Annotated in this window: 53 protein-coding genes and 1 pseudogene (2 of these 54 only partly in view); 23 read left to right on the top strand and 31 right to left on the bottom strand. The window is 70.7% G+C overall.

All coding sequences use genetic code 11. The features are described 5' to 3' along the window. On the bottom strand, positions 1–419 hold the start of the coding sequence (locus HDC37_RS15550) for a D-alanyl-D-alanine carboxypeptidase (protein ID WP_308472249.1). Its footprint begins 937 nt before the window's first position; the window shows 419 of its 1356 coding nt (coding positions 1–419); it begins with the start codon at positions 417–419; its stop codon lies beyond the left edge, outside the window. A gap of 371 nt (positions 420–790) precedes the next feature. On the opposite strand from HDC37_RS15550, the gene HDC37_RS15545 reads away from it, so the two are divergent. Continuing rightward, entirely contained in the window at positions 791–2851 is a 2061-nt protein-coding gene (locus HDC37_RS15545; protein WP_179561278.1) for an ABC transporter ATP-binding protein, read from the top strand. Continuing rightward, positions 2848–3687 carry an energy-coupling factor transporter transmembrane component T gene (locus tag HDC37_RS15540; RefSeq protein WP_179561277.1) on the top strand — a complete coding sequence of 280 codons (840 nt, stop codon included), beginning with the start codon at positions 2848–2850 and terminating at the stop codon, positions 3685–3687. The genes HDC37_RS15545 and HDC37_RS15540 overlap by 4 nt, the downstream gene beginning before the upstream one ends. A 372-nt stretch (positions 3688–4059) precedes the next feature. On the opposite strand, the gene HDC37_RS15535 is transcribed toward HDC37_RS15540, so the two are convergent. Both HDC37_RS15535 and HDC37_RS15530 read right to left on the bottom strand, forming a co-directional pair. Continuing rightward, positions 4060–5223, bottom strand: a complete 1164-nt coding sequence (locus HDC37_RS15535; RefSeq protein ID WP_179561276.1) for an acyl-CoA dehydrogenase family protein — start codon at positions 5221–5223, stop codon at positions 4060–4062. A gap of 122 nt (positions 5224–5345) precedes the next feature. Next, entirely contained in the window at positions 5346–6671 is a 1326-nt protein-coding gene (locus HDC37_RS15530) for a M15 family metallopeptidase (RefSeq protein WP_179561275.1), read from the bottom strand. Between the two features lie 108 nt (positions 6672–6779). Here HDC37_RS15530 and HDC37_RS15525 point away from each other — a divergent pair, with 108 nt between their 5' ends. After that, positions 6780–8954, top strand: a complete 2175-nt coding sequence (locus HDC37_RS15525) for an intein-containing Rv2578c family radical SAM protein (RefSeq protein ID WP_179561274.1) — start codon at positions 6780–6782, stop codon at positions 8952–8954. A gap of 141 nt (positions 8955–9095) precedes the next feature. Here the strand turns inward: HDC37_RS15525 and HDC37_RS15520 are convergent, their stop codons facing one another. After that, the gene (locus HDC37_RS15520) at positions 9096–11180 is read right to left on the bottom strand and encodes a DEAD/DEAH box helicase (protein WP_179561273.1); all 2085 of its coding nucleotides are present in this window, start codon (positions 11178–11180) and stop codon (positions 9096–9098) included. Between the two features lie 387 nt (positions 11181–11567). On the opposite strand from HDC37_RS15520, the pseudogene HDC37_RS17340 reads away from it, so the two are divergent. Further along, a pseudogene (locus HDC37_RS17340) lies at positions 11568–12176 on the top strand (DUF998 domain-containing protein); the annotation flags it as partial. 178 nt (positions 12177–12354) lie between these two features. Here HDC37_RS17340 and HDC37_RS15510 read toward each other — a convergent pair. The 5 genes from HDC37_RS15510 to HDC37_RS15490 all read right to left on the bottom strand — a co-directional run bounded on the left by HDC37_RS15510 (position 12355) and on the right by HDC37_RS15490 (position 18189). Beyond that, positions 12355–15927, bottom strand: coding sequence for an efflux RND transporter permease subunit (locus HDC37_RS15510; protein WP_257021538.1), 3573 nt, complete (start codon positions 15925–15927; stop codon positions 12355–12357). Between the two features lie 131 nt (positions 15928–16058). Further along, positions 16059–16445 carry a CrcB family protein gene (locus HDC37_RS15505; RefSeq protein WP_308472248.1) on the bottom strand — a complete coding sequence of 129 codons (387 nt, stop codon included), beginning with the start codon at positions 16443–16445 and terminating at the stop codon, positions 16059–16061. Continuing rightward, a complete protein-coding gene (locus HDC37_RS15500) occupies positions 16442–16882 on the bottom strand; it encodes a CrcB family protein (RefSeq protein ID WP_308472247.1) in 441 nt (146 codons plus the stop codon). The genes HDC37_RS15505 and HDC37_RS15500 overlap by 4 nt, the downstream gene beginning before the upstream one ends. Before the next feature lie 48 nt (positions 16883–16930). Then, positions 16931–17896: a DNA topoisomerase IB gene (locus tag HDC37_RS15495; protein WP_179561271.1), complete on the bottom strand. Its 966-nt coding sequence runs from the start codon at positions 17894–17896 to the stop codon at positions 16931–16933. Between the two features lie 23 nt (positions 17897–17919). Further along, a complete protein-coding gene (locus HDC37_RS15490; RefSeq protein ID WP_179561270.1) occupies positions 17920–18189 on the bottom strand; it encodes an SAP domain-containing protein in 270 nt (89 codons plus the stop codon). 242 nt (positions 18190–18431) lie between these two features. On the opposite strand from HDC37_RS15490, the gene HDC37_RS15485 reads away from it, so the two are divergent. Beyond that, positions 18432–18596, top strand: a complete 165-nt coding sequence (locus HDC37_RS15485; protein WP_164478137.1) for a hypothetical protein — start codon at positions 18432–18434, stop codon at positions 18594–18596. Between the two features lie 100 nt (positions 18597–18696). Here the strand turns inward: HDC37_RS15485 and HDC37_RS15480 are convergent, their stop codons facing one another. Continuing rightward, on the bottom strand, positions 18697–19455 hold the full coding sequence (locus HDC37_RS15480; RefSeq protein WP_308472246.1) for a MerR family transcriptional regulator: 759 nt from the start codon (positions 19453–19455) through the stop codon (positions 18697–18699). A gap of 160 nt (positions 19456–19615) precedes the next feature. Between HDC37_RS15480 and HDC37_RS15475 the strand changes: the two genes are divergently transcribed. Together HDC37_RS15475 and HDC37_RS15470 are read left to right on the top strand one after the other, a co-directional pair. Beyond that, positions 19616–20512 carry a DUF4097 family beta strand repeat-containing protein gene (locus HDC37_RS15475; RefSeq protein WP_179561268.1) on the top strand — a complete coding sequence of 299 codons (897 nt, stop codon included), beginning with the start codon at positions 19616–19618 and terminating at the stop codon, positions 20510–20512. Next, complete coding sequence (locus tag HDC37_RS15470; protein WP_179561267.1) at positions 20509–21120, top strand: PadR family transcriptional regulator; 612 nt, start codon at positions 20509–20511, stop codon at positions 21118–21120. Before HDC37_RS15475 ends, HDC37_RS15470 begins: the two co-directional genes overlap by 4 nt. Positions 21121–21132: 12 nt before the next feature. Here HDC37_RS15470 and HDC37_RS15465 read toward each other — a convergent pair whose 3' ends face one another. Then, the gene (locus tag HDC37_RS15465; RefSeq protein ID WP_179561266.1) at positions 21133–21666 is read right to left on the bottom strand and encodes a universal stress protein; all 534 of its coding nucleotides are present in this window, start codon (positions 21664–21666) and stop codon (positions 21133–21135) included. A 162-nt stretch (positions 21667–21828) separates the two neighbouring features. On the opposite strand from HDC37_RS15465, the gene HDC37_RS15460 reads away from it, so the two are divergent. Then, positions 21829–21996 carry a DUF3073 family protein gene (locus tag HDC37_RS15460; protein ID WP_179561265.1) on the top strand — a complete coding sequence of 56 codons (168 nt, stop codon included), beginning with the start codon at positions 21829–21831 and terminating at the stop codon, positions 21994–21996. Positions 21997–22052: 56 nt separating this feature from the next. Here HDC37_RS15460 and HDC37_RS15455 read toward each other — a convergent pair whose 3' ends face one another. The 3 genes from HDC37_RS15455 to purM form a co-directional block, all read right to left on the bottom strand. Continuing rightward, on the bottom strand, positions 22053–22442 hold the full coding sequence (locus HDC37_RS15455; RefSeq protein WP_308472245.1) for a TIGR02611 family protein: 390 nt from the start codon (positions 22440–22442) through the stop codon (positions 22053–22055). Between the two features lie 230 nt (positions 22443–22672). Beyond that, positions 22673–24133, bottom strand: coding sequence for an amidophosphoribosyltransferase (gene purF, locus HDC37_RS15450; protein ID WP_179561264.1), 1461 nt, complete (start codon positions 24131–24133; stop codon positions 22673–22675). Positions 24134–24139: 6 nt separating this feature from the next. Then, positions 24140–25291 (bottom strand): phosphoribosylformylglycinamidine cyclo-ligase, encoded by a 1152-nt coding sequence (purM, locus tag HDC37_RS15445; RefSeq protein ID WP_308472244.1) that lies wholly within the window; start codon positions 25289–25291, stop codon positions 24140–24142. A gap of 46 nt (positions 25292–25337) precedes the next feature. Here purM and HDC37_RS15440 point away from each other — a divergent pair, with 46 nt between their 5' ends. Next, positions 25338–25943: a zinc-binding alcohol dehydrogenase gene (locus HDC37_RS15440; RefSeq protein ID WP_179561263.1), complete on the top strand. Its 606-nt coding sequence runs from the start codon at positions 25338–25340 to the stop codon at positions 25941–25943. 3 nt (positions 25944–25946) lie between these two features. Here HDC37_RS15440 and HDC37_RS15435 read toward each other — a convergent pair whose 3' ends face one another. The 3 genes from HDC37_RS15435 to HDC37_RS15425 form a co-directional block, all read right to left on the bottom strand. Beyond that, on the bottom strand, positions 25947–26291 hold the full coding sequence (locus HDC37_RS15435) for a potassium transporter Trk (protein ID WP_179561262.1): 345 nt from the start codon (positions 26289–26291) through the stop codon (positions 25947–25949). Positions 26292–26377: 86 nt separating this feature from the next. Next, the gene (locus HDC37_RS15430) at positions 26378–26809 is read right to left on the bottom strand and encodes a hypothetical protein (protein ID WP_179561261.1); all 432 of its coding nucleotides are present in this window, start codon (positions 26807–26809) and stop codon (positions 26378–26380) included. 90 nt (positions 26810–26899) lie between these two features. Next, on the bottom strand, positions 26900–27253 hold the full coding sequence (locus HDC37_RS15425) for a sterol carrier family protein (RefSeq protein ID WP_179561260.1): 354 nt from the start codon (positions 27251–27253) through the stop codon (positions 26900–26902). Positions 27254–27327: 74 nt separating this feature from the next. On the opposite strand from HDC37_RS15425, the gene purD reads away from it, so the two are divergent. The 3 genes from purD to HDC37_RS15410 all read left to right on the top strand — a co-directional run bounded on the left by purD (position 27328) and on the right by HDC37_RS15410 (position 30450). Further along, a complete protein-coding gene (gene purD, locus HDC37_RS15420; protein WP_179561259.1) occupies positions 27328–28590 on the top strand; it encodes a phosphoribosylamine--glycine ligase in 1263 nt (420 codons plus the stop codon). Between the two features lie 181 nt (positions 28591–28771). After that, complete coding sequence (locus HDC37_RS15415) at positions 28772–29119, top strand: hypothetical protein (RefSeq protein ID WP_179561258.1); 348 nt, start codon at positions 28772–28774, stop codon at positions 29117–29119. A 470-nt stretch (positions 29120–29589) separates the two neighbouring features. Further along, positions 29590–30450, top strand: a complete 861-nt coding sequence (locus HDC37_RS15410) for a phosphoribosylaminoimidazolesuccinocarboxamide synthase (protein ID WP_179561257.1) — start codon at positions 29590–29592, stop codon at positions 30448–30450. A 21-nt stretch (positions 30451–30471) separates the two neighbouring features. Here HDC37_RS15410 and HDC37_RS15405 read toward each other — a convergent pair whose 3' ends face one another. Then, positions 30472–32049 carry a hypothetical protein gene (locus tag HDC37_RS15405; RefSeq protein WP_179561256.1) on the bottom strand — a complete coding sequence of 526 codons (1578 nt, stop codon included), beginning with the start codon at positions 32047–32049 and terminating at the stop codon, positions 30472–30474. After that, a complete protein-coding gene (locus HDC37_RS15400; RefSeq protein ID WP_179561331.1) occupies positions 32031–32774 on the bottom strand; it encodes an ABC transporter ATP-binding protein in 744 nt (247 codons plus the stop codon). The genes HDC37_RS15405 and HDC37_RS15400 overlap by 19 nt, the downstream gene beginning before the upstream one ends. A 174-nt stretch (positions 32775–32948) precedes the next feature. Between HDC37_RS15400 and HDC37_RS15395 the strand changes: the two genes are divergently transcribed. Beyond that, positions 32949–34274, top strand: a complete 1326-nt coding sequence (locus HDC37_RS15395) for a uracil-xanthine permease family protein (protein ID WP_179561255.1) — start codon at positions 32949–32951, stop codon at positions 34272–34274. Between the two features lie 4 nt (positions 34275–34278). Here HDC37_RS15395 and HDC37_RS15390 read toward each other — a convergent pair whose 3' ends face one another. The 5 genes from HDC37_RS15390 to HDC37_RS15370 form a co-directional block, all read right to left on the bottom strand. Beyond that, positions 34279–35289, bottom strand: coding sequence for a LacI family DNA-binding transcriptional regulator (locus tag HDC37_RS15390; RefSeq protein WP_179561254.1), 1011 nt, complete (start codon positions 35287–35289; stop codon positions 34279–34281). A 42-nt stretch (positions 35290–35331) separates the two neighbouring features. Further along, a complete protein-coding gene (locus HDC37_RS15385) occupies positions 35332–36831 on the bottom strand; it encodes a GH1 family beta-glucosidase (RefSeq protein ID WP_179561253.1) in 1500 nt (499 codons plus the stop codon). A 1-nt stretch (position 36832) separates the two neighbouring features. Continuing rightward, complete coding sequence (locus HDC37_RS15380) at positions 36833–37729, bottom strand: carbohydrate ABC transporter permease (RefSeq protein WP_179561330.1); 897 nt, start codon at positions 37727–37729, stop codon at positions 36833–36835. Between the two features lie 29 nt (positions 37730–37758). Next, the gene (locus tag HDC37_RS15375) at positions 37759–38823 is read right to left on the bottom strand and encodes a carbohydrate ABC transporter permease (RefSeq protein WP_179561252.1); all 1065 of its coding nucleotides are present in this window, start codon (positions 38821–38823) and stop codon (positions 37759–37761) included. A 75-nt stretch (positions 38824–38898) separates the two neighbouring features. Beyond that, positions 38899–40197, bottom strand: a complete 1299-nt coding sequence (locus HDC37_RS15370; RefSeq protein ID WP_179561329.1) for an ABC transporter substrate-binding protein — start codon at positions 40195–40197, stop codon at positions 38899–38901. Between the two features lie 216 nt (positions 40198–40413). Here HDC37_RS15370 and HDC37_RS15365 point away from each other — a divergent pair, with 216 nt between their 5' ends. Beyond that, the gene (locus HDC37_RS15365; protein ID WP_179561251.1) at positions 40414–40662 is read left to right on the top strand and encodes a phosphoribosylformylglycinamidine synthase subunit PurS; all 249 of its coding nucleotides are present in this window, start codon (positions 40414–40416) and stop codon (positions 40660–40662) included. Further along, positions 40659–41363 carry a phosphoribosylformylglycinamidine synthase subunit PurQ gene (gene purQ / locus HDC37_RS15360; RefSeq protein WP_179561250.1) on the top strand — a complete coding sequence of 235 codons (705 nt, stop codon included), beginning with the start codon at positions 40659–40661 and terminating at the stop codon, positions 41361–41363. Before HDC37_RS15365 ends, purQ begins: the two co-directional genes overlap by 4 nt. Before the next feature lie 679 nt (positions 41364–42042). Here the strand turns inward: purQ and HDC37_RS15355 are convergent. Further along, on the bottom strand, positions 42043–42474 hold the full coding sequence (locus HDC37_RS15355) for a DUF1761 domain-containing protein (RefSeq protein WP_179561328.1): 432 nt from the start codon (positions 42472–42474) through the stop codon (positions 42043–42045). Between the two features lie 71 nt (positions 42475–42545). Between HDC37_RS15355 and HDC37_RS15350 the strand changes: the two genes are divergently transcribed. Then, positions 42546–43469 carry a 2-hydroxyacid dehydrogenase gene (locus HDC37_RS15350; RefSeq protein WP_308472243.1) on the top strand — a complete coding sequence of 308 codons (924 nt, stop codon included), beginning with the start codon at positions 42546–42548 and terminating at the stop codon, positions 43467–43469. Positions 43470–43482: 13 nt separating this feature from the next. On the opposite strand, the gene xdhC is transcribed toward HDC37_RS15350, so the two are convergent. Genes xdhC through HDC37_RS15335 form a run of 3 tightly spaced genes read right to left on the bottom strand, consistent with a single transcriptional unit; the run spans position 43483 to position 48184 of the window. Next, the gene (xdhC, locus tag HDC37_RS15345; RefSeq protein WP_179561249.1) at positions 43483–44316 is read right to left on the bottom strand and encodes a xanthine dehydrogenase accessory protein XdhC; all 834 of its coding nucleotides are present in this window, start codon (positions 44314–44316) and stop codon (positions 43483–43485) included. A 14-nt stretch (positions 44317–44330) separates the two neighbouring features. Continuing rightward, a complete protein-coding gene (gene xdhB / locus HDC37_RS15340; protein ID WP_179561248.1) occupies positions 44331–46679 on the bottom strand; it encodes a xanthine dehydrogenase molybdopterin binding subunit in 2349 nt (782 codons plus the stop codon). Next, a complete protein-coding gene (locus HDC37_RS15335) occupies positions 46676–48184 on the bottom strand; it encodes an FAD binding domain-containing protein (RefSeq protein WP_308472242.1) in 1509 nt (502 codons plus the stop codon). Before HDC37_RS15335 ends, xdhB begins: the two co-directional genes overlap by 4 nt. A gap of 183 nt (positions 48185–48367) precedes the next feature. On the opposite strand from HDC37_RS15335, the gene HDC37_RS15330 reads away from it, so the two are divergent. Genes HDC37_RS15330 through HDC37_RS15315 form a run of 4 tightly spaced genes read left to right on the top strand, consistent with a single transcriptional unit; the run spans position 48368 to position 51971 of the window. Continuing rightward, a complete protein-coding gene (locus HDC37_RS15330) occupies positions 48368–49489 on the top strand; it encodes an ABC transporter substrate-binding protein (protein ID WP_179561247.1) in 1122 nt (373 codons plus the stop codon). A gap of 18 nt (positions 49490–49507) precedes the next feature. Beyond that, positions 49508–50365 (top strand): ABC transporter ATP-binding protein, encoded by an 858-nt coding sequence (locus HDC37_RS15325; RefSeq protein ID WP_179561246.1) that lies wholly within the window; start codon positions 49508–49510, stop codon positions 50363–50365. Beyond that, on the top strand, positions 50365–51174 hold the full coding sequence (locus HDC37_RS15320; RefSeq protein ID WP_179561245.1) for an ABC transporter permease: 810 nt from the start codon (positions 50365–50367) through the stop codon (positions 51172–51174). Before HDC37_RS15325 ends, HDC37_RS15320 begins: the two co-directional genes overlap by 1 nt. After that, positions 51171–51971 (top strand): ABC transporter permease, encoded by an 801-nt coding sequence (locus HDC37_RS15315; RefSeq protein ID WP_179561244.1) that lies wholly within the window; start codon positions 51171–51173, stop codon positions 51969–51971. Before HDC37_RS15320 ends, HDC37_RS15315 begins: the two co-directional genes overlap by 4 nt. A gap of 174 nt (positions 51972–52145) precedes the next feature. Here HDC37_RS15315 and HDC37_RS15310 read toward each other — a convergent pair whose 3' ends face one another. Together HDC37_RS15310 and HDC37_RS15305 are read right to left on the bottom strand one after the other, a co-directional pair. Then, positions 52146–53207, bottom strand: coding sequence for an RNA polymerase sigma factor (locus HDC37_RS15310; RefSeq protein ID WP_179561243.1), 1062 nt, complete (start codon positions 53205–53207; stop codon positions 52146–52148). After that, complete coding sequence (locus HDC37_RS15305; RefSeq protein WP_179561242.1) at positions 53204–53587, bottom strand: YciI family protein; 384 nt, start codon at positions 53585–53587, stop codon at positions 53204–53206. Before HDC37_RS15305 ends, HDC37_RS15310 begins: the two co-directional genes overlap by 4 nt. Positions 53588–53774: 187 nt before the next feature. Between HDC37_RS15305 and HDC37_RS15300 the strand changes: the two genes are divergently transcribed. Next, positions 53775–54539: an SDR family NAD(P)-dependent oxidoreductase gene (locus tag HDC37_RS15300; protein ID WP_179561241.1), complete on the top strand. Its 765-nt coding sequence runs from the start codon at positions 53775–53777 to the stop codon at positions 54537–54539. A gap of 190 nt (positions 54540–54729) precedes the next feature. Next, positions 54730–55239: an MmcQ/YjbR family DNA-binding protein gene (locus tag HDC37_RS15295; protein ID WP_179561240.1), complete on the top strand. Its 510-nt coding sequence runs from the start codon at positions 54730–54732 to the stop codon at positions 55237–55239. Here the strand turns inward: HDC37_RS15295 and HDC37_RS15290 are convergent. Further along, positions 55146–55790 carry a TetR/AcrR family transcriptional regulator gene (locus HDC37_RS15290; RefSeq protein WP_179561239.1) on the bottom strand — a complete coding sequence of 215 codons (645 nt, stop codon included), beginning with the start codon at positions 55788–55790 and terminating at the stop codon, positions 55146–55148. The two genes, HDC37_RS15295 and HDC37_RS15290, sit on opposite strands and share 94 nt — an antisense overlap. A gap of 17 nt (positions 55791–55807) precedes the next feature. Here HDC37_RS15290 and HDC37_RS15285 point away from each other — a divergent pair, with 17 nt between their 5' ends. Beyond that, positions 55808–56357 carry the 5' portion of an MFS transporter gene (locus HDC37_RS15285; protein WP_179561238.1) on the top strand. The gene runs 635 nt beyond the window's last position, so the window shows 550 of its 1185 coding nt (coding positions 1–550); its start codon is at positions 55808–55810; its stop codon lies beyond the right edge, outside the window.

The following is a 56357-nucleotide window of genomic DNA, read 5'->3' as shown; positions in this document are numbered from 1 at the left end:
ACGACGAGGGCGGTGATGAGCTTGGTAATGCTCGCCATCGGCGCCGGGTCCTGCGGGCCGGACGTCGCCCAGATGCCGGCCGCTTCGGCGCCGAGGTACTCGTCGGCGCCGGCGACGCTGATCGCCGAGGAGCCCTGGGCGGGGAGCGTCAGCGCCGCGGCTGCGGGCACCGTGACGGCCGGCTCGGTGAACGTGGCCTCGGGGGTGGGAAGCGGCGCGGTCAGCGCCCAGGTCACGTACGCGGACGGCGTGCCGACCACGAGGGCGAGGATCACCGCGGCGATCGTCCACCCGATCCACCGCCGCCGTCGCCGGCGCCGAGGATCGACGTCGGCCAGCCCCTCGGGCGCCCGCGCGGCGTCGTGCATGAGCGCGTCGAAGTCGGCGAAGTCGCCCCGCTCGCCCAGCTCCGTCGTCACCGTTCCCCCTTCGGCTCCTCATGCTTACCCGTTCGCGCGGGAAAGCGCGAGTCCCGGTCGGCTCTCCGGCTGTCGGGCGTCTCGAATCGGTTCTCCGGCCGTCGAGCGTCCCCAACTCCTGCAGTTCCGGCGCGCGCGGCGCGAAACCGGCGGTTCTGCGCGGGGTGGCGTCGAAAGTGCAGGAGTTCGGGACGCGGCGCGGCGCCGCCGACCCGGCGCGGCGGGGCGCTGCTGCCGCGGCGGGCCGGGACGGGCCGACGCGCCGGCGCGCCGGGTCGACCAGGCGCGCGCCTTCGCGCGGCGTCGAGACACCGGCGGGTCGGGTGAGGTTAGGGCAGGCTAAGTTGGGGGTACCGAGCCATCGAGGACCCATGCCCGCCCATCCCCGCGACCACGCCGCCCCGCGCACGGCGCGGGACGACGCCCCGCGCCTCCTCCGCGCGCGGGACGTCGCGATCACCCATGAGGGATCGGATGCGGCGACCCCCGCCGCCGCGACGCTCGACGTCGCACCGGGCGAGGTGGTGCTGCTTCTCGGGCCCAGTGGTTCGGGCAAGTCGACGTTGACGCTGGCGCTGAACGGGCTCATCCCGCAGGCGATCCCCGCCGCCGTCGTCGGCAGCCTCGAGGTCGACGGCCTCGACGTCCGATGCACGCCGGTGTCGACCCTCAGCACCCGCGTCGGCATGGTCTTCCAGGACCCCGACGCCCAGCTCGTCACCGGCACACTCCTCGACGAGGTCGCGTTCGGCCCCGAGAATCTGCGCCTCCCGGTCGGCGAGGTGCTGGGGCGCGCCGAAGCGGCGCTTCGCCGCGTGGGGCTCTGGGAACGGCGCCGCGAGAACCCCGACCGGCTGTCGGGCGGCGGCCGACAGCGGCTGGCGATCGCGTGCGCCCTGGCCCTCGGCTCGCCGCTGCTGGTGCTCGACGAACCGACCGCGAACCTCGACCCGCGGGGGATCGACGAGGTCTATGCCGCGCTGGCTGACATCGTCGCGGCCGGCGACCGCGCGATCCTCCTCGTCGAGCACAACCTCGACGCCGCCGTCGGCCTCGTCGATCGGGTCGTCGTCCTCGATGCCGAGGGGCGGCTGTTCGCCGAGGGCTCGACTGATGACGTGCTGCGCACCCGGGCGGGGGAGCTCCACGCGATGGGTGTCTGGCTCCCGGTGTCGACGCTCGCCGCGCTGCGGCTGCGCGCCGCCGGATACCCGCTCGACCCGCTCCCTCTCACGCCCGTCGAACTCACCGCCGCACTCGACGCGGCGCCTCCCCCGGCGATCTCGCCTCGCCCCGGGTCCCTCCCTGCCGCCGCATCCGCTCCCGCCCCCGCCTTCGCTCTCCCCGCGTCGTCCCCACACCCCACATCTGCCCCTGCCCCCGCATCCTCCCCCGCCCCCACATCCTCCCCCCTCCCCGCCTCGCCCCTCCCCGCCTCGCCCCTCCTCGCGTCCTCCCCACACCCCGCATCCGCCCTTGCCCCCGCATCCTCCCTCCACCCCGCCTCCCCCCTCCACAAGCGGACGATCGGCCCAGACGCGGACGATCCCGCGCGAGACGTCCGCGTCTCGACCGAATCTCCGCGCCCCGACCGCGCGCTCGCCGCCGCCGCCGCGCGCCCCGCCGCCACCCCGGCGGTCACCGTGCGCGACCTGACGATCCGCCGCGGCGGCACCGAGATCCTTCACGGCGTCAACCTCGAGATCGCCGCCGGCGAGTTCGTCGCGATCGTCGGCGCCAACGGCGCCGGCAAGACGACGCTGCTGCAGGCGATCGCCGGCGTCATCCGTCCCCCGAAGGGCAGCGTCACCGTGGGCGGCACCGATGTCGCCCGCACCGACATCCGCACCCTCGCACGGCGGGTGGGCTTCGTCTTCCAGAACCCCGAGCATCAGTTCATCACCCACACCGTGTTCGACGAGGTCGCGCACGGGCTGCGCCTCCAGCGCCTCCCCGACGCCGAGGTGCACGCGCGGACGACCGAGATCCTCGCCCGTTTCGGCCTCACCGGCAAAGCCGCCACCCACCCGTTCCTCCTCTCGGGCGGACAGAAGCGCCGCCTCTCGGTCGGGACGGCGCTCGTGACGGGCGCTCCGGTCCTCGCCCTCGACGAGCCGACCTTCGGACAGGATCGCGCCCGCGCCGACGAGCTCCTCGCGCTGCTGGCCGACCTCAACGCCGCCGGCACCACGGTCCTCGTCGTCTCGCACGACATGCAACTCGTCGCCGAGCACGCCGACCGGGTCGTCGTCGTCGACGACGGACGCATCCGCGCCGCAGGCTCGACGGCCGACATCCTCTCCGACCTCGCTCTGCTGGAGTCCACCGGTCTCGCGGCGCCGCCGCTAACCCGTGCGATGACGGCGCTCCAGCGGCATCCGTCCCTCCAGCGGGTCACGCGCCTGGCCGACCTTCCCGGCGGTGCGCCGTGACGGTCACCGGCCCCGTCACCGCGGCGCAGGCGGCCCGCGGAGGGTTCGATCCGTACGCCGAGCGGGTCTCCGCGTCACCGGCGCGCTTCCTGTACGGGATCAACCCGCTCGCCGCGCTTCTCGCGCCGGCGCCGGCCATGCTGGGTCTGGTCTTCGTCCGGGATGCCGCGACCCCGGCCGCCTTCCTCGCGCTGGCGTACGCGGTGCTGCTCGTGGGGGTGCGCTTCACGCCGCGTCTTGTCGGCTTCCTCCTCGCGATCCCGGCCTTCGCCGCCGTGCTGGCGCTGAGTTTCGCCCTCTGGACCGACCCCGAGCGCGTCGATCAGAGCGTCGCGGTGTGGCGGGTCGGCGACTGGACCCTGTACGGCGGCGCCCTGGAGGTGGGGGCCGCCACCGGCCTTCGGATCGCGGCGATCGTGTCGCTCGCGCTCATCGCCGGCCTCTCGGTCACCGGCCCCGACCTCGTCCGCGCGATGGTGCAGCAGCTGCGCGTGCCGTACCGCATCGGATACACCGCGCTCGCGGCGTTCCGCTTCGTGCCGCGGTTCGGCTACGAGCTGGAGGTGATACGCCAGGCGCACCGGGTGCGCGGGGCGCACGGCGGACGGGGGCCGATCGCTGCAACCCGCCGGTGGATCGGATACGTCGTCCCGCTCCTGGCCGGAGCGATCCGGCACGCGGAGCGGGTGGCGCTGGCGATGGACTCCCGCGCCTTCGGCGCCTACCCCGACCGCACCGAGCGGCACCTCGTGCCGTGGCGCGCACGCGACACGGTGTTCACGCTGGCGTTCTGGATGGTCAGCGCGGCGCTCTTCGCCGTGTTCCTCCCGCGCTGACACCCGCGCCGGCCGCGGCGTACCCCGCCCCCGACCCCGCGGGCCCCGCGCCCGACGACCCCGTGCGGCCCCGCCCCTCGGGCTGGCCCCGTGGCCCCCCGGCCCCGCGCCCGACGACCCCGTGCGGCCCCGCCCCTCGGGCTCGCCCCGCGGCCCCGCCGCTGCGGGCCCTCAACGTCGGTCACAGAATCACGCGTACGTCACAGCTTTCCGCTCGGATTCTGTGACATTGACGCGATTCTGTGACGCGCGAGTGGTGCGGGCGGGCGTGCGGGCGAGGCGCCCGCGGGCGGGCAGCCCCGCGGCAAGGTGGGCGGGCGGGCCCGATCCAAGCGCGCCCGCCCGCGTGGTGCCGAGAAGGGATGCCGCGGCTCAGCGCTTTCCGGCGAGCTGACGTCCCACGATCTCGCGCATGATCTCGTTCGTCCCGCCGTAGATGCGGTGCACGCGCGCGTCGAGGAACGCCCGGGCGATGGGGTACTCGGTGATGTAGCCGTATCCGCCGTGCAGCTGCACGCAGGCGTCGAGCACGTCCCACTCGCGCTCGGTCGCCCAGAACTTCACCTTCGCGGCCTCTTCGGCGCTGAGCTTGCCGTCGCGGTACGCGAGCAGGGCGCGGTCGATGTAGGCCCACAGGGCGTCGACGGTGGTGGCGACATCCGCCATCTGGAAGCGGGAGTTCTGGAAGTCGATGATCCGCTGTCCGAACGCCTCACGGCTGCGGGTGTAGTCGAGCGTCCAGTCCAGGGCCGCCTGAGCCGCCGCCGCGCCCGCGACGCCGATCGACAGGCGCTCGAGCGGCAGGTTCATCATGAGCTGAATGAAGCCCTGACCCTCCGTGCCGCTGATGAGGTTCTCCTCGGGGACGAACACGTCGGTGAACGACAGCTCGGCGGTGTCGTGCCCGTGGAAGCCCATCTTCTGCAGCTTCTTACCGTGGTCGAAGCCCTCCGACGAGGTCTCGATCAGCAGCAGACTGAATGCCTCGGGGCGATTTCCCTCCCCCGTCTTGACGAAGGTGACCACGACGTCGGCGCTCGCGCCGCTGGAGATGAACGTCTTCGCACCGTTGACGATGTACCCGCCGTCGAGCTTCTTCGCCGTGGTCGAGATGCCGCGCAGGTCGCTGCCGGCGCCGGGCTCGCTCATGGCGAGGGCGCCGATGATATCGCCGGTGGCCATGCCTGGCAGCCACTTCTGCTTCTGCGCGTCGGTGCCCATGTGCACGAGGTAGGGCACGGCGAGGTCGTCCTGGATGCCCAGCGCTCCGGCGAGCGACCCGGCACCGGCGGCGATGACCTCTTCGTTGACGATCGCGCGGAAACGGTAGTCCTGCAGCATCCCGGCGCCGCCGTACTCCTCGGGAACGGACAGGCCCATGACACCGGCGTCACCCGCGGCGCGCAGCGTCTCGCGATCGATCTGCCCGTCGGCATCCCACTTCTCGCGTGCGGCGTTGGTGACGTAGCGCTTGCAGAACTCCCGGACGACGTCGCGGAACGCCTCGTGGTCCTCGTCGTAGATGTCGCGCTCCATGAGCGGCCTCCCTCTCTCGTCGTCGAGTGCGGGTCACGCCGACCCTCAGTGTCACGAGCAAGGGTACTCAGTTTCACGACCGAATGGATGCCGCGGACCGGCCGGCGACGGACGATGCGGCGTCAGCCCGCGGGCGCGTAGGTCGGAGCGGCCGGGAGGGCGAAGAACTCCTCGAGCGTGGTGTACCCGCCCTCGCGCATCGCGGCGGCGATCTCGGGGCCGACGTACCGGAGGTGCCAGGGCTCGGGGGCGTAGCCCGTGACATCCGTCCGCCCCTCCTGGTACCGGACGATCCAGCCGAACTCCCACGCGTGCTCGGCCACCCACGCGCCCTGCGGCGTTGCGGCGAGGTCGTCGAGCGTGCCGCACGATCCGTCCGCGCAGGGGACGACGTCGGCCGCCAGACCCGACTGATGCTCGCTGTGACCGGGCCGGGCGCTGACGAGGTCGGCGCCCTCGACGCCGCGGTCAGCGACCTGCACGCTGTATGAGGTCTGCTGCGTGGTGTAGGACCGGTAGGCGCTCTGAAGCCCGATCTCGCCGACGCCCGCGGCGGCGGCCGCCGACACCATCGCCGTGAGGGCAGCAGCCGCTTCCGGCGCCAGCGCTCCCTCGCCGAGGTTGCGGACGCCCTCGGGGAACACGACCGAGCCGGGAGCCCAGTCGATCGGAGCGAAGGGGCGGATCTTGTTGACCACCACCCAGCTGAGGTTGGGGTCATCGAGGCGGAGGCACGGCGCGGTGCCGGTGACGACCGTCTGACGGAACGGGTCGATGCCGCCGACGGCGGCGATCACGGCTGCCTCGTCCTGCGCGGCGAGGGCGGAGGTCACCGCGGGGTCGGCGCAGAGATCCTGGCCGGCGACCTGCTGTTCGACGACGGGCAGGTCTGTCGCCGGCACCGGCGCGAGCGGCGGTGGTGCGGGGTCGGCGGTCGCCGGCTCGATGAAGGCGCTGAGGGGAACGGGGGACTCGGATGGCTCGGGCGCGGCGACCGCAGGGGGTGGCGCCTCGGGGGTGAGGCGGGTGACGGCAGCGGTGACGCTCGCGCTGGAGCCGAGGACGAACACCGCCACGAGAGCCGCGGCGACGGGCACCGACGGCCAGCGCCGGCGTCGCCGGCGCGCATGCTGGGCCAGCGGAACGCCCGGGCCGCCGAGGGATGATGCGCGCCGCGTCAGCGCAGCCTGGTCGCGCCGTGTCGGCTGCGTCTTGTCTCTCGGCGCGCGCAGAGCCTCGCGCGCCCGCGCCGGCAGCGCCTCATCTGGCCGCGCTCGCGGAACGTCGCCTACCCGCGCCGGCACCTCGTCTGCCCGCGCGCGCATAGCCTCGTCTGCCCGCGCCGGCACCGCCTCGCCTGCCCGCGCGGGCGCAGCATCGTGCACCCGCGCGCGCTCTCTGGCTTCGCGACGGGTGAGGGGAAGAGTGTGAGGAACGGGGGCCTGCACCCCTTCATTCTTCCCGCACGCGCACCCTCTGACTAGCCCGGGCGGCGTGTCTTCGATGAATATCCACCCGGCCTTGACAGACATTCGAAGACGTGTTCCCCTGGAATCATGCGATGGCAGGGGCAGCAGTTGGGCGTAGCGGATGCCGCGGCGCTGCCGGGCCTGGAATACCTCAACGGGCTGGTGCGATCGGTGACCACGCCCGAGTTCGCGGGAATCACCTTCCACGAGGTCATGGCGAAGTCGGCACTGAACCGCGTGCCGGGGTCATCGGCGATGCCCTTCGACTGGACGATCAACCCCTACCGCGGGTGCTCTCATGCGTGCTCCTATTGCCTTCATCCCGACACCAGAGTTCTCATGGCGGACGGGACGAGTCGCCGCATCGCCGACGTCCGCATCGGGGATGTAGTGGTGGGCACGAAGCGTCACGGGAGCTACCGGAGGTATGTCCGGACCACCGTGTCGCACCACTGGTTCACGCGCAAACGGGCATACCGGATCACTCTGGGCGACGGGACAGAGCTGGTGTCGAGCGGCGACCACCGTTTCCTCACCGAGCGTGGGTGGAAGCACGTGATGCCCGCCGATCGTCCTGACCAGCGCCCGTTCCTGACAACCAACAACAAGCTGATGGGCTTCGGGACAGGCGCGAAGCGGGCGGACGACGCGGACCTCGCACAGTATCGCCGCGGCTACCTCTGCGGGATGATCCGTGGGGACGGGATGATGCTTCGGCGCCGCTACCGCCGAACGGGAAGGACGACGGACTACGAGGCGTTTCGATTCCGTCTTGCTCTCGCAGACATCGAGGCCCTGGATCGCTCGCGCGCTTACCTCGCAGCCGAGGGGGTGGCGACGACCACCCGCGCTTTCGCAGCTGCGACATCCACCCGTCGGGAGATAACCGCGATTCATACCTCGCGACGGGACGACTACCTGGCTATCACTGATCTCATCGAGTGGCCGCGCCTCCCCCACCCGGAGTGGTCGAGGGGATTCCTGGCAGGGATCTTCGACGCCGAGGGAAGCTGCAGCGGCGGGGTGTGGCGCGTCGCTAACGCTGACCGTCGAATGCTCGACACGACCTGCGCTGCGCTCGCGTCTTACGGTTTCCGCTTCATCGAGGAAGCACCGAGATTTAACGGTGTCGCGAACGTCCGACTGCTCGGCGGACTCCCCGAGCGTCAGCGCTTCTTCTCTCTCGTTCAACCAGCAATCTCACGCAAGACGTCGATCGAGGGGGAGGCCGTCAAGTCCGCTGCCGATTTGAGAGTCGTCTCGATCGAGGATCTCGGCGAGATCATCGACATGGTGGACATCACGACCGAGACGGGAGACTTCATCGCCAACGGCGTGGTCAGCCACAATTGCTTCGCCCGGGGAACCCACGAGTACCTCGAACTCGATGCGGGCAAGGACTTCGACTCGCAGATCGTCGTCAAGATCAATGCGGTCGAGGTGCTGCGTCGCGAGCTCGCCAAGCCGACCTGGCTGCGCGACCCGGTGCAGCTCGGCACGAACACCGACCCGTACCAGCGAGCCGAAGGCCGCTACCGGCTCATGCCCGGCATCGTCGACGCCCTGACCGCCTCGGGGACCCCGTTCTCGATCCTCACGAAGGGCACGCTGCTCCGACGTGACCTTCCGCTGCTGGCGGAGGCCGCAGCATCCGTTCCGGTCACGCTGGCGATGTCGATCGCCGTCTTCGACGATGCACTGCAGGCGGCTCTCGAGCCGGGGACTCCGAGCGCCGCCGCACGGCTCGACACCGTGCGGGCGGCCGTGGACGCCGGATTCGCGGTGACGGTCTTCCTCATGCCGATCCTGCCGCACCTGACCGACTCGATCGCGGCGATCGACGAGGCGCTCGGGCGCATTCGCGACGCCGGTGCGACGCGGGTCGTCTACGGCGCACTGCACCTCCGCCCGGGAGCGAAGGAGTGGTTCCTCCAGTGGCTGGCGCGCGAGCGCCCGGAACTGGTGTCGTCGTACCGCGGGCTCTACCCGGGGGTCTCGGCGACCGCCCCGAAGGCCTACCGCACGTGGCTGGCGCGCCGGGTGCGGCCGCTGTTGCGCGCCTACCGGCTGGAGGGCGGGGCGGAGGATGACGCGCACCCGCGGGCTGCTCGATACGCCGGGTTGGCGGGAAGCGCGGGCGCTCCGGGGATACCCCTCTCGCACGAGGCGGCCGACCGCGCACGGCTCGCCGCCACGGTGATGACGACGTCGCGAGGCCGGCGGGCCGCTGCGCCGCCGCCCGCGCAGCTGCCGCTCTTCTGAGCCGCCGCGCCGCGTTCCTTTCGTCTGCGTCCTCGTTCTGTGGACCAGCCGACATGCCGAGCAACCACTTCTGCGCCGACACCCCATCCCTTCAGGGTGGGTCTCGGCGCAACAGTGGTTTCTCGGCGGAAGGGCGAACCCTCAGGAGGTGAGGTCGGCGACGGTCGGGCGACCGGCGAGGGCCTCGACGATCTCGTCGCCGGGACGCGCATCGTCGAAGGGCGCCTCGATCTCGGCGCGGCTGAGCAGTTCCGTCATGCGGCGACGACGCTGGCGGGTGACCAGGGTCACGACAGTGCCCGCACGACCCGCGCGGCCTGTACGGCCCGAGCGGTGCAGGTACGTCTTGTACTCATCGGGCGCGTCGGCCTGGACGACGAGATCGATGTCGTCGACATGGATGCCGCGTGCGGCGACGTCGGTGGCGACGAGCACCCGCACCCGCCCCGAGGTGAGGCGCTCGAGGTTGCGCGTGCGCTTGCCCTGATTCAGGTCGCCGTGCAGCGCCAGCGCGGGAATCCCCGCGTCGTCCAGCTGCTCGGCGAGCATCTCCGCGTAAGCGCGGGTGCGGGCGAAGATGAGGGTCTTGCCGTCGCGGTCGGCGAGGGAAGTGACGATCTCCGCCTTGTCGCGGTGGTCGATCACGAGCACCCGATGCTCGATGGTGCTGGAGTCCTGATCTTCGCCGGCGACCTCGTAGACGGCCGGCTCGACGAGGAACTCGTCGACAAGGGCGGCGACCTCACGGTCGAGGGTGGCGGAGAAGAGGAGCTTCTGCGACCCCTCGGCGGTCAGGCGGAGGATCCGCTGCACCGGCTCGAGGAAGCCCAGCTCGCACATGTGGTCGGCCTCGTCGAGGACGGCGATCTTCACCTGCGAGAGGTCGAGCTTGCCCTGCTCGACCAGGTCTTCGATGCGGCCGGGCGTGCCGACGATGATGTCGACTCCCTTGCGCAGCGCTCCCACCTGGCGAGCCTGGGGCACGCCGCCGTAGATCTGGGTGGTGAACAGACCCACGCTGCGCGCCAGCGCCTGCACGGTGCGGTCGATCTGCAGGGCGAGCTCGCGGGTCGGCGCGAGGATCAGCGCCTGGGGCGCGCGGCCCTGCTGGCGACGCTGTCCGGCCTGCGCGCGCAGGATCGCCTCGACCAGGGGGGCGCCGAAGGCGATGGTCTTGCCCGAACCGGTGCGACCGCGCGCGAGCACGTCGCGTCCCTCGATGATCGGGCGGATGGTCGCCGCCTGGATCGGGAACGGCGACGAGGCGCCGAGCTCTTCCAGGCGGGTCACGAGGTTCTGACCGAGACCGAGGTCGCCGAAGCCGATGTTCTCGTCCTCGTGCGCCTCGACGGCCTCGGCCTGCAGGCGCTCGTGGACGACATCGAGCTCCGCCTCGGCGTGCGCCGAGCGCGTGGGACGGTCGTCGCGACGGGCGGGGCGGTCCTGGTCCCAGCGGGTGGGACGGTCGTCGAACCGGCGCTGCGGGCGGTCGTCGGTGCGGCGCTGCGGGCGGTCGTCCTCGAACCGGCGCTGGGGACGGTCGCCACCCTCGAACCGGCGCGCGGGACGGTCGTCGCCGCCGCGTGCAGGACGGTCATCGAACCGGCGTGCGGGACGCGCGTCGTCCCGCCGGGGAGAGCGATCGTCGAACCGGCGCTGCGGGCGGTCGTCCTCGAACCGGCGCTGGGGACGGTCGCCGCCCTCGAATCGACGCGCGGGGCGGTCGTCGCCGCCGCGCGCGGGACGATCCTGGAACGGACGCTGCGGACGGTCGCCACCCTCGAACCGACGCGGGGAACGGTCGTCACCGCCGCGTGCAGGACGGTCCTCGAACCGACGGGGACGGTCGCCGCCCTCGTGACGACGGGCGGGACGGTCGTCACCCTGGCGGCCGTACGCGCCACGGTCGCCGCGCGCCTGCGACCGGATCGCGCGAGCCTCGTCGCGACCGGCCTTCTCCTGCGCGCTCCAGCGGCGCTTCGGCTCGCTCGCCTCTCGGGCCACCCATTCGCGCGAACCGCCATGGCGACCGTCGACCGCACCGTCGTTCGCGCGGTAGCCGCGGTGTCCGGGGCTGCGGCTTCCGGCCTTCGCGCCGGAGCCTCCGGCGCCCGCACCGTCGGCGGGACGCCGCTTGCGGTCCTGGTAGCTGGAGCCCGCGGCGTAGCGCGGGTCGTAGTTGCGTGCCGGACGTCCGCCGGCAGGCTTCTTGTTCTTCGGGCTCATGATGAGGTCTTTCGTGCTCGCACGAGAACAGCGCTCGAGGACATGCTCGAGCAACCCGGGCAAACGCCGGCCGGGGGCCATTCCTGTGATGTGAAGCGCCGGCTCGCGATGGCAGAGGGCGCGGGAATCGGCCTTGAGAACTCACAGAAGCCGTCACAACCTGGCGGTGTCCTCAGCCCGACACCCCCACCGTACCGTCCCAGCCTGTGAGAGCTCCGATCGTCGGCGTGTCCGCTTGTCACCTGTACGCGCTACCATTCACACCAACGGGCTGGAACCGCTTGGCCCGGGGGATCCTCCTTTCCTTACTCGCGTCGACCTCCCGGAGGAGCGGTTGGGCACAACCGACCTCGGTACGCTGTCGTCGCCCGACCGAACGTGAGCAGAATGACCACCGCGACCCTTCCGGCCACGGCTCCCTCCCCCTCTGCGCTCACCGTCGCGCTTCCGACGTCCCCCGTTTCCCTCCCGCGCGTCCACCGCTTCGGCACCGTCGCGATCTCCTCGCTGCCGATCGGCGTGCTCCTGGCGATCCTCACCACCACCGATCCCGATTGGTGGCACCTGCACTTCTCCCAGCTCGGCACCTTCGGCACAGTATCGAGCAAGCTGTTCAACTCCACCGTGCTCTTCTCGGGCTTCTTCCTCGCCGCCTACGGCGTGCTCCTGTCGGTCGCCCTCCCCCACGGCGTGGGTCGCCGCACCCGCCGGATCTTCCGCGGCTCGGTCGTGTCCGCGGGGCTTCACCTCACCGTGGTCGGGATGATCCCGATCCCCGTCAGCGTCGTCCTCCACGACCTCGCGGCGTCGGGACTCGGGCTGTCGTTCCTCACGATGGTCGCGTCGAGCCTCGGCATCCGCGGACGCCACCGCGCGTTCCGTCGATTCACGATCCTCTGCGTCGTGATCCTCGCGAGCGGCATGGTGATCCTCACCGCCGGGTTCATCACGCTCGCCCTGTTCGAGATCGTGGCGTTCTCGCTGATGCTCGTCTGGCTCGGCGTTCTCCCGAGAGCGCTCGCCTACCGCGCGCCCGTCAGCGCGCACCATGACGTCACCACGACGACGGCTCGGACGGATGCCGCGGCGGCACGTCGCACCGCGATCGCCGCACCCGGCTCGACGCCCGCCGGGACGGCGGTCACCGCCCGCCGCCACGGCCGGCCGGCGCTCGTCAGCGCGGGTCGCCCCCCTCGGCGTCGGCTTCCCCGTCGAGTGACGCGTCGTCAGGCGATGCGCCTTCCGGCGTTCCCGCTTCTGACGACGGCCCCGCTGCGGCGACCTCAGCAGCCGGCTCGCCTTCGTCCGGTGCCGGCGCGTCAGCGGCAGCTGAGCCGTCGTCGTCCGACCCACCCGTAGGCGACGCCTCCTCCAGCGACTCCTCCGGAGGCATCGGAGTCTCGATGTCGGGGTCCTGCTCGATCATCGGCAGGTCGTCGGGCACGGTGGTCTCCTCGAGGACGACCTCGGCCTCGGCGGCATCCTCCTCCCCCGCTGTCGGCGTCTCGACATCGGGAGCCTCCTCGATGAGCGGCACGGCCACTGCGATGGCGCCGGTCGCGACGCCGGCCTGCTGACGCAGCTGACGACGGGTGAGACCCGTCGCCTCGGGGAGCGCGCCCCCGGCGGGAACGAGTGCACCCTCGGCGCGAGCGGGTGCACCCTCGCGCTCGCGGCGCGCCTCGCGACGCTCCTTCGCACCCTCGATCAGGTTGTACAGCGTCGGCAGGACGAGGAGCGTCAGCACCGTCGACGAGATGAGTCCACCGATCACGACCACCGCCAGCGGCTGCGAGATGAACCCGCCGCTGCCGGTGATGCCGAGCGCCATCGGAGTGAGGGCGAAGATGGTCGCGAGCGCGGTCATGAGGATCGGCCGGAGCCTGCGCGAGCCACCCGCGATCGTCGCGTCGTGCGACGACAGCCCCTTCTCCCGGTACTGGTTCACCAGGTCGATGAGCACGATGGCGTTCGTCACGACGATGCCGATGAGCATCAGCACGCCGATGAGCGACGGCACTCCGAGCGGGATGCCGGTGACGACGAGCAGCAGGATGGCACCGGTCGCGGCGAAGGGCACCGAGATCAACAGCTCCAGCGGCTGGCGCAGCGACTTGAAGGTCGCGACCATCACGATGTAGACGATGAGGATCGCAGCGAGGAGCGCCAGGCCCAGCTGGGTGAAGGCGTCCTGCTGCTCGGACACGACGCCGCCGAGTTCCGCGTCGGCGCCGGTGGGCAGATCGACCTCGGCGAGCGCCTCGGTGACGGCCGCCGAGGCGACGTTGAGGTCGTCGGTCGAGGGGGTCACGGTGACCGTGGCGGTGCGCTGCCCGCGCTCGGTGGTGATCGACGCAGGGCCTGCCGACTCCTCGACGGTGGCGATCTGCTCGAGCGGGATCGGTCCGGCGGCGGCGGGGACCTGCAGCTGCCGGAGCTCGTCGATCGTGAGCGGGGTGTCGGCGGCGGTGAGGTAGACCGTCAGCGACGTGCCGTCGATCTCGACCGTGCCCACCGACTGCGGCTGCATGGCGGCCGAGACGATGCCTCCGACCGCGACCTCCGAGAGGCCGATCCCGGCTGCGGCGTCGCGGTCGACGGTGACGGCGATAAACGGCAGCGACGAGGAGAGGTTGTTCGACACCTGTCCGATTCCCTCCCGGCCGTCGAGGCCGGCGACGACGGCATCGGTCGCCTCCTGCAGAGTCGTCGCATCGGGCGCGGTGACGTCGATCTCGATGTCGGTCGAGCCGAAGCCGCCCTGCGCCGCCGAGACGGTGATCTCGCCGGCGCCCTCGAGCTCGGACACCTGCTGCTGAACCTCCTCGCGAAGGGCCACCTGGTCGACGTCGTCGGCGGTGGTGATGGAGTAGGTGATGCCGGTGCCGCCGCCGGCGAAGGCATCCTGCAGCGGCGATCCGCTCGAGCCGATCGAGACCTGCACGGTCTCGATGCCGTCGATGTCGGTGAGGATCGCCTCGACCTCCTCGGCCGCAGCGCTCTCGGCCTCGAGGCTGGGAGCGGGCCCGATGCTCTGGGTCATCGTGAAGGTGTTCTGCCCCGAGTCGCCGAGGAAGTTCGTCTTCATGAAGGGGATCGCCGCGATCGTGCCGCCGAGCACCAGCACGGCGACGAGCAGGGTCGCCCACGAGTGGCGGAGGGTCCAGCGGAGGATCGGCAGATAGGCCTTCTGCAGGCGGCTCGGGGGAGCCGCCGGGTCTTCGGGGTCGATCGCGCGGCCCTCCTCATCGAGGATGGGCTTCCCGGGCCTCAGGAACCAGTACGCCAGCACCGGCACGATGGTGAGGGCCACGAACAGCGACGCCAGCAGGGCGATCGTCGTCGTCAGAGCGAACGGGCGGAACAGCTCGCCGGTGACGTCGCCGACGAAGGCGATGGGGAGGAACACCGCCACGGTCGTGATCGTCGACGCGGTGATCGCGGTCGAGACCTCGCGGACGCCGAGGAGGATCGCAGTCTTCTTGTCGGCGTCCCCGACGTAGTGGCGCTTGATGTTCTCGATGACGACGATCGAGTCGTCGACGACGCGTCCGATCGCGATCGTGAGTGCGCCGAGGGTCAGGATGTTCAGCGAGTACCCGAAACCCTGCAGGCCGATGAACGTCAGGAGGACGCTCGTGGGGATCGAGATCGCGGTGACGATCGTCGCGCGGACCGACAGCAGGAAGACCAGGATGACGAGGACGGCGAAGACGAGACCGAGGGTGCCCTCGACGGCGAGCGTCTCGATCGACTTCTGGATGTAGGGCGCCTGGTCGAAGACGACGGTGAATTCCGCCCCACCGATGGCGTCCTCGAGGTCGGGAAGGGCGGCGAGCACACCCTGCGACACCTCGACGGTGTTGGCCGCGGGGAGCTTCGTGACCGCGATCGTGAGCGCCGGCTCACCGTCCACCCGCGAGATGCTCGTCACCGGGTCCTCGGCCTGCTCCACGGTCGCGACGTCGCCGATCGTGACCGTCCCGGCTCCGAACTGCGCGGCGTCGGTGGGAACGAGGGGGAGGGCGGCGATGTCGTCGACCGAGCCGAGCTTCACACCGGTCTGCACCGTGAGGGTCTCGTCGTTCTCGGTGATCTCGCCACCGGGGAAGAGCACGCCGTTCTGGTCGAGCGCGTCGCGGATCGCCTGCTGGCTGAAACCTGCGGCGGCGAGCGCGGCCTGGTCGGGCGTGATGCTGATGCGCTGCCCCGTGCCGCCGACGATCTGGGCGGTGTTGACACCCTCGACGTCTTCGAGCTCGGGAACCACACTCGCCTCGAGCTGCGACTGGATGGTCTCCTCGTCGTCGAAGCCGGTCACGGCGAGCTGGATGACGGGGAAGTCGTCGATGCTGGCGCTCAGCACGTTGGGGTCGAGACCGTCGGGCAGCTGGCTCTCGATGCGGTTGATCGCCTGAGTGATCTTCTGCTCGGCGGTGGCCAGATCAGTGCCGTAGGTGAAGGATGCCTGCACGACCGACGCGTTCGTCGTGCTCGTCGCCGTGGTGGACTCCAAGCCCGGAACCGCCTGGATGGCGGTCTCGATCGGGGTGGACACATCGGTGTTGACCACCTCGGGAGACGCGCCGGGGTACGTCGAGACGACGATCAGCGTGGGGAACTCGATCGAGGGGATGAGTTCCTGCTTGAGGCTGTTCAAGGCGATGCCGCCGAACAGCGCCGCCACGATCGTGATGAGGGCGATGAGCGCGCGGTTCTTCAGACTCAGGACGGCGAGGTTCGACATGAGCTGCTTTCTGCAGGGACACCGGATGCCGCGACCCGGCGCTCCATGCTGTGCTGCTGCTGTGGCGGAGTCGCCGGCGCGTCGATACGGGAGTGTATCGGCCGCCTCAGTATCTCATCCGAGGGAGGACCTCAGGCTGAGAGCACCGAGCCGACGAGAAGGCCCAGCCCCGCAGCGGCGACACCGACCATCAGCGTTCCGACGACGTTCCCGAGTGCGAGCCGCCATCGACGCCGCTCCATCAGAAGCACCGTCTCGACCGACACGGTGCTGAAGGTCGTGTACGCGCCGAGAAAGCCCACCCCGATCACGGTGACGAAAGTGTCGCCGAGCGCGAGCGCGGAGCCGGTGAGGAGACCGAGGAGGAAGGACCCGGTGACGTTCACCAGGAAGATGCCGAGCGGGAAGGTGCGCATCCAGGCGCGCTGCACGAGGGTGTCGACGACGTAGCGCGCGCCCGCCCCGAGGGCACCGGCGACGGCGAGCAGCAGGAAGGCGAGCGGATCGATGGCGGTCACTCCGCCTCCCGCGGGGCATCGGAGCCCGGGCGCGCGCCGGTGATCCGCCGTCCCACCACGAGCCCCGCCGCGGCGGCGAGGAGGCCGAGGAGAAGCGAGGTCGCGGCGAGGAGGACGGCCGTCCCCGCGGCATCCACCGTCGGAGGCACCGCCAGCTGCGCCGCCTGCACAGCGAGCGTGCTGTACGTCGTGAAGCCGCCCAGAACGCCGGTGCCGGCGAAGGCGCGCAATCGCGGCCCGCGATCGCCCAGGATCGCCACGACGATGCCGAGCAGGAGGGAGCCGACGACATTCTCGATGAGGGTGACGACGACGGCCCCGGTGCGGTCGCCGCCCGCGACGGGGAGGAGCAGCAGCGCCCGCAGGCCTGCGCCCAGCGCCCCACCGGCCATGACGGCGAGGAGCACATCGAAGCGGATGCGCGGTCGTGCGGCCACCCGGCCACAGTACTGGCCCTGCAGCCGCGAGCCGGGGGGCGGCCGGTGTCAGCGACCGCTGAGCAGCTGGCGGATGGCCGACTCGGGCGAGATCGTCAAATCGAGCAGCCGGCCGCGATCGTAGCGGGCGAACACCTTCGGGTCGATGTAGCTGCTGCGCGCGACCGCCGGCGTGTTGCCGAGGGCTTCTGCGGTGGCCCGCACGGCGAGCTTCTCGGCGCGCTTGCGATCGCGCGCCGTGTCGACGGTGCCGATGCGGGCGAGGGCCTCGGCCGCCATGATCGTACCGCGCAGGGTGCGGAAGTCCTTGGCCGTGAAGCGGCCACCCGTCAACGCCCTGACGTGGTTGTTCACATCGGCAGGGGTCAGCGGCACCCGTCGCCGGCCGCGCTGGTATGACAGCAGCGCAGAGCGCGGGCGGCCGGCGCTGAGGTCCTCGATCACCGCCGCGAGCTCTTCGTCCTCGATGCGGATGAGAGCGCGCTGCCCGCTCTTGGCCGGAAACGACAGCGTGATGACCGAATCCTCCACCGATGCGTCTCGGCGCTGGAGCGTCGTCAGACCCCGACTGCCGTGACGCTCGAGATAGCGGGCCGAGCCGATCCGCGGAGCACCCTCGTCGAGCAGACGGAACGACACCGCCAGCACCTTCTCGCGGCTGAGATCGTCGCGTCGGAGCGCCGTGGTCGCCTTCGCCCTGGCGCGAGGGAGCGCCTCGGCGAGGGTGAGCGCCCGCGCGAATTTCCCCCTGTCGCGGCGCTCGCGCCACTGCGGGTGGTACAGGTACTGCCGCCTCCCCGCCTCGTCCACCCCCACCGCCTGGATGTGGCCCATCGGCTCGCTGGAGATCCAGACGTCCTGCCAGGCGGGAGGGATCACCAGCTGGTGGATGCGCTCGCGATCCTCCTCCGGAGCGGATGATCCATGCACGTCGACGTAGCGGAAGCTGGATCCCGAGCGCACGCGGCGGTAGCCGGGATCGTCACCGGGACGCACCCGCACCAGTCGCGCCACGCGTCGCCTTTCCGCCGTCGTACTCAATGATCGCGGAGCATCGCGATGAGCTCCGCCTTCTTCTTACTCGAGTATCCCGACAGCCCGAGCTCCTTCGCGCGACCCCGGAGGTCGGCGACCGTCCAGTCTTCGTAGCTGCCGGACTCGCCGCCACGGCGGCCGACGGTCTTGCGGCCGTCACGGGCGGCGGCGTTGGAGATGCGCGCAGCCTTCTCCTTCGACGCGCCGTCCTTGCGGAGCTCTTCGTAGAGGTCGGGGTCCTTCAGACTCGACGAGCCTCGTCCCTGGGGCATGATGCCTCCTTCCGCTCGGTCGTCACTGCGACCACACCGCCGACGTTAGGACGATGGCGGCGGGTGCACAGCGACTTGACAACCCCGGCCGGCAGGGATACTCCGGCACATCGCCGCTACACCGCGCAGGAAGCAGCGTCAAGCCCCTGCTGACACGAAGCGCAGAGTGCGAACCTGTGAATGTGCCGAGTGGCACCCGGCGTACCCGACACCGGTCGCCGGTTACGGACAAGGAGAGCCCCATGAACCTCGCCCTGATCATCATCATCGTGGTCGCGATCGTGCTTGCCATCGTCGGCGGGCTGAACTCCGCCCTGCAGTGGCTGCTGTGGGTGGCGCTCATCGTCGGCGTCATCGCCCTGATCGCCTTCCTGTTCCGCGTCATCACCGGCAGCCGCCGGACCTGACGTCCCGCACCCGCGCGCGACGGACAGAGCGCGGGAAGAACGAGAAGGATGCCGCAGGCTTCACGCCCGCGGCATCCTTCTTCTCTGTGTTCGGGAGACCTCACTCCGTCGAGTCCACGCGGTGCCGGAGCGCAGCGCGGACGAACTCCGCGCCCGCTGTCCCGCCGTAGTTCGCCGCGAACCGCGGGTCGTCGACATACATGTCGGCCAGACCCCGCACGTACTGTGCGAGCTCGTCGGCAGACCCGTGGCCGGGAGTCCCGGGAATGCTGCGGAGCCATGCGATGTGGCGGTCGGCAAGCGCCTGAGCCTCGTCGCTCCGCGGGTCGAGGTCGCTTTCCGCAGCCTCGGCCCAGTCGCGGGCGAGATCGGCCGTCCGGGCCTTCCAGTCAGCGCGCTCGTCGTCGCTCATCCCGCGCCACCAGCGGTCGCTCCGCTCGTACGCGTCGGCGCCCCAGCGCTGTTCGACCTCTTCCCGGTACTGGGTGTGATCGAACCCGTCGAACATCTTCTCTGCCATCAGTTCTTCACCTCCCCTCAGTGCGTCGATGGTCGCCTGCACCGACGCGACCTGCCGCACCAGTCGGCGCTGCTCCTCCCGCAGCCACGCCAGATGCTTCTCCAGCGCCGCCGCTTCGGTCGTGTCGCGATCGAGCAGCTCACGGATCTGCGAGAGCCCGAGGCCGAGCTCTCGCAGCAGAAGGATGCGCTGCAGGCGCACCAGCGCCGAGCTGTCGTAGTACCGATAGCCGTTGGGACCCACCCGGGTCGGGCGGAGCAGGCCCACATCGTGGTAGTGCCGGAGCGTCCGGCTGGTGGTGCCCGCGATGCGGGCGATGTGCTGAATGGGCCAGTCCACGTGGCATCCTCCCTTCTTCTTCTCCGACGGTACGGGTTGACGTCGCGTCAAGGTCAACTCCTGACCGCGTCGATCTGTGCATCGAACCTGGCGCAACGCGATATATCGTGTTAGCCTGGCCATCAACGAGATATATCGCGTCTCGCAGTTTGGAGGAGTCATGAGTCTGGAGAAGTGGATAATCCACCCGGGCGAAACCCGCGTCATCGACCTCGAGCACGTCGCCGCGCTCAAGATCGGGCTCGTCGGCGGTCAGATCGACGTCGTCGCCCACGACGAGCCCGGTGCGCGCATCGAGGTGCATTCGGTCACCGTCAAAGACCTCCGCATCGAAGTCACCGGCGACGGCGCGGCGGGAAGCACCGTCGAGATCGACCACCCGCAGCTGCGCTGGGACAACTTCCTCGAGGTGTTCCGCAACTTCGGCGCCGGCGGCCCGCGCGCCGAGATCAGCGTCGCCGTTCCCCGTTCCGTGGCGCTCAATCTCGGTGTCGTCAGCGCGAGCGCGCTCATCACGGGGTTGCGCAACGACGCCCGCGTCAACACCGTGTCGGGCGACATCATCGTCGACGGCCACACCGGCAACCTCACGGCCAATGCGGTCTCGGGCGACGTGCAGGTGCGCGAGCTCGTCGGCGGCCTCACGGCCAACAGCGTCTCGGGCGATGTGACCGCCACCGGCGAACTGCGCAAGGCCACGATCGACACGGCGTCCGGCGCCATGCTGGTCGACTCGACCGGCAACCTGCAGAGCGTGAACCTCAACACCGTCAGCGGCGATGCGACCGTCCGCCTCGACGAGGCGCTGCCGGCCAACTACGTCGTGCGCAGCGTCAGCGGCCGGATCCAGATCGACGGCGTCGTGCGCTCGGGACGCGGGCCGACCGGCTACAGCGGGTCGACGGGCGAACTCAGCGGCTCGTTCGTCGACGTGCGCGCGAACTCCGTGTCGGGAGATCTGACCGTGCTCCGCCGGGCGGCGCGCGTGACCCCCGCCGAGGCTCCCGCCGCTCAGGTCGAGGGCGCCGAGACGCGCCGCGAGGCGGACTGGTCATGACGCCGGTGTTCTCGCACGGCGACCTGCGCCTGTACCTGCTGAACCTCCTCGACGAGGGGCCGCGCCACGGCTACGACGTGATGCAGGCCCTCGCCGATCGCACGGGCGGCACCTACACGCCCAGCGCGGGAACCATCTACCCGCGGCTGGCCAAGCTGGAAGAGGAGGGCCTGGTGACCAAGACCGTCGACGGCCGAAAGACCGTCTACGAGATCACCGACGCCGGCCGCGCCGAGGTGCGCGCCCGCGCCGGCGACCTCGAGGGGATCGAAGCGGGGCTCAGCGACTCGGTGCGACTGATCGCCGAGGGGGTGCGCGGCAGCGTCCGCGAGGCGATGAAGAGCCTGCGCGCCGACCTCGCCGCCGCCCGCGTCGACGAACGCGCGAGCACCGAATCGGTGCGCACCATGACGGATGACCCGCGCGGACGCAGTCGCGGCCAGCTGAGTCGCGCCGACGCGGCGCTCACCGAGTTCCGCGCCCGCATCCGGGGAGACCTGAGGACGCACGTCGCGCGAGGCGGCGAGCTGCCGTCATCCGTCGTCGACCGGCTCATCGACGACCTCGACGAGATCTCGCGCGAGATCACCCGCGCCCTGCGCGGCTGACCTGCCCGACCGTCACGCCGGCCAGATCTCCTCGTCCTCGGGCACCGGCTCGCCCAGGGGAACGACGAGGATCGACCGGCGCTGACGGTGGGCCAGGCGCGCGGCGACCGATCCGGTGAAGAACTCGCGGATCGATTCGCCGATTCCGCGCTTGCGGGTGCCGACGACGAGGAGCTTCGCGTCGATCTTGTCGGCGAAGTGCTTCATCGCCAGCGCAGGGTCACCGACCAGCTGATGCACGCGCCAGTCGACACCGTGCCCGTCGAGGGCCGCCGCGGCCGCCTGTTCGATGAGCTTCAGGTCTGCCTCGCCGGAGGCGATGTTGATGTCGATCGGCGCCGAGTGGACGTAGCCGTCGGGATCTTCGTACGTGACGAAGCGGGTGACGTCGACGTGAACCACGACGAGGGGCACCCCGAGGAGCTGCGCGTAGCGGCCCGCCTCGTTCAGGACGCGGGGCGACTGACCCGGGATGACCCCGGCGACGACCGCACCGCGCAGGGCCTCGATATCGATTCCCGCCGTCTGGGATTCCGCCGCGCTCATATATCCTCGTTTCACCAGTCGTGGGGCCGCCGGTCGGGCGGGGCGCCGTGATATTCTGAATGCTACTCTTGCCGGTTCGTTGCCGGATTCGTGATTGCCCGGGTAACCGTCGCGGACAGCCCGCGCACAACACCCCGCGGCTCAGACATGAGGGGGTCTCGCATGGGGCGTGGCCGACAGAAGGCGAAGAACACCAAGATCGCCCGTGAGCTCAAGTACGACATGCAGAGCATCAACTACTCTGCACTCGAACGCGAGCTCGGCTCCCCGACTCGTGAAGACGAGTACGTCGACAAGTGGGCGGACGAGTACGAGGACGAGAAGGCCTGACAGCCCGTCGTTCCGACCGCTGCGTCATTCCCGTGCCCTGACGGCTGGGACCTCCGCTACACCCGGCGGGCGGCTCGTTGTGCGCGGTACTGTCGCCACCAGGCCCAGAACCGGTCGAGCTGACGCTTGAGCCAGGCGGCGATCCGCCGCGCCCAGTGGAACTCGGTGCCGAGCACCGCGAGGCCGAGGAACACGACCAGCCAGCCGGGCCCGGGGAGCGGGACGAGGATCAGTCCGCCCAGCGCCAGGACTCCCCCGAAGACCGCGACCCCGACGCGGTAGAACCGTTCGAGGAGCGGATGACCCGCGACCCACGCCCGCGCACGTCGCAGTGTCTTGCGGATGGGGCGGTCGGGCCGTTCGGCCTCGACGATCTCAGTGCGGATCTCGCGTTCGAGTCCATCGGCCTCGGCCGGCTGCGGGTCGGGGTTCGCGGATGCGGACACCCCGCGACGGTACCAACGCAGCTCGCGAAAGGGCTGGGAGGCGGGTGGGCAGACGCCCCACGCCGCGCCGCCGGCTCGGGCCCCCGGCTGCCGCTCCGCGTCGTCGGAGAATCGCGCGTACTTCGGACGATTCGCCCCGAAAGCTTCCGAGTTTCGCGCGATTCTCCGAGCTTGGTGAGAACCATGCACGCGGCGCGCGCGGGCGCGCGGGAGCGAGGCGGCGCCGGCGCTCAGCTCTCCTGGGAGCCTTCCACCCAGGCGAGGTACTCCTCCGTCACCGTGCCGGTGACGTAGCGGCCGTCGAAGCAGCTCATGTCGAGGTCCTCGATGTCCGAGCCCTCGAGGATCGCCGCCTTCAGGTCCTCGACCTCCTGGTAGACCATGTAGTCCGCCCCGAGTTCAGCGGCGATCTCGGGGATCGTCCGCCCGTGGGCGACGAGCTCCAGCCGCGAGGGCATGTTGATCCCGTAGACGTGGGGGTAGCGCACGGGCGGCGCGGCGGAGGCGAACGTGACGCTCTTCGCCCCCGCATCCCGGGCCATCTGGATGATCTCCTTCGACGTCGTGCCGCGCACGATGGAGTCGTCGATGAGGAGGACGTTCTTCCCCTTGAACTCGCTCGACATCGCGTTGAGCTTCTGACGCACGCTCTTCTTGCGCACCGCCTGCCCGGGCATGATGAACGTCCGGCCGATGTACCGGTTCTTGTAGAAGCCCTCGCGGTACTCGATGCCGAGTTTGCGCGCCACCTGCATCGCCGCCGGTCGCGACGAGTCGGGGATCGGCATGACCACGTCGATCGCCCCGGGCGGGGTGTACTTCGCGATGGTGTCGGCCAGGCGCTCGCCCATGCGCAGGCGGGCCTCGTACACCGAGATGCCGTTCATGATCGAGTCGGGGCGGGCGAGGTAGACGTACTCGAACGAGCACGGCACGAGTTTCGGATCCGACGCGCACTGGCGGGTGTGCAGCTGCCCCTCCAGATCGATGAAGACGGCTTCGCCCGGGTCGACGTCGCGCACCACCTCGAACTCGCCGTTCTCGAGCACGAGGCTCTCGCTGGTGACGACCCACTCGTAGTGTCCGTCGTCGTGACGGCGGGTGCCGAGGATCAGCGGCCGGATGCCGAACGGGTCGCGGAAGGCGAGCAGGCCGTGTCCGGCGATGAGCGCGATCGCCGCGTACGACCCCTCCACCCGCTCGTGGACACGGGTGACCGCATCGAACACCTGGTCGGGATCGAGGTCGGGGCCGGAGATCGTCGACTGCAGCTCACCGCCGAGCACGTTCACGAGCAGCTCGGTGTCGCTGGAGGTGTTCAGGTGCCGGCGGTCTTTGTGGAAGAGCTCGTCGGTGAGCTCGCGGGTGTTGGTGAGGTTGCCGTTGTGGATGAGCACGATGCCGTAGGGGGCGTTGACGTAGAACGGCTGCGCCTCCTCCTCGCTCGAGGCCGTGCCCTTGGTGGCGTAGCGGACGTGGCCCAGGCCGATCGTGCCGAGCAGCGCCCGCATGTCACGGGTGCGGAAGGCCTCGCGCACCATCCCGCGCGCCTTGTGCATGTGCACCGCGCCGCCCGGCTCCGCCGTGGCGATGCCCGTGGAGTCCTGCCCCCGGTGCTGGAGGAGGAGGAGCGAGTCGTAGATCTCCTGGTTGACGCTCCCGCGCCCGACCATCCCGACGATTCCGCACATGTGGTGTTACTTCGCTCCGATCCGGGGGATGCCGCCGTAGGCGCCGACCAGACGCACCGCGCCCCCGTCGACCCCCTTCGCGCCCTGCTCGAACTCGCCGTCGGGCAGGGCGCCGTCGCCGACGACGCCGACCTGCCACGTCGCGATACCCGCGCGCTGGAGGGCCGCGGCCGCGGCATCCGCTCTCTCGGCGGCGACGACGGCGAAGAATCCTACGCCGAGGTTCCAGGTGCCCTCGGTCGAGGTGAGCGAGAGGTCGCCGAGCTCGGCGAGCACCTGGAACACCGCGGGGGGCTCCCACGTCGAGCGGTCGACCTCGACCCAGCTGCCGCGCGGCAGCACCCGGGCGAGGTTGGCGGCGATGCCGCCGCCGGTGACGTGGCTCAGGGAGTGGACGCCGTCACCGATCTCGTCGATGAGGTCGAGCAGCGGCCGGGTGTACAGGCGGGTCGGTTCGAGCAGGGCCTCGCCCCAGGTCGACCCGAAGTCGGCGGCGTGGTCGCCGTAGCCGATGCCGGCACCGGCGATGATGTGGCGGATGAGGGAGTATCCGTTGGCGTGCGGACCGCTCGATGCCAGTGCGAGGACGACATCACCCGTGCGCACGCGCTCGGGGCCGAGAACAGCGGATGCCTCGACGACACCGGTCGCGGCGCCGGCGACGTCGTAGTCATTCGGCCCGAGAAGTCCCGGATGCTCGGCGGTCTCTCCCCCCACGAGCGCCGCGCCCGTCTCGCTGCAGCCGCGCGCGATGCCCGCGACGATGTCGGCGATGCGGGCCGGGACGACCTTCCCGCAGGCGATGTAATCGGTCATGAACAGCGGGCGGGCGCCGACCACGGCGATATCGTCGATGACCATGCCCACGAGGTCGAGCCCGATGGTGTCGTGCTTGTCGATCGCCTGCGCGATCGCGACCTTCGTGCCCACGCCATCGGTGCTCGTGGCCAGCAGCGGCCGCTCGTACCCGCGGAGCGCGGAGGCGTCGTAGAGACCGGCGAAGCCGCCGACCCCGCCCCGCACCTCGGGCCCCTGGGTGCGCGCGACGGCGCCCTTCATCAGCTCCACAGCCAGGTCGCCCGCCTGGGTGTCGACCCCTGCGGCTGCGTAGGGATTCTCGGGGGAGGGAGGGGAAGTGTCGCCAGAGATGCGGTCCACCCGCTCAGCCTACCCGCGCCGAAACAGGGGCCCTTACACTGGCGGCATGGGCGGTACCGGCGGTCCCGAGTGGCTGATCCGCGAGGACGCGGGTCGGCCGGTGCTGATCGCCCTCTACCTTCGCCAGGCCCTCGGGATCCGCTCCCCTGACGAGCTGCCGCCGCTTCGCGGCATCCCTCCCCGCGCCAATGATCGGAATGAGAGGGCGCAGGCGCTCCTGGAGCGGCAGTGGCGGGAGTTCTGGGCCCTGACCGTCGAACCGCAGGCGCACCCGTCGCCCGTGCCGCTCGACCTCGTCGACGGGTTCGGCGTGTACGTCGCCCTGCCCACCGAGGGGATGGACGAGCTGCGCGAGGCGATCGAGCCACACGCGCCGGAGGCCGTGGCCTTCGCTGAGGAGGTGCACGCGCGCTACAGCCGCGACGCCGGGTCGCACAGCGCGTACCGCGCGTACGCCAGCGCGATCGCCGAGCACGAACGACAGGTGGGCCGGCGCGCCCACTCGTTCGAGTTGAACGTGCAGGTGCTCCCGCTCGCTCAGCGGGGCGTGTGGTGGATCGGGTCGCTCACCATCGCCGTCACCGATGGGCTGCGTGGTGACATCGCGGCATTCGACACCGCGATCCACCCGATCATCGCCGAACTGGCGTGAGGGTCAGTCCTCGCGCGTGAGGGTGTGGTCCACGCGCACCTGGCGCGTGCGACGCCCCGAGGTGCGGTCGAGGATCAGCGCGATAGCGCCCATCACCGCCAGGCCGACGGGGATGAAGATGAGCAGCAGGAACCCGAACACCTGACCGCTGGAGTACTCCAGCCCGGTGTTCTCGCTCACCTGGGCGGAGCCGTTGAAGCCGAAGGTGAGGATGAGGGCGGTGAGGATGCCGAGGGCCGCGCCGGCCAGCAGGAAGGCGGAGTACTTCGGCGAGCGGCGCACCGACACCGTCTCGACCTCATCCCGGGCGGGGGGCTGGAGGTCGGGTCGACGCGGCTGATCTGCCATGACCCCATTGTCCCACCCTGCGGTTCGGGCGGCGTCGCGTCTTCTCAAGCGCGGTCGAAGTCAGTGATCGTGGCCGCGGGCTCCGATCAGCGCGGCCGCTTCTTCGGGTCGGGGTCGGCGGGCCGCCACGACGGCGGATCGTCGGAGACGGGGCGGCGCAGATCGTCGACGAGTGTGGTGTCGCGCTGCGCCTGCAGCATCCGCCTCCGTCTGCTGATGACGGCGTCGACGACGATCACGACCAGCGCGGAGACGAGGAGGCCGAGCCCCGCGAAGACGACGCTCAGCACCCCGGCGACGCGGAACGCGCCCCCGAGGCTGTCGGAGGCGGGGCCGCCCGGGTTGCCGACGAAGACGTACAGGAGCGCCAGCGCGACGCCCGAGAGCACGCCGATGACGAGGAACCGGCCGTAGCGCGGCGAGCGGTGGACGACAGCGGGGATGCGCTCCTCATCGACGACGTGTTCGTCGTCGGGGTTTCCCTGCCAGCCGTCGCGGCCGGCGCGGCCGCGCGCCATGCCCTCATTGTGGCACCGGCGATGGGGGGTGAGGGCCGCGGGCGGGGAGGGCCGCGGGGGTGAGGGCCGTGGGGGTGAGGGCCGCAGCGGTCAAGGCCGCAGCGGCAGGAGCGCACTGATGTCGGCGCGGACCCCGGATGCCTGGATGCGGCCGGCAGCGGCGGCATCGGCCCACTGCTCCACGCCGGTGGCGAGGGCGAGCCAGGTCGCGGCATCCATCTCCACGACATTGGGCGGGGTTCCGCGGGTGTGCCGCGGGCCCTCGATCACCTGCACCGCCCCGAAAGGCGGCACCCGCACCTCGACCGAACGGCCCGGCGCCTTCTCGGCCAGCAGCTGAAGGAGGTACCGCACCGCCGTGGCCTGGGCCGGGCGCGCGGCCCCCGGCTGACGTGCGGCGTCGAGCGCGGCGCGTCCTTCGTCGGTGGTGATCTTCCGCGGCATCCCTCCACCGTACGCCGGGGCCTGCACCGCGCTCGCACCCGCGGCACCGCGGCGCGCATCGCTAGGCTGGCCGGGTGAGAATCCTGGTCCTCGGCGCGGGAGCCCGCGAGCACGCCATCGTCCTTGCCCTCCGCAGTGAGGAGGTGCGGCACGAGATCTTCGCCGCCCCGGGCAACGCCGGCATCGCCCGCGACGCGACGATCGTCGACCTCGACCCCGACAGCCCCGCAGCCGTCACCGCGTTCGCCCTCGCCAACGACGTCGACCTCGTCGTGATCGGGCCCGAAGCACCCCTGGTCGCCGGAGTCGCCGACGCGGTGCGCGAGCGCGGCATCCCCGCCTTCGGTCCCAGCCGCGCCGCCGCGCGGCTCGAGGGGTCGAAGGCGTTCGCGAAGCGGATCATGGAGGCCGCCGGCGTGCCGACCGGGCGAGCGACGCGCGCCCGCACCCTCGACGAGGTGGCCGCCGCCCTCGACGATTTCGGCGCGCCGCACGTGGTGAAGGCCGACGGCCTCGCGGCCGGGAAGGGCGTGATCGTCACCGACGACCGCGCTGCCGCGCTCGCCCACGCCGAGATGTACCTGCCGACCGGTCCGGTGCTGGTCGAGGAGTTCCTCGCCGGCCCCGAAGTGTCGCTGTTCTTCCTCAGCGACGGCGACCACGTGATGCCCCTGAGCCCCGCCCAGGACTTCAAGCGCCTCGCCGACGGCGACGCCGGGCCCAACACCGGCGGTATGGGCGCCTACTCTCCGCTGCCGTGGCTCGCCGAGCGCTTCGGCAGCGAGCAGGCCTTCGTCGACCTCGTCACGACGGAGGTCGCCGCGCCCGTCATCGCTCAGCTGGATGCCGAGGGCACACCGTTCATTGGACTGCTCTACGCCGGCCTCATCGTGACCGAAGCCGGGGTGAAGGTCATCGAGTTCAACGCCCGCTTCGGTGACCCCGAGACGCAGGTCGTGCTCCCCCGCCTCGCCGAGCCGCTGTCGGAGCTGCTGCTTGCGGCTGCGTCGGGCCGGCTCGAAGGTCTCGCGCGTCCGCGGTTCAGCGACGCCAAGGCGGTGACCGTGGTCCTCGCGAGCGAGGGGTATCCGGCGGGTCCGGTCACCGGCCGGGTCATCGACGGGACGGATGCCGCCGCGGGCGTCCCGGGTGTGCACCTCGCCCACGCCGCGACCCGGGCAGACGGCGACGACCTCGTCGCCACGGGCGGCAGGGTGCTGAACGTCGTCGCCGTCGCGCCGACCTTCGCCGAGGCGCGCGACCGAGCCTACGACGCGATGGGTCGCATCGTGCTCGAGGGCGGGCAGTTCCGCACCGACATCGCCGCACAGGCCTGACCCCGGTCGTCGAGCAAGCGGCCCCAGGTCGTTGAGCGGCCGCTCCCCCGGTCGTTGAGCGAGCGAATCGAGACGAAACGCCCCCACCACGGTCGTTGAGCGAGCGCAGCGAGCCGAAACGCCCGCACCCACGCCCGCCCACCCCCTCGACGCAGCCGCCGCGCGTCGCTACCGTCCGACTATGGCTGAGACCGAGCGCGCGGCAGCGAAGCGCCGCGGCCACGACCTGTTCGACCCGATCGCGGAGCGGTACTTCGCCCACGACGGCGTCGACATCGGTCCGATCTTCGGGTCCGAGGGGCTGCGCATCCGCGGCAAGATCTTCGCGTTCTTGAGCTTCGACGGCCAGCTCATCGTGAAGGTCCCCGCCGAGCGGGCGACCGAGCTGGTCGCGACCACCCCCGCACGTCGGATGGTGATGCGCGAGCGCGAGATGAAGGAATGGCTCTTCTTCGAGCAGACGGATGCCGCGCTATGGCCGGCCGCGGTCGACGAGGCGTTCGCCTACGTCGACAGCATCACCCCCTGACATCCCCTGCCACGCCCGGCGCCCGCCCTCCCTCTTCCGCACACTGACGTCCCGGCGCCCCTCACGTCACCCCTTCCGTTTGCCGGAGAAACGCGGCGTTACCGGATCGGAGCGCATCGGTCATCCGACAACGGTGCGAATCTCCGACGAACCGGGCGGGACAAGGGAGGTTTCGGGGCCGCCGCGGCGGTCGTTGAGCGAGCAAGCGAGACGAAACGCCCTCTCCGCGCGTTTCGTCTCGGCGCTCCGCTCCTCGCTCGACGACCGGACTCCGACTCCTCGCACGACGACCGGGTTCCCCGAGACACCCTTTCCCCGCCCACACCCTCCGTGCCGCGCGGTGTCTCGACGGGGAAGGGAGGTTTCGGGGACGGAGCGGCCGTTGAGCACGCGTTTCAACTCGTCGTGCGCTCCTCGCTCAACGACCGAGCGCGCCGAGCGCCGGCGGCGAACGTCGGGATAATGGGCGGGTGACCCACCCCACTGCGCTTCCCGGCTGGCGGCACGTCTACTCGGGCAAGGTGCGCGACCTGTACCTCCCGTCCGAGGGACCGGAGGACCGGATGCTGGTGGTCGCGAGCGACCGCGTGAGCGCATTCGATCACGTGCTCTCTCCCGGCATCCCCGGAAAGGGCGAGCTCCTCACGCAGCTGAGCCTGTGGTGGTTCGAACGCCTGGGCGTGCCGAATCACCTGCGGACCGGTGAGATCCCCGAGGCGGTCCGCGGACGCACGATGCTCACCCGTCGCCTGGAGATGCTGCCGGTGGAGTGCGTCGTCCGGGGCTACCTCACCGGGTCGGGCTGGGCGGAGTATCAGCAGCAGGGGACGGTCTGCGACATCCCTCTACCCGCCGGCCTCGGCAACGGCGACCGTCTGCCCGAGCCCCTCTTCACCCCTGCGTACAAAGCGCCGCTCGGCGAGCACGACGAGAACATCTCGTTCGACCGCACCGTCGACCTCGTCGGCCTCGACCGCGCCGAACAGCTGCGCGACGCCTCGCTCGACATCTACCGCCGCGCCGCGGCGATCGCCGAGGAGAAGGGCCTCATCCTCGCCGACACCAAGTTCGAGTTCGGCGTCGACGACGACGGCGTGCTGCGCCTGGCCGATGAGGTGCTGACCAGTGATTCGTCGCGGTACTGGGACGCGGAAGCATGGGCACGCGGCGCCACCCCCGAAGAGCGCATGGCGAGCTTCGACAAGCAGATCGTGCGCGACTGGCTCGCCGCCCACTGGGACCGCACGGGCACCCCGCCCGAGCTCCCCGCCGAGATCGTCGAGCGCACCGCCGCGCGGTACCGCGAGCTGATCGACCGCCTCACCGCCTGAGACCGCGGCCGCGCACCCGGCTCAGGCGTTGCGCATCGCCTTGAGCCGCGACAGCAGCACGGGCCCGGTGCGGTCGAGGGTGCGACCGCCCAGCACCATTCCCCCGGCGAAGACGACGGCGCCCAGGACGAGCCCGACGAGGCCGGCCACAACGCCCAGCGCCGCGTTCTCGGTGAAGAAGGCGATGAGCGCGAGCACCACCGACGGCGCCGACAGCGCGATCGCGATCAGCCAGATGCCCAGGAAGATGAGCCCCTGCACGAAGGTCACCCCCGGCACCCGCTTGAACGGGTTGTCTCCGGGTGCGGCGACCGGCACGACGAACTGCGCCGAGGTCACCGCGCACACGCCGTAGGAGATCCCGAGCACGCCGAGACTCGCCCCCAGCACGGCGGGCGCCTGCGACCAGTCTCCTGAGAAGGCGAAGGGCAGCACCGCTGCGGCCACCGTCAGCGGCAGCGCCAGGGTCGCCGCGGCGAGCGTGCGCCCGAATCGGTCGGCGCGGCCCGAGACACCCGTGGCCAGCTGAGTGCCGAAGGCGGTGCCGTCGTAGGAGATGTCGGCGTAGATGACGATGCCGATCACCAGCGCGATCAGCAGGCCGCTCCAGCTCACGACGCCCAGCGCGTCGCCGCCGCGGGAGTAGAACCACAGGATGATCGGGACGAGCGGTACGACGATGAGCTGGCGGAGGTAGCGGGGGTCGCGCAGCCAGTAGGTGAGCGACCGGGCGTAGATCGCCCCGAACCCGCCCGTCGGCACACGCCCGAACCAGCCGAGGGCGCCGGGCTTCGCCGCCGCCCCGCCGGCGTTCCGCGGCCGCACGAGGGCGTCAGCGAGCGCGCGGCGCCACAGCAGCCACAGGACCACCACGGTCGCCACCGCGATCACGAGCTTGACCAGGGCGGGGAGGTACGCGCCCGCTGCCGCTGCGGCCGGAATCGCCCACGCAGCGCCGAGCGGCGTCCACGAGACGACCTCGACCGCGATCGCCACCGTGTCGATGTTGAGCGCGAACCCGGTGGTGACCGCGATGATGATCGGGCCTGCGAGCACGAGGGGGATGAAGATCACCACCCCGGCGATCTCGCGGAACCGGCGGCCGCCGCTCAGCCCCACGGCGAGCGCCGCCATGGTGCGCGACGCGACGACCGCGGTGAGGATCGCCAGCGGCGCGGCGACCACCCAGGCGACGAGCGAGGCGGGGGTGCGCATCCAGGTGGCGACGGTCGCGAGCGCGGCCACGGAGGTGACGATGCCCGGGATGCCGCAGACCCCTGCCAACGTCAGCGCGACCATCATCCGGTCCACCGTCATGGGGAAGGTGACCAGCCGGTCGGGCTCGAGCGTCGTGTCGACCCCGGCGACGAGGAGCGGTCCGAGCACCCACCCGAGGGTGACGAGGGCTCCCACCCCCACGACGATCGCCGATGCCAGATCCAGCGGTGCCGAGCCCAGCAGCACCAGGCCTAAGACGACGCCCACCAGCATCCCCAGCCCATAGACGCAGCCGAAGAGGAAGCCGACGAGCTGCCAGGGGCTCCGCGCCAGCTGGTTGCCCAGCACACGGAACCGCAGCCTCAGGAGTGTCGCAACCATTCCGGCCCCTCCCCGTGGCGGCGCCCGCCGACGAGATCGACGAACCGGTCCTGCAGCGACTGCCCCGCGCGCACGTCGTCGACCGTGCCGGCGACGAGCAGGCGCCCGCCGGCGACGACGGCGACGTGGTCGCACATGCGCTGGACGAGGTCCATCGAGTGGCTCGAGACGATGACGGTGCCGCCGGTGGCGACGTAGCCGGTGAGGATGTCCTGGATGTTCGCCGCCGATACCGGATCGACCGACTCGAAGGGCTCGTCGAGCACGAGCACGCGCGGGGCATGGACGAGCGCACAGGCCAGGGCGATCTTCTTCGTCATGCCGGCGGAGTAGTCCACCACGAGCACACCCGCGGCCTCGGTCATGTCCAGGAGCGACAGCAGGTCGGCCGTGCGCCGCGCGATCTCGTCATGCGGCAGACCGAAGAGCATGCCGGTGTAGGTCACGAGCTGCTCGCCGGTGAGGCGGTCGAACAGCTTCACCCCGTCGGCGAGGTTTCCGAGCATGCGCTTGGCCTCGACCGGATGCCGCCACACGTCGACGCCGTGGATGAAGGCCTGGCCCGCGTCGGGCTGAAGGAGCCCCGTCGCCATCGACAGCGTGGTCGTCTTCCCGGCACCGTTGGGTCCGACCAGGCCGTAGAACGACCCCGTCGGCACGGTGAGGGTCAGCCCCTCCACGGCGACCTTCTCGCCGAACCGCTTGTGCAGACCGGTCAGCTGCATCGCCGCCGAGGGCGTTGCGGTGGTGCGGGGTTCGTTCACATCGCTCCGTCCGTTGACGCGCCGAGACACCAGCGCCCGTACAGCATTCCGGAAACCGTTCGCCGGAGCAACTCGGAAGAGGCGGTCCGCCCCCCGATAGGGTGAGTCCCGCCATCCGCGGAAGGAACACCACCCATGCCCATCTGGAAGCTGCACGGCGACGGCCGCACCGTCGCACCCGGAAGCGTCGTCGGCCCGCGGGAGCGCCTCACCTGGGGAGCGACGGTCGCCCTCGGCATCCAGCACGTCATCGCGATGTTCGGCGCGACCTTCCTCGTCCCGGTGCTCACCGGCTTCCCGGTGTCGACCACGCTGCTCTTCTCCGGCGTCGGCACCCTGCTCTTCCTCCTCATCACGCGCAACCGCCTCCCCAGCTACCTGGGGTCGTCGTTCGCCTTCATCGCCCCCGTCACCGCGGCGACCGCCTCGCAGGGCATGGGGTCGGCGCTGGCCGGCATCGTCGCCGTCGGGGTGCTCCTCGCCGCCGTCGGCGTCGTCGTGCAGCTCGCGGGTCTCGGGTGGATCGAGAAGCTCATGCCGCCGGTCGTGGCGGGGGCCATCGTCGCCCTCATCGGCTTCAACCTCGCCCCGGTGGCATGGGACAGCTACCAGCAGCAGCCGGTGATCGCGACGGTGACGCTGACCGCCGTCATCCTGTTCAGCGTTCTGTTCCGCGGGTTCCTCGGGCGCATCTCGATCTTCCTCGGCGTCGTCGTGGGGTACGTCGTCGCCCTCCTGGTCGGCGCGGTCGATTTCACCGCCGTCGGCGAGGCGGCCTGGGTGGGTCTGCCCGAGTTCCAGCTCGCCGACTTCACCTCACCCGGCACGTGGAGCGTCATCGCGATGTTCCTTCCGGTCGTGCTGGTCCTCATCGCCGAGAACGTGGGGCACGTCCGCGGGGTGGCGACGATGACGGATGCCTCGGTGAACCGCTCGACCGGGCGCGCCCTCATCGCCGACGGCGCGGCGACGACCCTGGCGGGGTTCTTCGGCGGCTCGGGAACGACGACCTACGGCGAGAACATCGGCGTGATGGCGGCGACGCGGGTCTACTCCACCGCGGCGTACTGGGTGGCCGGAGCCACGGCCATCCTCCTCAGCCTCTCACCCAAGGTGGGGGCGCTGTTCAACTCGATCCCCGCCGGCGTGCTCGGTGGCGTGACCACCGCGCTCTATGGCCTCATCGGCATCATCGGCATCAAGATCTGGGTCGACAACCGGGTGGACTTCTCCCGTCCCGTCAATCAGTACACCGCTGCCGTCGCCCTCGTCGTCGCGATCGCCGGTTTCACCCTCGAGTGGGGCGACTTCCAGCTCGGGGCGATCGTGCTGGGAACGGCCGCCGCGCTGGTGATCTACCACCTCGGGAACGCCATCGCGCGGTGGCGCCGGACCGGCGCCGACGACGGCGGACCGCTTCCGGCGGTGGGACAGCTCGGGGGCGACCCCGTGGAGCGGTGACCCGTCAGGTCGAGTCGCGCACCACGAGCTCGGTGCCGAGGATCGTCGCGTGCGGCGGATTCCTCCCGGCCAGGAGGTCGAGGAGCACCCCCGCCATCTGCTCGCCCTGCTGCAGGGAGGGCTGACGCATCGTCGTCAGCGCCGGCTGCACCGCCACCGCGATGGGCGAGTCGTCGAATCCGACGACGGCGACGTCCTCGGGAACGCGGCGTCCGGTGCGGCGCAGCACCTCCACGGCGCCCTGGGCCATGAGGTCGCTCGCGATGAACAGCCCGTCGAACTCCACCCCGCGGGAGACGATCCGCTCCATCGCGCGCATTCCGCCGTCGGTGGTGAAATCGCCGTCCTCGACGGCCACCTCGGTGAGCCCCTCGGCCGCGAGCGCCTCACGGAACCCCGCCAGTCGGTCCAGTCCCGCCGCCATGGTCAGCGACCCGGTGATCGTCGCGATGCGACGCCGGCCCTTCGCGATGAGGTGGGCCGCGGCATCCTTCCCGCCCTGCAGATTGTCGACGTCCACGTAGTAGTCCAGGGGGCCGAGCCGGGGCGGCATGCCGCCGTACACGACCGGGAGGGCGCTGGCGATCCGGTCGAGGAACGTGTCGCTCGTGTGATGCGAGACCACCACCGCACCGTCGACGGACCCGCTTCGCAGGTAGCTCGTCGTCTTGTCACCGGGATCGTCGCTGGCGATGAACAGGTTCAGGACGTAGTCCGAGCGGCTGAGGCGACGGTTGATGCCGGAAACGATCGCCGCGAAGAACGGATCGCCGAAGAAGCGGGTCGTATCCTCGGGCACGATGAGCGCCACCGCGTGGGTCTGACGGCTGGCAAGCGAGCGGGCAGCGCGATTGGGCACGTAGTTCAGATCGGCGATGGCGCGCCGCACCGACTCCAGCGCGGCAGGGCTCACCGCCGTCGACCCGTTGACCACGCGCGACACCGTGGAGCGGGAGACGCCGGCGGCCGCGGCCACCTCTTCGATGGTCGCAGCAGCCCTGGTGTCACCGATCATGGGATGCCTCCTTGCCCGCGGGCACCCGCCTCGCGGTCGACGCTACGACAGGGCCCCCGGGTGGACGTCGTCGAGCTCTCGTGCTGCGATGATACGGCGGTACTCCCGGCCGGAGTCCTTCACCGTGCGCACCTGGGTGTCGTAGTCGACCCGGACGATGCCGAACCGCTTCTCGTATCCCCACGCCCACTCGTAGTTGTCCAGCAGCGACCAGTAGAAGTATCCGCGCACATCGACGCCGAATTCGGCGGCATCCAGCACCGCACCGAGGTGCGCCCGGAGGAACGCCGTCCGCTCCGCATCCGGCACCCGGACCTCGCCGCCGTCGACGATCACCTCGTCGTCGTAGGCGGCGCCGTTCTCGGTGACGTAGAGCGCGACGCCGGCCGGTTCGGCGTACTCGTCCCAGGTGCGTCTGAGCAGACGCGTCAGCCCCTCGGGCTGCACCTCCCAGTTCATCGCGGTGCGGGCGAGCCCCCGGTCATGCCAGAAGATCCCATCGGATGCCGGGAACGGCGACGCTGTGACGCGATCCGTGGGGGCGTCACCGCCGGGCGGCGGAACGGCCGGCGGGGTGCCTCCGACGAGCTCTCCGTGGTAGTAGTTCACGCCGAGCGTGTCTATCGGCGTGCTGATCGCGGCGAGATCGCCGGGCTGCACAGCGTCGGTGAAGACGGCGACCGCCGCGGCATCCTTCTTCTCGAAGTCCGAGAGGATGTCGGCGGGATACGCGCCCCGGAAGAGGGGGTCGAGGAACCAGCGATTGAACTGTCCGTCGATGCGGCGCGCTGCGTCGACGTCCGCCGGATCGGTCGGATCAGCAGGATCGGCGACCGTCAGGTTCAGGGTGATGCCGAGCGTCAGCGACGCGTCGCGGGCACGAAGCTCGCGGACGGTCTGACCATGGCCGAGGAGCAGGTGGTGGGAGGCGAGCATCCCCTCGGACACGCTGAAACGCCCGGGCGCGTGGATCCCCGCCGTGTAGCTGAGGAACGACGCGCACCACGGCTCGTTGAGCGTGGTCCACACGTTCACGCGGTCGCCCAGGGCGTCGTGCATGTCGAGGGCGTACTCGGTGAAGCGGTCGGCGGTGTCGCGGTTCGCCCAGCCGCCCCGCTCCTGCAGCGCCTGCGGGAGGTCCCAGTGGTAGAGCGTCAGCCAGGGGAGGATGCCGGCGTCGAGCAACTCGTCGACGAGGCGGCGGTAGAAGTCGACGCCCGCCGGGTTGAGCGCTCCCCCGTCCGGTCGCACCCGCGACCAGGAGGTCGAGAAGCGATAGGTCTGAAGACCCATCTCCTTCATCAGCGCCACGTCGTCGCGATAGCGGTGGTAGTGGTCGCACGCGACGTCGCCGTTGTCGCCGTTGATGACGGCTCCCGGCACGCGGCTGAACGCGTCCCAGATGGAATCGCGTCGTCCGTCCTCGTGCGCGGCGCCCTCGATCTGGTAGGCGGCGGTTGCGGCGCCGAAGAGGAAACCGGGTGGGAAGGCGCGAGCGCCGGTGACGTCGAGGCGAGGGTCCTCGGTGAGGTCGATGGTCATGTCAGCCTTTCACTGCTCCGGCCATGATGCCGCTGATGAGCTGTTTACCCGCGATGATGAACAGGATCAAGAGCGGAATCGTCGCCATGACGGCGCCGGCGAGCACGATCGAGTAGTCGATGTAGTATCCCGACTGCAGCTGACTGAGAGCTGTCTGCAGCGTGGGGTTGGACGGGCTCAGCACGATCAGCGGCCAGAGGTAATCCGTCCACGCCGTCATGAAGGTGAACAGCCCCAGGATCGCCATCGCCGGTCGCGCCGCGGGGACCCCGACGGTGAGGAAGGTGCGGAACTGGCCGGCGCCGTCGACGCGGGCCGCCTCGATGAGCTCGTCGGGGATGACGTCGACGAGATACTGCCGCATGAAGAACACACCGAACGCCGTGACGAGGGTGGGCACGATGACGGCGCCGATGGTGCCGGTCCAGCCGAGTTCGCGCATCACCATGAAGAGCGGGATGATGCCGAGCTGAGTGGGGATCGCCATCGTGGCGATCACGAAGAGCATGAGCCCGTTGCGTCCGCGGAACTTCAGCTTGGCGAAGGCGTAGCCGGCGATCGTGGAGAACGTCACCACCGAGACCGTGATGACGCCCGAGATCACGATCGAGTTGCCCAGCGCCAGCCAGAACGGGATGGCGTCGAGCACGCGCGACGCGTTGGCGAAGAAGTTCCCGCCGGGGATGAGGGGCAGCGTCTCGCCACGGGTCGAGTTGTCGCCGCTGGCGACGACGAACGACCACCACAGCGGGTACACGCTGCCGATGATGAACGCCGCGAGCAGGCCGTAGGTGAGGAAGCCGGGGCGGCTGCCGATGCCGGCGTTGCCCGTCTCACGACCGCGACGGCGCTTCGCGGGCCGTTCGGGCGGGTCGGTGTCGAGGGTGTCGACCTGCACCGCGGGGAGCGGATCGGGAATGGTGACGCTCACTTTGCCCCTCCAAGGGCTCGGGCCTGACGCTGGGCGATTCGACGTGCTCTGCGGTCCTGCCGGGAGTCCGACGTTGCGATACGACGCGCGATGAGGAAGTTGACGAGCCCGAACAGCACGATGAGGAGGAACAGCAGCCACGCCACGGCGGACGCCTCCCCCAGGTTCGTGCGGAAGAACGCGAGGTCCCAAAGGAAGAGCACGAGGGTCTGGAACTGTCGGTCGCTGCCGCCGATACCTCCGGCGGCCGACACGTCGAACAGGCGCGGCTCGGCGAAGATCTGCAGTCCCCCGATGGTGGCGGTGATGATCACGAAGATCAGCGTCGGGCGGATCGTCGGGATCGTGATGGAGAAGAAGCGGCGCACCGGACCGGCGCCGTCGATCGCGGCGGATTCATACAGGTCGCGCGGCACCGCCTGCATCGCGGCGAGGAGGATGAGGGCGTTGTACCCGGTCCACCGGAAGTTGACCATGATGGCGATGGCGAGGTGGCTGAGGAACCGGTCCTGCTTCCACTGCTGATCGGAGATGCCGAAGAGGTTGAGGAGGTTGTTGGCCAGGCCGTCGACGTCGCTGAAGATGCTCGAGAAGATCAGGGCGACCGCGACCGGGGTGACGACGAAGGGGATGAGCACGCTCATCCGCCAGAAGGTGGGGGCGCGCAGACCTCGGTCGAGGAGGTAGGCGACGATGAGGGCGATCGTCAGCTGCGGAATGGCCGAGATCAGGAAGATGCTGATGGTGTTGAACACCGCGTTCCAGAACATCCGGTCGCCCAGGATCTCGACGAAGTTGCCGAGTCCGACGAAGTCGCCCTGACCCTGCAGCAGATCCCAGTCGTAGAGGGAGACGTTGAGGGTGTAGATCAGCGGGAAGAGACCGACGACGCCGAAGAGAAGGAAGAACGGGGCGACGTAGAGGTAGGGAGAGGCCTTCTGGTCGGCCTTCGACAGACGCTGACGGAAGGGGGAGCGGGCGGGTCGCCGCATCCGGTCCTTCGTCTCTTCTCGGCCGGTGTCGGCCGATGCCGGCGCCGGTGACGGCAGGGTCGCGGTCATGTGCAGTTCCTCTCGCGAAGAGATGGTCGGGGCCCCCAGGCGTGCGCCCGGAGGCCCCGTGTCATGCGGTCGGACTCAGCCGACCAGTTCGTTCAGCAGCTGCAGCGCCCGGTCCCAGGCGCCCTGCGTGTCGGTTTCGCCGAGGTCCAGCGCCTTCAGCGCGGGGCCGAAGACGTTCTCCTGGATGACCGAGTCCTGCGGGCCCTTGTACTGCGCTTCGACGCCGACGGCGCGTTCGGCCAGGATCGCTCCGGTGGGTGCGTCGTTGAAGAACGGGTTCGGAGTCGCCTCTGCGGCCAGGGTCTCCTGCGCCTCGACGGTGCTGGGGAAGTTGCCCGCCGCAGCGGACTGCTTCACCTGCTGCGCGGGCTGGGTCAGCCAGTCGGCGAGCTTGGCCGCCTCTTCCTTGTGCTGCGACGTCTCGGGAACGGTCAGGAAGGCGCCGCCCCAGTTCGCCGGGCCTCCGGGGAAGACGTTGGCGAAGTCCCATCCGTTGTCCTCGTCGCCGCCGGCGCCCTCGATCGAGCCCTGCATCACGCCGAGCATCCAGCCGGGGCAGATGAACGTCGCGAACGTCTGGTCGAGGAAGGACTCGCCCTTGTTCCAGTCCCACGCCGCCTGGGCAGCGGACAGACCGTCTTCGGTGGCGGCGCCCAGCAGCTGGAAGCGCTCCTGCATCTCGGCGTTGCCCTCGACGTTCAGCTCGCCGTCGGCGGTGTAGTAGCCCTCATCCATCTGGTTGACCATCGCGTTCCAGACGAAGCCCGAGTGGTCGTACCAGGCCTTGCCGGTCGCCTCGTTATACTGGCGGCCGAGGTCGAAGTAGTTTTCCCAGTCGCCGTCGAGGAGCGCCGCGACCTCTTCGCGATCAGTAGGCAGGCCGGCCGCCTCGAAGGCGGGAGCGTTGTAGCAGATGCCCTGCGGGCCGATGTCGGTGCCGTAGCCGATGACGCGGCCCTCGGGGTCGGTCGCCTGGTCGTACTTCCACTCGAGCCAGTCGCCCTTGCGGTCCTCGATGCCGTAGTCGCGCAGGTCGACGAACTGGTCGGCGACCCCCATGATCTGACCGAGCCAGCCCTCTTCGACCGCGACGACGTCGGACAGACCGGACCCGGCGCCGATCTTGGTGAAGGCGTCGGTGCGGGCGTTGCCGCCCGTGTCGATGTTCGTGGCCTCGATGGTGATGCCGGGGTTGGCCTCTTCGTACTCGGTGTACAGATCGTCGTAGCCGAAGGTGCCGAAGGTGGTGACCGTGAGGGTGATGTCCTCGCCGGCCTCGCCGCCCGCGGCGTCGCCGCCGCCGGAGGAGCTGCAGCCCGCGAGAACGAGGGCGGTGGATGACGCGATCGCAGCCGCGACGGCCGCTTTGCGCATGGTGGATGACGTCACGATCACTCCTTTGTGGATGAGAAAAGCACGATGCTGTGTCGGTGACACGGTGCGAGATTGACGTGTCCGTGGAATCGCTCCCACGAATTGCGGACGACGCTATGGGATCGCTCTCACGGATGTCAAGGGAGCGCTCCCAAATCGTCGTGTAACGATCAGGTCACGACGGTGATGCGTGAGGCCTAGCCGTAGGATGTCGGTGTGCCCACCATCGTCGTCGACGTCATGCCCAAGGCCGAGCTGCTCGACCCGCAGGGAAAGGCCGTCGCCGGAGCCCTCACGCGGCTCGGCGTCGAGCGCTTCTCGGGCGTCCGGATCGGCAAGCGTTTCGAGTTGACCGTCGACGGAGAGGTCGATGACGAGACCCTCGCCACAGCCCGTCGGATCGCCGCCGAGGTGCTCTCCAACGATGTGATCGAAGACGTCGTCGGCGTGGAGGTCGTGGAGTGACCGCCCGCATCGGCGTCATCACCTTCCCCGGAAGTCTCGACGACGTCGACGCTCGCCGCGCCGTTCGTCTCGCGGGCGGCGAACCGGTCGCCCTCTGGCACGGCTCGCACGACCTCGAGGGCGTCGACGCCCTCATCCTCCCCGGTGGCTTCAGCTACGGCGACTACCTGCGCGCCGGGGCGATCGCTGCCCTCGCACCGATCATGGCCGAGGTCACGGACGCCGCGCGGGGCGGAATGCCCGTGCTCGGTATCTGCAACGGCTTCCAGATGCTCGTCGAGGCGCACCTGCTGCCCGGCGGTTTGATCCGCAACGCCCACCAGCAGTTCATCTGCCGCGACCAGCGACTGCGCGTGGAGAGCACATCGACGGCGTGGACGGCCGACTTCGCCGACGGCGAGGAGATCGTCATCCCCCTGAAGAACGCCGATGGCGGGTACATCGCCGACGCCGACACCCTCGCGCGGATCGAGGGCGAGGGACTCGTCGCCCTCCGCTACCTGGGCGTGAACCCCAACGGATCGCTCCACGACATCGCGGGCCTGCGCAACGAGCGCGGCAACGTCGTCGGTCTCATGCCGCACCCCGAGCACGCCGTCGAAGAGGGCTTCGGCCCCGACACCCGCCTCGCGATGCGCTCGGGTGTCGACGGCCGCCGGTTCTTCACCTCCGCCATCGCGTCGCTCGTCGCCACGGCCTGAGCCGCGCGCGGGTTGCGCGGCGCGGTAGGGCGCGGGGCAGAACGGCGGCAGGCGACGCCCGGCGGCGAGAGCCCGGCGGCGTGAGCCCGGCGGGGCGAGCTCAACGGCGCACGGGAGGAGATCCCCACAGCGGAGGGCGCGCAGCGCGCTACGCACCTCCAGTCTGTCGATCTCCTCCCGTGTGCGGCTGAGTAGCCGCGGCGCTGCGCGCGCGCCGAGCGAACCGCAAACGCGCTGACGCGCCCGCTCCCAGCGTCGGCGGCGCACGGGAGGAGATCCCCACAGCGGAGGGCGCGCAGCGCGACGTTGACCTCCGGCCTGTCGATCTCCTCCCGTGTGCGGCCGAGCAGCCGCGGCGCTGCGCGCGCGCCGAGCGAACCGCAAACGCGCTGACGCGCCCGCTCCCACCGTCGGCGGCGCACGGGAGGAAATCCGCGCACCGGAGGGCGCGCAGCGCGCTGCGCACCTCCGGTGTGTCGATCTCCTCCCGTGTGCGGCTGAGCGCCGGCTCAGCGGGCTCCGCCGCCACGCTGGATTCTCGCGGCGGCGAGGATTCTCGCGTTCGGGAGGATGCGAGGTCGCGGTCCGATCCTCGTGGAGGCGAATCTCCTCGCGACCGCGAACGGTGGGCGCTGGGCGGCGCGGGGGCGGCGCGCCCCGCGGCGCCGCGGCGCCCGGGTCAGACCGTACCGGCGGGCGGCCAAACGCCGATGATCAGCGCCATGACGACGACGGTCGCGAGCTCGTGGCCGATCGTCAGCACGGTGAGCGACGACGGCCGGCCCTCGAAGGCGTCGTGCGTGATGATCCGGGCCGCGGTGAGCCCCGCCCACAGGATGATCGCGGTGCCGAGTGCCGCGAGCAGGTACCCGCCGCCGTAGAAATGCCACGCGATGTTGATCGCTCCGGCGAGGACCCACGCGCTGACGAAGCTCACGAGGATCGTGACGAGGATCGGGATGACCGCGGTGGCGCCGGGTCGGTTCATGTCGACGTTCGCCAGCCGCGCCCAGCGCGTGCCGAACACCTTGGGTGCGTAGAACACCGACCCGACGAGAAGCGTCGAGGCCGTGGCGATCAGGACCGCCCAGTAGTTGATCTCGGGAACCATATCCATCCCGGCACGCTCGGCCGCCTCCTGCCGCCGAAACTACTCCCGCCGCGGCGGGTAGCGTGGGAGTGGTGAGTGCGAATCTCGTCGTGTCCGTTCCGACCGCCCAGCTCGCCGCCGATCTCGAGCCCCTGCCCGCCGGGGTCGAGGTGATCCAGTGGGCCATGGACGGTCCGCCGCCCCTGCCCCGCATCGACATCGTCGTGCCGCCGTACATGTCGCTCGCCGACGCGGTGCCGCTCCTCGACCAGGTCGAGACCCGCCTGGTGCAGAGCCAGTCGATCGGGTACGACGGCATCGAGGATATTCTCCCGCCGACATACACCTTCGCCAACGCCTCCAGCGTGCATGAGACGTCGACCGCCGAGCTCGCGGTGGCCCTCGCTCTAGCCGCGCAGCGGCGAATCCCGTCGTTCGTGCACGCCCAGGCCGAAGGCCGCTGGGCCCCGGAACGAGCGGCGAGTCTCGCCGACCGCCGCGTTCTGCTCCTCGGCTACGGCGGCATCGGCAAAGCGATCGACGCGCGGCTCGCAGGCTTCGAGGTCGATCTCGTCCGCGTGGCATCCCGACACCGCGAAGAGGAGGGCGTCACGATCCACGGCGTCGACGAACTACCCGAACTGCTGCCACATACCGAGATCGTGATGGCATCCCTGCCGGGCGGCGACGCGACGCGCCACCTCATCGACGACGGGTTCCTCCGCACGCTCCCCGACGGCGCCCTCATCGTCAACGTCGGCCGCGGACCCCTCATCGACACCGACGCCCTCGCCGATCACGCGAGCCGCGGACGCATCCGCGCTGCCCTCGACGTCACCGATCCCGAGCCGCTTCCCAAGAGTCATCCGCTCTGGTCGACCGACGGCGTCCTCATCGTGCCGCATGTCGGCGGGGCATCGAGCGCGATGCGCCCGCGGATCGCGCGACTCGTCCGCCGCCAGATCGAGCGGATGTCGCGGGGCGAGGCCCCGCTGAACGTCGTCCTCGGCGGCTGACGCCGCCCGCTCGTCACGGGAGCGGCGCGCGCGCCGCCTCCTCGATCAGCTGCAGCAGGCGCGCGGCGACACTCACCGCGATGACGGCCGGGGCCTTACCCGACACCTCTGGCACGCCGATGGGTGTCGTCACCCGCGCCAGATCGTCATCGGTGTGGCCGAGCTCCCGAAGCTTCGCGGTGAATCGCGTCCACTTCGACCGCGAGCCGATCAGCCCGATCGACGCGAGGTCGCCGCGGCGGAGGGCCTGATCGACGAGAGCCAGATCCTCGACATGGTCATGCGTCATGACGAGCACGTGCGCGCCGGCCGGCAGATCGGCGATCGCCGCCTCCGGCACCGGCGTGTGGCGCACCTGCACGCTCGCGACCGCGTCGGCGAACAGCCCGCTCCGCCCGGGCACGCCGAGCCGCTCGTCGGAGACCATCTCGCCGCGCCCGTCGACGAGCCACAGCTCGATCTCGTGACGGGCGAGCACGCGGGCGAGCTCCAGCCCGACGTGCCCGACGCCGAAGATCGCAACAGTCGGCACCACGCGCACGGGTTCCAGCAGCATCGTCACCTCTCCCCCGCAGCACTGCACACCGTACTCGGTCGCGGCCTTGTCGCTGAGGGTGAGCGTCAGCAGTCGCGGCTCGTTCTCGCCCGCGTCGATCATCTCGCGGGCCGTGGCGATGGCGGTCTCCTCCAGATTGCCGCCGCCCACGGTGCCGAAGAGCCGATCGGGCGAGACAACGAGCTTCGCGCCGCCGTTGCGCGGGGCGTGGCCCCGCACCGCGGCAAGGGTGACCAGCACCGCCGGCAGGCGGGCATCCCGCAGCCGCCGGAGCTCGTCGACCCAGTCCATCGATCCGACCTCGCTCAGCGGATGACGGGCACGGCGTCGCGCGCCGCGCGCGCCGTCTCGATCGCCCAGAAGACCGCCTCGGGGGTGGCCGGCGAGGCGAGCTCGACGCTGCGCCCCGGTTCCCCGAAGGCCGCGACGGCCTCGCGCAGCGCCTCGCGCACGGCGAACGCGAGCATGAGCGGCGGCTCCCCCACGGCCTTCGACCCGTACACCGCGCCGTCCTCGCGGGCGTCGGCGAAGTGATGCACGCGGAAGTCCTCGGGCATCTCCGAGAAGCTCGGCAGCTTGTACGTGCTCGCCGAGGTCGTCAGCAGTCGCCCCCGACCGGGGCCGTCGGAGGTGTCCCACCGCAGGTCCTCGAGGGTGAGCCATCCGGCCCCCTGCACGAACCCACCCTCGATCTGCCCGCGGTCGATCTGAGGCGAAAGCGAGTCGCCGACGTCGTGCACGATGTCGACCCGTCGCAGCCGGTAGGCGCCGGTGTACCCGTCCACCTCGACCTCGGCCGCCGCGGCGCCGTAGGCGAAGTACTTGAAGGGCGAACCCGTCATGCGCTCGATGTCCCAGGACAGGCCCTCGGTGCGGTAGTACCCCGCGGCGAACAGCGGCACGCGCGAGAAGTACGCGGCCAGGGCGACCTCGGCGAACGACACCGAACGCTGCAGGTGCGGGGCGGTGACCTGGCCGCCGGTGAAGACGAGGTCATCCGGATCGGTGCCCAAGAGCCCGGCGGCGACCCCCGTCATCCGCTCTCTGATCTGCTCGCAGGCGTTCTTCACCGCCGCGCCGTTGAGGTCGGCACCCGACGACGCCGCGGTCGCGGACGTGTTCGGCACCTTGTCGGTGCGCGTCGGCGCGAGCCGCACCTGGCTGAGCGGCACCCCGAGCGCGGTCGCGGCGACCTGCAGCATCTTGGTGTGAAGGCCCTGCCCCATCTCGGTGCCGCCGTGGTTGATGAGCACCGAGCCGTCCTTGTAGACGTGCACGAGCGCGCCGGCCTGGTTGTAGGCGGTGAAGTTGAACGAGATGCCGAACTTCACGGGGGTCATCGCGAGCGCGCGTTTGACGTCGTCGTGTTCGGCGTTGAAGGCCGCGATCGCCTGGCGCCGGTCGTCGACCCGTGCCTCGGCGCGAAGCGTCTGCCAGATCGCGGGCATCCGCTCGGCGTCTTTCACCACCTGCCCGTACGGGGTTTCCTGCCCCGAGGCGTAGAAGTTGCGGCTGCGCAGCTCCGCCGGATCGAGGCCGAGCGCGGGGGCGGTGCGCCCCAGGATGTCTTCGATGAGGAACACCCCCTGCGGGCCGCCGAACCCGCGGAACGCCGTCTGCGACGTCTTGTGGGTCTGGGCGACACGACCGACGACGTGGACGTTCGGGATCCAGTAGGCGTTGTCGACGTGGCAGAGCGCACGGCTCATCACCGGCTCCGACAGGTCGAGCGCCCACCCGCCGTCGGAGGTCAGCGTCGCCTCCAGCGCCTGCAGCAGCCCGTCATCGTCGAAGCCGACCCGCCAGGAGATGTGGAACGGATGCCGCTTGCCGGTCATCGTCAGATCCTGCGTGCGGTTCAGGCGCAGCCGCACCGGGCGCCGGGTGAGGCGCGCCCCGAGCGCGGCGATGGCGGCCAGCCCATGCGGCTGCATCTCCTTGCCTCCGAAGGCGCCGCCCATCCGGAGCGACTGCACGGTGACCTGGTGCGACGGCAGGTCGAGCACGTGGGCGACGATCTCCTGCGTCTCACTCGGATGCTGGGTCGACGATTCGACGAAGATCTGTCCCTCGGAGTCGATGCGCGCGAGCGACGCGTGGGTCTCGAGGTAGAAATGCTCCTGGCCCGAGAACGCGGTGACTCCCTCGAACACGTGGGGGGCGTCGGCGAGGGCCGCGCCGGCGTCGCCGCGAATGATGGCGCGCTCGGCGCCCTGGAAGGAGCCTGCGGCGATCGCCTCCTCGAGGGTGACGATGCTCGGGAGGGGCTCGTACGTCACCGCCACGGCGGCGGCACCGAGCCTCGCGGCCTCGGGAGTCTCGCCGAGAACCCACGCCAGGGCATGCCCGTGATACATCGCCTCGGTGGGGAAGAGCGGCTCGTCGTGCTTGACGCCGGCGTCGTTGACGCCCGGAACATCGTCGGCGGTGAGCACGCGGACGACCCCCGGCACGCGGTAGGCGGGGAGGACGTCGAGGGTCACGCGCGCGTGGGTGTGGGTCGACTGCACGGGCCAGGCGGTGAGCACCCCCATGGTCTCGACGGCGAGGTCGTCGGTGTACATCGCGCGGCCGGTGACATGGAGGGCCGCGCTCTCGTGCGCGACGGAGCGGCCGACGACGGCGTCGGCGGGGCGGCGGGCGAGATCGCTCATCGAGCCACCCCCGATGCCGGGATCTTCGGATGCCGCGCGAACAGCTTCCGCAGGGCGTTCTCGAGCATGGCTGCACGGTAGGCCGCACTCGCGCGGTGGTCCGACATCGGTGTGCCCTCGGCCCCGAGCACGGGGGCGACCTCGCGAACAGTGGCGAGGCTCCAGTCGCGGCCGACGAGCGCCTGCTCGGTGGCGCGGGCGCGGATCGGGGTCGCGGCGACACCGCCGAGGCCGATCCGCGCGTCGGCGACGACGCCGTCCTGCAGGTCGAGCACGAACGCGACCGCGACGCTGGAGATGTCGTCGAAGCGGCGCTTGGCGATCTTGTGGAACGCGACGAGCTCGCCGCGTGGCGTGGGGAAGCGCAGGGCGCGGATGATCTCGTCGTCGCTCCGCACGGTCTGCCGGTAGCCGGTGAAGTATTCCTCCAGCGGCACGTTACGCTCGTCGTCTCGCGAGGTGAGGGTGACGCGGGCGCCGAGGGCGAGGAGCGCGGGCAGCGCATCGCCGATGGGCGACCCCGTGCCGAGGTTCCCGCCGAGGGTCGCGCGGTTGCGGATGAGCGGCGACGCGAACTGCGGCAGCAGCTCGGAGAGGAGCGGCACGCGATCGCCGAGCGCGGCGGCGACCTCGGTCAGGGTGAGGGCTGCGCCCAGCTCGATCTCGTCGTCGTCCATGCGCACCGCCCGCAGCTCGGGCAGCCGGTCGATCGCGACGACGAGCGGAGCCCGCACACCGCGGAGGTTCACGTCGACGCCCCAGTCGGTCGCCCCGGCGACCAGGCGCACACCGGGCTCGCTCGCAAGGAGGGCGACCGCCTCGTCGAGGGTGGCCGGTCGCACGAAGCGAGCGCCGTCGACGGTGACGTCGGTCGGGACGGGCTCGGGGGCCGGATGCCGCAGGCGCGCCGCCAGCGGATCGTCGCCGTCCGGCATCCCGAGCTGATATGCCGCATCGCGAATAGGCCGGTATCCGGTGCAGCGGCACAGGTTGCCGCTCAGCGCGTGCAGGTCGAACCCGTTCGGTCCGAGGTGCGTGTGGGGCTCGCCGGGAAGAGGGTCGCCGTCGGCCCCCGGCGCCCGGTCGTGCCGGTAGTACTCCCCGGCCATGCTGCAGACGAAGCCGGGTGTGCAGTAGCCGCACTGCGACCCGCCGCCCGCCGCCATGACCTCCTGCACCGGGTGCAGCACCTCGGGCGTGCCGAGGCCTTCGGCCGTGACGATCTCCTGGCCGCGGAGCGCCTGGGCGGGGACGAGGCACGAGTTCACTGCGGTCCACGCCGCGCCCGCGGCATCCGTGCTCGGCGTGGCGATGAGCATCGCGCACGCGCCGCACTCGCCCTCGGCGCACCCCTCTTTGCTTCCGGTCAGGCCGCACGAGCGCAGCCAGTCGAGGGCGTTGGTGTGCACCGGCACGCCGTCGAGCGAGCGGAGCGCACCGTTGACGGTGACCTCGTCGACAGTCACCTCGGCGACCGGTTCAGCATCCAGACGGTCTTCAGCCACGAGCGCGCTCCATCTTCGCGATTGTACGGGCCGCTCGAGGCGAGCGGACCTCGCGCGCCCCACCGCCCCGCGCCATCCGTCACACCCCCGAAACACCGCGCGGCGCCCCGCGAAACGTCCGCGCCATAGCGTCGCCTGATCACATCCCTGCGCTCCACCCGCACGAGAAAGAGCCAACACCCGATGGCAACACACAGCACCCTGAGCCGCCGCGGTCGCCTCGCCGCCGGCGCGGCCGCGTTCCTCGCCGCCGCCCTCGTCCTCGCCGGCTGCGCCTCCGGCGGCACGACCACCGCCGCCGCCGGCGGCGACAGCGCCGAAGAGGCGTCGTACGGCGAGATCAGCGTCCAGTACTCCTGGATCAAGAACGAGGAGTTCGCCGGCGAGTTCTACGCCTACGAGAACGGCTACTACGACGAGGCCGGCTTCGACGAGGTCATCGGCATCTCGGGCCCCGACACCGGGGTCGCCAAGCTCCTCTCCGGCACGGTGCAGGTCGCGCTCAGCGACGCCGCATCGGTCGGCGCCGCGATCGCCGAGGAGGAGGCTCCGCTGAAGATCATCGGCGCGACCTTCCAGAAGAACCCCTTCACGATCCTCTCCCTCGCCGACGGCGGCAACATCACCACCCCCGAAGACCTCATCGGCAAGACGATCGGCGTGCAGGACTCCAACGCCTCGGTCTTCGCGGCACTCCTCAACGCCAACGACATCGACCCCGCCGACGTCAACGTCGTGCCCGTCGACTTCGACCCGACGCCGCTGATGAACGGCGACGTCGACGGCTTCATGGCGTACCTCACGAACGAGGCCCTCACCGTTGAGCTCGCCGGGTACGAGGTCGCCAACCTCGCCTACGCCGAGAATGGCGTGCCATACGTCGCCGAGACCTTCACGGTCACCGACCAGTACCTCGCCGAGAACGCCGACCTGCTGAAGGCGTTCCTGATCGCCGAGATCAAGGGCTGGACCGAGGTCTTCCAGCAGCCGGTGGACGACACCGTCACCCTCGTGGAGAAGTACTACAACGAGGCCGCCGCGGAGTCGTCGGAGGGACTCGAGGCCGTCTTCGGCGCACTCGATCCCGAGAAGACCGCGCTCGGCATCGAGGCGCAGAACCTCCTCATCTCCACCGAGGAGACCGAGGCGAATGGACTGTTCACCATCTCCGACGCCCTGAAGGAGCAGACCGTGGCCTCGCTCGCCGCGGCCGGCTGGGAGGTGTCGGTCGACGACCTGTTCGACACCACCATCATCGACGAGATCTACGAGGAGAACCCGGAGCTCATCGACTACCTCCCGTAGCCCGAGCGACGCACCATCATGACCGATACGAGAACATCGGATGCCGCGGCAGCGCCGTCGGCGGGGGTCACCCCGTCGGCGGCGCCGGCCGGCGGTTCCGGCATCAGCATCGACGGTCTCACCAAGACCTTCCACACCGGCCGCGGCCGCACCGTCACCGCCCTGCAGGACACCCACCTGCACACCGAGAAGGGCTCGTTCCTCGCGCTTCTCGGGCCCTCCGGATGCGGCAAGTCGACGATCCTGCGCATCCTCGCCGATCTCGAGACGCCGACGACGGGAGACGTGCGGGTCGACGGCAAGACCCCGGCGCAGCTGCGCCGCGACAGCGAGCTCGGCATCGCCTTCCAGGAACACGCGCTGCTTCCGTGGCGGAGCGTGTACGCCAACATCCGACTCGTCTTCGAAGTCGCCGGCCGCCGCGCCGACAGGGCCTACATCGACGAGCTCATCTCCCTCGTCGGCCTCACCGGCTTCGAGAGGGCCAAGCCCGCCCAGCTCTCCGGCGGCATGCGCCAGCGCGTGTCGATCGCCCGCGCCCTCGCGCTGAAACCCTCGGTGCTCCTCCTCGACGAGCCCTTCGGCGCACTTGACGACATGACCCGCCAGAACCTCAACCTCGAGCTCCTGCGCATCTGGACCGAGAAGCCCGCGACCACCCTGCTGGTCACCCACGGCATCTCCGAGGCGATCTTCCTCTCCGACCGCGTCGCGGTGATGTCGCCGCGTCCCGGACGGATCAAGGAGATCATCGACGTCGACCTGCCGCATCCGCGCACCCCCGATCTGCAGCGCACGCCCGAGTTCCACGCCCTCGTCGATCGCGCGTCGGAACTGCTCTTCGGAGCCGACGGGCGCGCCGCGGCGGAAGCCTGATGCGCGTCCGTCGCATCCCCGGCTGGCTCGCCGGCGTCATCGGTGCCGCGGGGCTCCTCGCCGCGTGGTGGATCTTCGCGGCGACGGTCTTCCAGCCTCCGGCCGGCACGACCTTCACCCCCGTGCCCTCGCCGTTCGTGGTGTTCCAGACCATCTGGACCGACGGCCTCGCCCCCTACATCGGGGTGTTCGAGGTCACGATCACCGAGGCGCTCATCGGCTACGCGTGGGGCAACGGCCTGGCGCTCCTCGTCGCCTCGACCGTGCTCCTCCTCCCCCAGATCGAGACCGTCGTCGTGCAGATCGCGGTCGTCAGCTACTGCTTGCCGGTCGTCGCCGTCGGCGGCATCGCGATCGTCGTCCTCGGCGGCGCGCGCCGCGCGGGTGAACCGAGCGCGACAGCGATCTTCCTCGCCGCCCTCGCGGTGTTCTTCACCACCGTCGTCGGGGCTCTCCTCGGGTTCCGCTCGTCCGATCGCTCGAGCCTCGACGTCGTACGCGTCTACGGCGGATCGAGATGGATGCAGCTGCGCAAGGTCCGGCTGATCGCCGCCCTCCCCGCCATCCTCAACGCCCTGCAGATCGCGGTGCCCTCCGCGTTCCTCGGCGCGATCCTCGGCGAATACATGGGGGCGACCGATCGGGGCGTCGGGATCACCCTCATCCGTCTGCAGGGCGACCTCGACTCCGCGCGCGTGTGGGCGGTGTTCCTGCTGTCGGCGATCGTGGCGCTCATCGGCTACGCCGTCGTCGGGCTGCTCGCCCGCGCGGTCGCCCCGTGGGTCTCGGGCAAGGCGGCGGCGGCATGACCGGCGCCGCGCGGGCCGTCGGCCGCTCGCTCCTGAACGCCCTCCTCACCCTCGTCATCGTCGTCGCGCTCTGGTGGGCGGTGGTGAATCTCACCGGCATCTCGCCCTACGTCGCCAAGGGCCCGGTGGAGGTGTGGCAGTTCCTCGTCACCGATGAGGATGCTGCGCTGCACCGTGCCGAGATGGCGCCGTTGCTCGCGCAGACCCTCTCCGACGCGGCACTGGGATTCGTCGTCGGCATGCTCGTCGCCGTCGTGCTCGCCATCGCGTTCTCGCTGTCGCGCTCGGTCGAGATGGGGGTGATGCCGCTGGCGCTGCTGCTGCGGAGCGTGCCGCTCGTCGCGATCGCGCCGGTCATCATCCTCATCACCGGCCGCGGAACCCCCGCGTCGGTCGCGGTCATCGGGTCGATCGTCGTGCTCTTCCCCGCGCTCGCGTCGGTGCTGTTCGGGCTCAGTCGCGCGTCGCAGGAGAGCCTCGACCTCGTGCACGTCTATGGCGGCGGGCGGGCGACGCAGCTGCGCAAGGTCAATGTGCCGGGCGCCCTGCCGTCGCTCTTCGCCGCGGCGCGTGTGTCGGTCCCGGGTGCGGTGACCGGCGCGCTCCTCGCGGAGTGGCTGTCGACGGGTCAGGGCATCGGCGGGATGATCCAGAAGTTCAGCGCCTCGGCGCGCTTCGACGAGCTCTGGGCGTCGGTGGCGCTCATCACCGTCATCACCCTCGTGCTCTACAACGTGGTGCAGGTGGTCGAGAACGTCGTGCTCGCCCGGATGGGGATGCCGACCGGGTCGCGCTGACGCGTGGGGCCGCGGGGGCGCCCGCCGGGCGGGCGCTGCGTGGACCGAGACCGACCTCCCCCGTCGAAACCCCCTGCGCCGCGGTCGGTTCCGACCGCGGGGGTGGGTTTGGGCGCGGCGCACCCTGCTGCAGATCGGCGTGGTCAGGCCACCGCGAGGTGCTCAGTGACGAACTCAGGACGGCGAAGCTGCCGCCGCCCGTGCTTCAGCGGCGGCGAGGGCCGCACGCGCCCCTTCGGTGGGGGCGATGGCGACCAGTCCGCGGTAGAGCCGCACGAGGGTATCGACCTCGAGCACTCCGGTGCGGGCCCTGTGGCAGTGCACCGCCTGGATCGCCGCCTCGAGCTGGAAGCGCCCCAGCGGGCGGCCGAGGTCGGACGCCCGCTGCAGGAGCGCGTCGCCCTCGGCGATGAGCGCGCGATCCCACAGCGCGGTGTCCTGCTCGTCGAGCGGCGGCCAGGGATCGCCGATGCGGGCCGCCGCGCGAGACTGGGCGAACGTCAGAAGCGCGGCGAGCCCCCACGCCTCGGGTTCGTTGCCCAGCAGCGCGGCGGTGAGCACCGCGAGCCAGCGCGCCTCGTCGGCGAGCGACTCGCGCGGCTCATCGCCCTGATGCAGCCAGTCGATCGCGTAGGCGCCGTAGATCGCTTCGAGCACTGCGGGCAGACGCGCGGGCATCTCGTCGCGGCGCGGGATACGGAACGGAATGCCGGCATCGCGGATGCGCCGCTTCGCCCGTACGAGTCGCTGGGCCATCGTCGCGCTCGGGACTGCGAAGGCGGCAGCGATCTGCGCCGCCTCGAACCCCAGCACCGTCTGCAGCATGAGGGGCGTACGGGCGCTGGGGTCGATCGCCGGATGAGCGCACGCGAAGAGCAGTTCCAGGCGGCGGTCGGGGATGCCCTCGCGCCGCTCAAGCTCGTCGAGGGCGTCGCGAGACGCCGGGTCGGCGAGGCGCGCCGCCAGGCCGTCGTCAAGATCAGCGGAGGTGCGCCGAGCCGCAGACCCGAGCGCGTCGCGCAGTCGGTTCCGCGCCACGGTGATCACCCACCCTTCCGGATTCGCAGGGATGCCGTCTCGGGGCCAGACCTGTAAGGCTCGCTCGAAAGCATCGGCCAGGGCGTCCTCGGCGAGGGCGACGTCGCGGGTGTTCGACACCACCACCGCCAGGACGCGTCCGTAAGACACCCGCGCCGTGCGCTCGGCGACGGCCCTGGCGTCTCCCTCCGCGGTCATCGGTAATCGAAGGCCTGCCACGCCCCGTCGGCGAAGTAGGTGCCCGACGGGCGCACCTCGACCGAGCCGTACTGCGCCGACGGCGCACGACCCGCCCAGGCGATGGCGTCATCGAGGTTGTCGACCTGGATGACGAAGGTGCCGCCCAACTGCTCCTTCGTGTCGGCGAAGGGGCCGTCCTGCACCTGGAGCGCACCGTTCGCAGCCGTGACCGTTGTGGTGAGGCTGGACGGCTGCAGCGCCTCGGCGCTGATGAGAACGCCGGCGGCGTCGAGGGCCTTCGCATAATCGTCGAAGGCTCGCATCCCTTCGGCCAGCGCTTCGGCGCCGAGTTCGTCGGCGGTCATCTCGGGGTAGTGCAAGAGGAGTGCGTATCGCATGATGTCATCCTTTCGTGGGCCGGATTCGGCGTCACTAGGGTGACGATTGAAGGCATCGCCGATCGACACTCCGACAAGAATCACGCGGCTGACGACGATCGACCGCGACCGCGCTCGATCGTTCGCCGACTGGTGGGTGGTGCCGGACGGAGTCCCGCCTCACGTCGGCGAAACATAGGCTTGCGGGATGCCGCATTCGACCGGATCCCGCCCTGTCACGATCGTCACCGGTGGGAGCCGAGGCATCGGAGCCGCCGTCGCCGAACGACTTGCCGCCGACGGGCATGACCTCGCGCTCACCTACCGGGTCGCGAGCGACGAGGCGGCCGCCGTCGCTGCGGCCTGCCGCGCCCTTGGCGCCCGGGTCCTGCTCATCCGGGCGGATCTGGCAGACCTCGACGACGCCGCTGCGCTGGTCCCCGCGACACTGGAGGAGTATGGGCGACTGACCGGCCTGGTCAACAACGCCGGTGTCACCATGCGGATCGGCGATTACCTCGACATCGACCTCGCAGAAGTGGAACGGATGCTCCGCATCAACGTCCTCGCTCCCATCTCCCTCACACGCGCGGCGCTGGAGGTGATGTCGACCCTGAGGGGCGGCGAGGGCGGCACCATCGTCAACATCTCTTCGGGTGCTGCGACGAGCGGAGCACCGAACACCTACGTGCCGTATGCGATGAGCAAGGCCGCGATCAACGCGATGACCATCGGGTTGGCCAAAGAGTTCGGCCCGCAGGGCGTGCGTGTGAACACCGTCTCGCCCGGCACCACCTACACAACCATCCACGCCGATGGCGGGCGCCCGGACGCTCCCGCAGAGCGTGCCCCCGGCATCCCGTTGCGCCGCGCGGCGCATCCCCACGAGATCGCCGACGCCGTCGCCTACTTCTTCGGCCCGGGCGCCGCCTTCACCTCGGGCGCCAACCTCCGCGTCACCGGAGGCAACTGAGCCCGCGGACCCATCACCTGCCCCCGGACTCGCCCTCATCGACGCGGGCTGAAGGCCCTCAGCGAGTGGCGGGGTAGCGTCGGCGACATGAGCCGCGACGACATCGTATGGATCGCACGCGCCCGACGGTGCGCCTGCTCGAACGACGCCCCACCCTTGCGATGTCGCGCGCGCCGCGTAGGCTCGCGCCGTGGCCACCCTCGACGACGTGCGCAAGATCGCCGATAGCCTGCCCGGCAGCGAGGAGCGCGTGACGTCGGGCGGCGCCGCGTGGTTCGTCCGCAGGAAACCGTATGCGTGGGAGTGCCACCCCTGGCCCAGCATCCCCGACGACATTCGTGCGATTCTCGCAGCCGAGCTCGTCGTCGCCGTGAAGGTCGCGGACCCGATGGACGGATCAGCTCTAGTCCAGATGCATCCCGACGTGTTTCTGCGCACGACCACACCCTGGAGCGAGCCGAAGGTGGCGTTCCGGCTCGCGGCGATCGAGGCAGACCATCTGGCCGAGCTGGTGACGGACGCCTGGCGCGTTCAGGCCCCGAAGTATCTTCATCAGCAACTCGATGCCCTCGGTCTCGGCGCCCAGGCGGGCGAGCCCCCTCCCCGTCACGATGACCCTGCAGACGGGGGCTGGAGCCTCGAGCTGCGGTCACCCTCGCCATCGCGACAAGCGGAGACGCCGGTGGCTGCTCGACGATGAGTGAGCAGGGTTTCGGCGATGCGGCGAGACGTTGCGCTCGTCGCATCCGGATATCGCAGGCGCATGGCGAGGTCACCGGTGACGACCAGAACCAACTCATCGGCGAGCTCGCCCGCGCCCTTGCCGACCAGCGGGCGCGCCAGCGCTTCAAGTCGTGATCGCAGCGCTTCGGTGTCTGCCCGCACCGCCTCAGCGACCTCGGCAGGGGGCTCCGCATGCTCCGCTGCGGCGCCGAGGAAGGCGCACCATCGCGAGCCATGCGCTCTTCCACGAAAGGTGTCGAGCGCATCGAACACGGCGAGGACGCGCGACACATCGCCTGACGCGTCGGCGATCGCCTCATCCCATGTCTGGATCCAGTCGCGCTGGCGCCGGCGCAGCGCAGCGGCCAACAGCGCCTCCTTGCTGGAGTAGCCCCGGTACAGCGTCGCTGCCGACACGCCCGCACGATCGATGACGGCGTCGATCGGCGTCGCCGCGACGCCACGCGTGAAGAACAGCTCTTCGGCGGCGTCGAGGATGCGTCGCTCGGTGCCCTCGCGCAATGCCATGTCAGCACCCTATGCTCGTGAAAGTGAAACGATCGTTTTCATTCTATCTGACCGTCGCTGCGACCACTCTCATCGCCGCCACGTATGGTCTCGCCCGCTTCGCCTACGGCTTGCACCTTCCCGGCATGCAGGCCGAACTCGGTTTCGATTCCGCGGTCGCCGGAGCGATCTTCGCCGGCGGATCGATCGCCTACTGCGCCGGAGCGGTGTGCGGATTCGTGCTCGCGCCCCGGCACCCGCGCACGCTGGTCGCTCTCGCCGGCGCTACTGCTGCCCTTGGCACCGCGGGGGTTGCGATCGCCCCCTCGACTGCCTGGCTTGCTGCCGGCGCGGTGCTGGCCTCGACCGGTGCCGGTGTGGCCTCCCCGGCGCTCGTGCGGGTCATTCAGCGGAATCTGCGGCGCGAGGCCGCCGATCGCGCGCAGTCGATCGTCAATGCCGGAACGGGGCCGGGTCTCATCGCGGCGGGCATACTCGCGATCGCGCTGCTGCCTCAGTGGCGAGCGGCCTGGTGGATGGCCGCCGCCGTCTCGGTCGTCGCCGCCGCCGCTGTACTCGTGCTCGATC

The organism is Microbacterium sp. AK009 (genome assembly GCF_013410955.1).
In the GTDB taxonomy this organism is placed as follows: Bacteria; Actinomycetota; Actinomycetes; order Actinomycetales; family Microbacteriaceae; genus Microbacterium.
Note: the sequence above shows the minus strand (reverse complement) of the source record. Positions and strands in the feature narration are given on the sequence as shown.

What these genes read in the sequence shown, in the direction of transcription:
- HDC37_RS15545 (WP_179561278.1), top strand. Translation starts at nt 791, where the DNA reads ATGCCCGCCCATCCCCGCGACCACGCCGCCCCGCGCACGGCGCGGGAC.
- HDC37_RS15535 (WP_179561276.1), bottom strand. Translation starts at nt 5,223, where the DNA reads ATGGAGCGCGACATCTACGACGAGGACCACGAGGCGTTCCGCGACGTC.
- HDC37_RS15525 (WP_179561274.1), top strand. Translation starts at nt 6,780, where the DNA reads ATGCGATGGCAGGGGCAGCAGTTGGGCGTAGCGGATGCCGCGGCGCTG.
- HDC37_RS15520 (WP_179561273.1), bottom strand. Translation starts at nt 11,180, where the DNA reads ATGAGCCCGAAGAACAAGAAGCCTGCCGGCGGACGTCCGGCACGCAAC.
- HDC37_RS15510 (WP_257021538.1), bottom strand. Translation starts at nt 15,927, where the DNA reads ATGTCGAACCTCGCCGTCCTGAGTCTGAAGAACCGCGCGCTCATCGCC.
- HDC37_RS15490 (WP_179561270.1), bottom strand. Translation starts at nt 18,189, where the DNA reads ATGCCCCAGGGACGAGGCTCGTCGAGTCTGAAGGACCCCGACCTCTAC.
- HDC37_RS15485 (WP_164478137.1), top strand. Translation starts at nt 18,432, where the DNA reads ATGAACCTCGCCCTGATCATCATCATCGTGGTCGCGATCGTGCTTGCC.
- HDC37_RS15475 (WP_179561268.1), top strand. Translation starts at nt 19,616, where the DNA reads ATGAGTCTGGAGAAGTGGATAATCCACCCGGGCGAAACCCGCGTCATC.
- HDC37_RS15470 (WP_179561267.1), top strand. Translation starts at nt 20,509, where the DNA reads ATGACGCCGGTGTTCTCGCACGGCGACCTGCGCCTGTACCTGCTGAAC.
- HDC37_RS15465 (WP_179561266.1), bottom strand. Translation starts at nt 21,666, where the DNA reads ATGAGCGCGGCGGAATCCCAGACGGCGGGAATCGATATCGAGGCCCTG.
- HDC37_RS15460 (WP_179561265.1), top strand. Translation starts at nt 21,829, where the DNA reads ATGGGGCGTGGCCGACAGAAGGCGAAGAACACCAAGATCGCCCGTGAG.
- purF (WP_179561264.1), bottom strand. Translation starts at nt 24,133, where the DNA reads ATGTGCGGAATCGTCGGGATGGTCGGGCGCGGGAGCGTCAACCAGGAG.
- HDC37_RS15440 (WP_179561263.1), top strand. Translation starts at nt 25,338, where the DNA reads ATGGGCGGTACCGGCGGTCCCGAGTGGCTGATCCGCGAGGACGCGGGT.
- HDC37_RS15435 (WP_179561262.1), bottom strand. Translation starts at nt 26,291, where the DNA reads ATGGCAGATCAGCCGCGTCGACCCGACCTCCAGCCCCCCGCCCGGGAT.
- HDC37_RS15430 (WP_179561261.1), bottom strand. Translation starts at nt 26,809, where the DNA reads ATGGCGCGCGGCCGCGCCGGCCGCGACGGCTGGCAGGGAAACCCCGAC.
- HDC37_RS15425 (WP_179561260.1), bottom strand. Translation starts at nt 27,253, where the DNA reads ATGCCGCGGAAGATCACCACCGACGAAGGACGCGCCGCGCTCGACGCC.
- HDC37_RS15415 (WP_179561258.1), top strand. Translation starts at nt 28,772, where the DNA reads ATGGCTGAGACCGAGCGCGCGGCAGCGAAGCGCCGCGGCCACGACCTG.
- HDC37_RS15405 (WP_179561256.1), bottom strand. Translation starts at nt 32,049, where the DNA reads ATGGTTGCGACACTCCTGAGGCTGCGGTTCCGTGTGCTGGGCAACCAG.
- HDC37_RS15400 (WP_179561331.1), bottom strand. Translation starts at nt 32,774, where the DNA reads ATGCAGCTGACCGGTCTGCACAAGCGGTTCGGCGAGAAGGTCGCCGTG.
- HDC37_RS15395 (WP_179561255.1), top strand. Translation starts at nt 32,949, where the DNA reads ATGCCCATCTGGAAGCTGCACGGCGACGGCCGCACCGTCGCACCCGGA.
- HDC37_RS15390 (WP_179561254.1), bottom strand. Translation starts at nt 35,289, where the DNA reads ATGATCGGTGACACCAGGGCTGCTGCGACCATCGAAGAGGTGGCCGCG.
- HDC37_RS15385 (WP_179561253.1), bottom strand. Translation starts at nt 36,831, where the DNA reads ATGACCATCGACCTCACCGAGGACCCTCGCCTCGACGTCACCGGCGCT.
- HDC37_RS15375 (WP_179561252.1), bottom strand. Translation starts at nt 38,823, where the DNA reads ATGACCGCGACCCTGCCGTCACCGGCGCCGGCATCGGCCGACACCGGC.
- HDC37_RS15370 (WP_179561329.1), bottom strand. Translation starts at nt 40,197, where the DNA reads ATGCGCAAAGCGGCCGTCGCGGCTGCGATCGCGTCATCCACCGCCCTC.
- HDC37_RS15355 (WP_179561328.1), bottom strand. Translation starts at nt 42,474, where the DNA reads ATGGTTCCCGAGATCAACTACTGGGCGGTCCTGATCGCCACGGCCTCG.
- xdhC (WP_179561249.1), bottom strand. Translation starts at nt 44,316, where the DNA reads ATGGACTGGGTCGACGAGCTCCGGCGGCTGCGGGATGCCCGCCTGCCG.
- xdhB (WP_179561248.1), bottom strand. Translation starts at nt 46,679, where the DNA reads ATGAGCGATCTCGCCCGCCGCCCCGCCGACGCCGTCGTCGGCCGCTCC.
- HDC37_RS15330 (WP_179561247.1), top strand. Translation starts at nt 48,368, where the DNA reads ATGGCAACACACAGCACCCTGAGCCGCCGCGGTCGCCTCGCCGCCGGC.
- HDC37_RS15325 (WP_179561246.1), top strand. Translation starts at nt 49,508, where the DNA reads ATGACCGATACGAGAACATCGGATGCCGCGGCAGCGCCGTCGGCGGGG.
- HDC37_RS15320 (WP_179561245.1), top strand. Translation starts at nt 50,365, where the DNA reads ATGCGCGTCCGTCGCATCCCCGGCTGGCTCGCCGGCGTCATCGGTGCC.
- HDC37_RS15315 (WP_179561244.1), top strand. Translation starts at nt 51,171, where the DNA reads ATGACCGGCGCCGCGCGGGCCGTCGGCCGCTCGCTCCTGAACGCCCTC.
- HDC37_RS15310 (WP_179561243.1), bottom strand. Translation starts at nt 53,207, where the DNA reads ATGACCGCGGAGGGAGACGCCAGGGCCGTCGCCGAGCGCACGGCGCGG.
- HDC37_RS15305 (WP_179561242.1), bottom strand. Translation starts at nt 53,587, where the DNA reads ATGCGATACGCACTCCTCTTGCACTACCCCGAGATGACCGCCGACGAA.
- HDC37_RS15300 (WP_179561241.1), top strand. Translation starts at nt 53,775, where the DNA reads ATGCCGCATTCGACCGGATCCCGCCCTGTCACGATCGTCACCGGTGGG.
- HDC37_RS15290 (WP_179561239.1), bottom strand. Translation starts at nt 55,790, where the DNA reads ATGGCATTGCGCGAGGGCACCGAGCGACGCATCCTCGACGCCGCCGAA.